Annotated in this window: 57 protein-coding genes (2 of these 57 cut by a window edge); 29 read left to right on the plus strand and 28 right to left on the minus strand. The window is 57.8% G+C overall.

Translation table 11 applies throughout. The annotated features are described in order from the left end of the window. The 3 genes from KF767_00620 to KF767_00630 all read left to right on the plus strand — a co-directional run. Positions 1-88, plus strand: partial view of a DUF1440 domain-containing protein gene (locus KF767_00620; GenBank protein ID MBX3016360.1) — the 3' portion only. The gene continues 269 nt to the left of window position 1, outside the view; 88 of the gene's 357 nt are visible here — the last part of the coding sequence; the start codon falls outside the window, past its left edge; the stop codon is at positions 86-88. Positions 89-92: 4 nt separating this feature from the next. After that, positions 93-524, plus strand: coding sequence for a hypothetical protein (locus tag KF767_00625; GenBank protein ID MBX3016361.1), 432 nt, complete (start codon positions 93-95; stop codon positions 522-524). Between the two features lie 231 nt (positions 525-755). Next, complete coding sequence (locus KF767_00630) at positions 756-2,036, plus strand: hypothetical protein (protein MBX3016362.1); 1,281 nt, start codon at positions 756-758, stop codon at positions 2,034-2,036. Here the strand turns inward: KF767_00630 and KF767_00635 are convergent. After that, complete coding sequence (locus KF767_00635) at positions 2,033-3,250, minus strand: DEAD/DEAH box helicase (protein ID MBX3016363.1); 1,218 nt, start codon at positions 3,248-3,250, stop codon at positions 2,033-2,035. The two genes, KF767_00630 and KF767_00635, sit on opposite strands and share 4 nt — an antisense overlap. 200 nt (positions 3,251-3,450) lie before the next feature. Here KF767_00635 and KF767_00640 point away from each other — a divergent pair, with 200 nt between their 5' ends. The 3 genes from KF767_00640 to KF767_00650 all read left to right on the plus strand — a co-directional run bounded on the left by KF767_00640 (position 3,451) and on the right by KF767_00650 (position 5,276). Further along, positions 3,451-3,795, plus strand: a complete 345-nt coding sequence (locus KF767_00640; GenBank protein ID MBX3016364.1) for a hypothetical protein — start codon at positions 3,451-3,453, stop codon at positions 3,793-3,795. Between the two features lie 74 nt (positions 3,796-3,869). Continuing rightward, on the plus strand, positions 3,870-4,079 hold the full coding sequence (locus tag KF767_00645) for a hypothetical protein (GenBank protein ID MBX3016365.1): 210 nt from the start codon (positions 3,870-3,872) through the stop codon (positions 4,077-4,079). Between the two features lie 54 nt (positions 4,080-4,133). After that, positions 4,134-5,276: a PA0069 family radical SAM protein gene (locus KF767_00650; GenBank protein ID MBX3016366.1), complete on the plus strand. Its 1,143-nt coding sequence runs from the start codon at positions 4,134-4,136 to the stop codon at positions 5,274-5,276. Positions 5,277-5,380: 104 nt separating this feature from the next. Here KF767_00650 and KF767_00655 read toward each other — a convergent pair whose 3' ends face one another. After that, positions 5,381-6,550 (minus strand): BON domain-containing protein, encoded by a 1,170-nt coding sequence (locus KF767_00655; GenBank protein ID MBX3016367.1) that lies wholly within the window; start codon positions 6,548-6,550, stop codon positions 5,381-5,383. A gap of 192 nt (positions 6,551-6,742) precedes the next feature. On the opposite strand from KF767_00655, the gene KF767_00660 reads away from it, so the two are divergent. Continuing rightward, complete coding sequence (locus tag KF767_00660; GenBank protein ID MBX3016368.1) at positions 6,743-7,222, plus strand: DUF488 domain-containing protein; 480 nt, start codon at positions 6,743-6,745, stop codon at positions 7,220-7,222. Here KF767_00660 and KF767_00665 read toward each other — a convergent pair. The 3 genes from KF767_00665 to KF767_00675 are packed head-to-tail and all read right to left on the minus strand — an operon-like array spanning position 7,188 to position 11,904. Next, positions 7,188-7,904, minus strand: coding sequence for an endonuclease/exonuclease/phosphatase family protein (locus KF767_00665; GenBank protein MBX3016369.1), 717 nt, complete (start codon positions 7,902-7,904; stop codon positions 7,188-7,190). The genes KF767_00660 and KF767_00665 overlap by 35 nt on opposite strands. Positions 7,905-7,910: 6 nt before the next feature. Then, positions 7,911-10,055, minus strand: a complete 2,145-nt coding sequence (locus tag KF767_00670; protein MBX3016370.1) for a VTT domain-containing protein — start codon at positions 10,053-10,055, stop codon at positions 7,911-7,913. Between the two features lie 43 nt (positions 10,056-10,098). Beyond that, positions 10,099-11,904: a glycoside hydrolase family 15 protein gene (locus KF767_00675; GenBank protein MBX3016371.1), complete on the minus strand. Its 1,806-nt coding sequence runs from the start codon at positions 11,902-11,904 to the stop codon at positions 10,099-10,101. 49 nt (positions 11,905-11,953) lie between these two features. Between KF767_00675 and KF767_00680 the strand changes: the two genes are divergently transcribed. The 6 genes from KF767_00680 (at position 11,954) to KF767_00705 (ending at position 17,752) form a co-directional block, all read left to right on the plus strand. Beyond that, entirely contained in the window at positions 11,954-14,200 is a 2,247-nt protein-coding gene (locus tag KF767_00680) for a bifunctional alpha,alpha-trehalose-phosphate synthase (UDP-forming)/trehalose-phosphatase (GenBank protein MBX3016372.1), read from the plus strand. Between the two features lie 69 nt (positions 14,201-14,269). Then, positions 14,270-14,779, plus strand: coding sequence for a hypothetical protein (locus tag KF767_00685; protein MBX3016373.1), 510 nt, complete (start codon positions 14,270-14,272; stop codon positions 14,777-14,779). Between the two features lie 119 nt (positions 14,780-14,898). Next, positions 14,899-15,060 (plus strand): hypothetical protein, encoded by a 162-nt coding sequence (locus KF767_00690; protein ID MBX3016374.1) that lies wholly within the window; start codon positions 14,899-14,901, stop codon positions 15,058-15,060. A gap of 178 nt (positions 15,061-15,238) precedes the next feature. Beyond that, positions 15,239-15,982 (plus strand): hypothetical protein, encoded by a 744-nt coding sequence (locus tag KF767_00695; GenBank protein MBX3016375.1) that lies wholly within the window; start codon positions 15,239-15,241, stop codon positions 15,980-15,982. A gap of 31 nt (positions 15,983-16,013) precedes the next feature. After that, complete coding sequence (locus KF767_00700; GenBank protein MBX3016376.1) at positions 16,014-16,586, plus strand: SRPBCC family protein; 573 nt, start codon at positions 16,014-16,016, stop codon at positions 16,584-16,586. Then, complete coding sequence (locus KF767_00705; protein MBX3016377.1) at positions 16,583-17,752, plus strand: glutathione-dependent formaldehyde dehydrogenase; 1,170 nt, start codon at positions 16,583-16,585, stop codon at positions 17,750-17,752. Before KF767_00700 ends, KF767_00705 begins: the two co-directional genes overlap by 4 nt. Positions 17,753-17,884: 132 nt before the next feature. Here the strand turns inward: KF767_00705 and KF767_00710 are convergent, their stop codons facing one another. Beyond that, positions 17,885-18,133, minus strand: a complete 249-nt coding sequence (locus KF767_00710; GenBank protein ID MBX3016378.1) for a hypothetical protein — start codon at positions 18,131-18,133, stop codon at positions 17,885-17,887. A 297-nt stretch (positions 18,134-18,430) separates the two neighbouring features. Here KF767_00710 and KF767_00715 point away from each other — a divergent pair, with 297 nt between their 5' ends. Then, a complete protein-coding gene (locus tag KF767_00715) occupies positions 18,431-18,919 on the plus strand; it encodes a hypothetical protein (GenBank protein ID MBX3016379.1) in 489 nt (162 codons plus the stop codon). On the opposite strand, the gene KF767_00720 is transcribed toward KF767_00715, so the two are convergent. Beyond that, a complete protein-coding gene (locus tag KF767_00720; GenBank protein ID MBX3016380.1) occupies positions 18,909-19,922 on the minus strand; it encodes an LLM class flavin-dependent oxidoreductase in 1,014 nt (337 codons plus the stop codon). The genes KF767_00715 and KF767_00720 overlap by 11 nt on opposite strands. 197 nt (positions 19,923-20,119) lie before the next feature. On the opposite strand from KF767_00720, the gene KF767_00725 reads away from it, so the two are divergent. Further along, positions 20,120-20,299 carry a hypothetical protein gene (locus tag KF767_00725; protein MBX3016381.1) on the plus strand — a complete coding sequence of 60 codons (180 nt, stop codon included), beginning with the start codon at positions 20,120-20,122 and terminating at the stop codon, positions 20,297-20,299. Here KF767_00725 and KF767_00730 read toward each other — a convergent pair. From KF767_00730 to KF767_00755, 6 genes are all read right to left on the minus strand, one after another. Next, the gene (locus tag KF767_00730) at positions 20,296-20,916 is read right to left on the minus strand and encodes a DTW domain-containing protein (GenBank protein ID MBX3016382.1); all 621 of its coding nucleotides are present in this window, start codon (positions 20,914-20,916) and stop codon (positions 20,296-20,298) included. The two genes, KF767_00725 and KF767_00730, sit on opposite strands and share 4 nt — an antisense overlap. Positions 20,917-20,948: 32 nt before the next feature. Next, on the minus strand, positions 20,949-21,242 hold the full coding sequence (locus KF767_00735; GenBank protein MBX3016383.1) for a hypothetical protein: 294 nt from the start codon (positions 21,240-21,242) through the stop codon (positions 20,949-20,951). 64 nt (positions 21,243-21,306) lie between these two features. Continuing rightward, positions 21,307-23,268, minus strand: a complete 1,962-nt coding sequence (locus KF767_00740) for a PAS domain-containing protein (protein ID MBX3016384.1) — start codon at positions 23,266-23,268, stop codon at positions 21,307-21,309. Between the two features lie 143 nt (positions 23,269-23,411). After that, the gene (locus tag KF767_00745; GenBank protein ID MBX3016385.1) at positions 23,412-23,606 is read right to left on the minus strand and encodes a hypothetical protein; all 195 of its coding nucleotides are present in this window, start codon (positions 23,604-23,606) and stop codon (positions 23,412-23,414) included. A gap of 118 nt (positions 23,607-23,724) precedes the next feature. Next, positions 23,725-24,756, minus strand: a complete 1,032-nt coding sequence (locus KF767_00750; GenBank protein ID MBX3016386.1) for an aldo/keto reductase — start codon at positions 24,754-24,756, stop codon at positions 23,725-23,727. Positions 24,757-24,768: 12 nt separating this feature from the next. Further along, complete coding sequence (locus tag KF767_00755; GenBank protein MBX3016387.1) at positions 24,769-25,467, minus strand: hypothetical protein; 699 nt, start codon at positions 25,465-25,467, stop codon at positions 24,769-24,771. A gap of 370 nt (positions 25,468-25,837) precedes the next feature. Here KF767_00755 and KF767_00760 point away from each other — a divergent pair, with 370 nt between their 5' ends. Continuing rightward, positions 25,838-27,070: a GAF domain-containing protein gene (locus KF767_00760; protein MBX3016388.1), complete on the plus strand. Its 1,233-nt coding sequence runs from the start codon at positions 25,838-25,840 to the stop codon at positions 27,068-27,070. On the opposite strand, the gene KF767_00765 is transcribed toward KF767_00760, so the two are convergent. After that, on the minus strand, positions 27,067-28,092 hold the full coding sequence (locus KF767_00765; GenBank protein ID MBX3016389.1) for a hypothetical protein: 1,026 nt from the start codon (positions 28,090-28,092) through the stop codon (positions 27,067-27,069). The two genes, KF767_00760 and KF767_00765, sit on opposite strands and share 4 nt — an antisense overlap. A gap of 13 nt (positions 28,093-28,105) precedes the next feature. Here KF767_00765 and KF767_00770 point away from each other — a divergent pair, with 13 nt between their 5' ends. The 3 genes from KF767_00770 to KF767_00780 all read left to right on the plus strand — a co-directional run bounded on the left by KF767_00770 (position 28,106) and on the right by KF767_00780 (position 30,115). Further along, on the plus strand, positions 28,106-28,654 hold the full coding sequence (locus KF767_00770; protein ID MBX3016390.1) for a DoxX family protein: 549 nt from the start codon (positions 28,106-28,108) through the stop codon (positions 28,652-28,654). A gap of 9 nt (positions 28,655-28,663) precedes the next feature. After that, positions 28,664-29,413 (plus strand): hypothetical protein, encoded by a 750-nt coding sequence (locus KF767_00775; protein MBX3016391.1) that lies wholly within the window; start codon positions 28,664-28,666, stop codon positions 29,411-29,413. A 132-nt stretch (positions 29,414-29,545) separates the two neighbouring features. Further along, a complete protein-coding gene (locus tag KF767_00780) occupies positions 29,546-30,115 on the plus strand; it encodes a hypothetical protein (protein MBX3016392.1) in 570 nt (189 codons plus the stop codon). 60 nt (positions 30,116-30,175) lie between these two features. Here KF767_00780 and KF767_00785 read toward each other — a convergent pair whose 3' ends face one another. Continuing rightward, positions 30,176-30,910, minus strand: a complete 735-nt coding sequence (locus KF767_00785; GenBank protein ID MBX3016393.1) for a murein L,D-transpeptidase catalytic domain family protein — start codon at positions 30,908-30,910, stop codon at positions 30,176-30,178. A 245-nt stretch (positions 30,911-31,155) separates the two neighbouring features. Between KF767_00785 and KF767_00790 the strand changes: the two genes are divergently transcribed. The 4 genes from KF767_00790 to KF767_00805 all read left to right on the plus strand — a co-directional run bounded on the left by KF767_00790 (position 31,156) and on the right by KF767_00805 (position 34,030). Beyond that, positions 31,156-31,746 (plus strand): hypothetical protein, encoded by a 591-nt coding sequence (locus KF767_00790; protein ID MBX3016394.1) that lies wholly within the window; start codon positions 31,156-31,158, stop codon positions 31,744-31,746. A 60-nt stretch (positions 31,747-31,806) separates the two neighbouring features. Beyond that, positions 31,807-32,076 carry a hypothetical protein gene (locus KF767_00795; GenBank protein MBX3016395.1) on the plus strand — a complete coding sequence of 90 codons (270 nt, stop codon included), beginning with the start codon at positions 31,807-31,809 and terminating at the stop codon, positions 32,074-32,076. Between the two features lie 188 nt (positions 32,077-32,264). Continuing rightward, on the plus strand, positions 32,265-33,656 hold the full coding sequence (locus KF767_00800) for an OmpA family protein (protein MBX3016396.1): 1,392 nt from the start codon (positions 32,265-32,267) through the stop codon (positions 33,654-33,656). 95 nt (positions 33,657-33,751) lie between these two features. Continuing rightward, positions 33,752-34,030: a Smr/MutS family protein gene (locus tag KF767_00805; GenBank protein ID MBX3016397.1), complete on the plus strand. Its 279-nt coding sequence runs from the start codon at positions 33,752-33,754 to the stop codon at positions 34,028-34,030. A 6-nt stretch (positions 34,031-34,036) separates the two neighbouring features. On the opposite strand, the gene KF767_00810 is transcribed toward KF767_00805, so the two are convergent. Continuing rightward, positions 34,037-34,723, minus strand: a complete 687-nt coding sequence (locus KF767_00810; GenBank protein MBX3016398.1) for a hypothetical protein — start codon at positions 34,721-34,723, stop codon at positions 34,037-34,039. Positions 34,724-34,834: 111 nt separating this feature from the next. On the opposite strand from KF767_00810, the gene KF767_00815 reads away from it, so the two are divergent. Continuing rightward, positions 34,835-35,920 carry a cell envelope integrity protein TolA gene (locus KF767_00815; GenBank protein MBX3016399.1) on the plus strand — a complete coding sequence of 362 codons (1,086 nt, stop codon included), beginning with the start codon at positions 34,835-34,837 and terminating at the stop codon, positions 35,918-35,920. Here the strand turns inward: KF767_00815 and KF767_00820 are convergent. Next, complete coding sequence (locus tag KF767_00820) at positions 35,917-37,512, minus strand: ATP-binding cassette domain-containing protein (GenBank protein MBX3016400.1); 1,596 nt, start codon at positions 37,510-37,512, stop codon at positions 35,917-35,919. The genes KF767_00815 and KF767_00820 overlap by 4 nt on opposite strands. A gap of 117 nt (positions 37,513-37,629) precedes the next feature. Between KF767_00820 and KF767_00825 the strand changes: the two genes are divergently transcribed. Then, positions 37,630-38,139 carry a hypothetical protein gene (locus KF767_00825; GenBank protein MBX3016401.1) on the plus strand — a complete coding sequence of 170 codons (510 nt, stop codon included), beginning with the start codon at positions 37,630-37,632 and terminating at the stop codon, positions 38,137-38,139. A 433-nt stretch (positions 38,140-38,572) separates the two neighbouring features. Here KF767_00825 and KF767_00830 read toward each other — a convergent pair whose 3' ends face one another. Beyond that, complete coding sequence (locus KF767_00830; protein MBX3016402.1) at positions 38,573-39,379, minus strand: hypothetical protein; 807 nt, start codon at positions 39,377-39,379, stop codon at positions 38,573-38,575. A gap of 360 nt (positions 39,380-39,739) precedes the next feature. On the opposite strand from KF767_00830, the gene KF767_00835 reads away from it, so the two are divergent. Beyond that, a complete protein-coding gene (locus tag KF767_00835) occupies positions 39,740-41,317 on the plus strand; it encodes a glycogen synthase (GenBank protein MBX3016403.1) in 1,578 nt (525 codons plus the stop codon). Here KF767_00835 and KF767_00840 read toward each other — a convergent pair. From KF767_00840 to KF767_00850, 3 genes are all read right to left on the minus strand, one after another. Beyond that, on the minus strand, positions 41,295-41,834 hold the full coding sequence (locus KF767_00840; protein MBX3016404.1) for a BON domain-containing protein: 540 nt from the start codon (positions 41,832-41,834) through the stop codon (positions 41,295-41,297). The two genes, KF767_00835 and KF767_00840, sit on opposite strands and share 23 nt — an antisense overlap. Positions 41,835-41,944: 110 nt before the next feature. After that, positions 41,945-43,063, minus strand: coding sequence for a hypothetical protein (locus KF767_00845; GenBank protein MBX3016405.1), 1,119 nt, complete (start codon positions 43,061-43,063; stop codon positions 41,945-41,947). 58 nt (positions 43,064-43,121) lie between these two features. After that, positions 43,122-43,628, minus strand: coding sequence for a DUF4442 domain-containing protein (locus tag KF767_00850; GenBank protein ID MBX3016406.1), 507 nt, complete (start codon positions 43,626-43,628; stop codon positions 43,122-43,124). A gap of 71 nt (positions 43,629-43,699) precedes the next feature. On the opposite strand from KF767_00850, the gene KF767_00855 reads away from it, so the two are divergent. Beyond that, a complete protein-coding gene (locus KF767_00855; protein ID MBX3016407.1) occupies positions 43,700-44,362 on the plus strand; it encodes a carbonic anhydrase in 663 nt (220 codons plus the stop codon). Further along, the gene (locus tag KF767_00860) at positions 44,347-45,429 is read left to right on the plus strand and encodes a DNA alkylation repair protein (protein ID MBX3016408.1); all 1,083 of its coding nucleotides are present in this window, start codon (positions 44,347-44,349) and stop codon (positions 45,427-45,429) included. The genes KF767_00855 and KF767_00860 overlap by 16 nt, the downstream gene beginning before the upstream one ends. Here KF767_00860 and KF767_00865 read toward each other — a convergent pair. The 7 genes from KF767_00865 to KF767_00895 all read right to left on the minus strand — a co-directional run bounded on the left by KF767_00865 (position 45,426) and on the right by KF767_00895 (position 56,531). Beyond that, positions 45,426-46,262, minus strand: coding sequence for a DUF692 family protein (locus tag KF767_00865; GenBank protein MBX3016409.1), 837 nt, complete (start codon positions 46,260-46,262; stop codon positions 45,426-45,428). The two genes, KF767_00860 and KF767_00865, sit on opposite strands and share 4 nt — an antisense overlap. A gap of 104 nt (positions 46,263-46,366) precedes the next feature. Beyond that, on the minus strand, positions 46,367-47,383 hold the full coding sequence (locus KF767_00870) for a TerC family protein (protein ID MBX3016410.1): 1,017 nt from the start codon (positions 47,381-47,383) through the stop codon (positions 46,367-46,369). Positions 47,384-47,507: 124 nt separating this feature from the next. Further along, entirely contained in the window at positions 47,508-49,478 is a 1,971-nt protein-coding gene (locus KF767_00875) for a transglycosylase domain-containing protein (GenBank protein MBX3016411.1), read from the minus strand. A 19-nt stretch (positions 49,479-49,497) separates the two neighbouring features. Next, entirely contained in the window at positions 49,498-49,815 is a 318-nt protein-coding gene (locus KF767_00880) for a hypothetical protein (protein ID MBX3016412.1), read from the minus strand. Further along, positions 49,763-55,216: a hypothetical protein gene (locus KF767_00885; protein MBX3016413.1), complete on the minus strand. Its 5,454-nt coding sequence runs from the start codon at positions 55,214-55,216 to the stop codon at positions 49,763-49,765. The genes KF767_00880 and KF767_00885 overlap by 53 nt, the downstream gene beginning before the upstream one ends. Before the next feature lie 74 nt (positions 55,217-55,290). After that, a complete protein-coding gene (locus KF767_00890; protein ID MBX3016414.1) occupies positions 55,291-56,238 on the minus strand; it encodes a trypsin-like serine protease in 948 nt (315 codons plus the stop codon). Positions 56,239-56,339: 101 nt separating this feature from the next. Next, a complete protein-coding gene (locus tag KF767_00895; protein MBX3016415.1) occupies positions 56,340-56,531 on the minus strand; it encodes a hypothetical protein in 192 nt (63 codons plus the stop codon). A gap of 172 nt (positions 56,532-56,703) precedes the next feature. Here KF767_00895 and KF767_00900 point away from each other — a divergent pair, with 172 nt between their 5' ends. After that, positions 56,704-56,961, plus strand: the 5' portion of a protein-coding gene (locus tag KF767_00900) for a helix-turn-helix domain-containing protein (GenBank protein MBX3016416.1). 78 nt of this gene lie beyond the right edge of the window; 258 of the gene's 336 nt are visible here — the first part of the coding sequence; its start codon is at positions 56,704-56,706; its stop codon lies beyond the right edge, outside the window.

Consider the following 56,961-nt stretch of genomic DNA (forward strand, 5'->3'; position numbering starts at 1 on the left):
TTCGCGCGATTCGCAGATGGCACTCGCGCATCTCGTGTGGGGCGCCAGTATCTCGCAGGCCGTGAGCTCATTGAAAGAGAGAGGATAGCCGTATGAACCCTTGGTTGATTTTCGGATTTTTGAGTCTGGGGCTGGCGCTGCCGGTCAACGCGCAACGCCCGCCCGAGATTACGGTCGTCCTTCCCGAGTCAAACGTGCAGCAGCCGCCGACGGTCAATCCGCAGCCGCAAGTGCAGGTCGCCCAACCGCCGACGACCAACGCCCAACCCAACATCAGCTTCGGTCAGCCCGCGACCTCGATTCCTTCGCCCGCGCCGACGCCCAGCCTGGCGCCGTCATCGACTCCGTTCAATAACTTCAATACCGGAGCGGGCAACACGCTGATTTATCCCCCCTCTTATCCACAAACCGGCAGCACGCCGACGATGCCCATGGCGCCGACCATTCCGGGCGCACCGACGATGCCCCCCGGTTCGGGATCGGCGACCTCACCCAGCACGGGAAGCGGTGGCGTGGCCCGGTAGCTAAACCCTGGTGATCCCAGCGAAAGTTCTAAAGGCGTCGAAATCTCAGCCGGGTCTGTGATTTCGACGTTTCATTTTGAAGCCCTCGGTCTGACCCGAGCGCGAACGGGAGTTGGCGTACCCACTGCTTCGATCTGAAGCGTTTTTCACCGTTTTTACGCAAGGTCCACTCGTTGCTCTGCTGGTCCCTGTCGTCATTCAACCACCATCTTTTTCCGGGGGGAAAACAGGATGAGAGTTGTTCGGGTCGTTTCTGCCGGCATTTGCATCTTGACGGTGACCGCGGTTTTTCAAAACTGCACTCCCAAAGAATTCAGCATGATCGATCCCGAATTGAAGAGGGCGAAAGTCGGCGGTGAAAGCGTTTTCGGCGGCGGCGAAGGCGAGATCGACGTCACCGGAGCCCCCGATAACGGTGAAGTTCCGGCATTCGAACCGGGACAAGAATATTCCCCTGACGGAAGCGCCAATACCAATCCCACCAACGGTGATATGACCGTCAAGTACGTCTGCTCGGATCGGCGTTCGCAAGCCGACGGCAATGTGGCGGAAGTCGCCTCGATCCGCGTGGAAGTTCTGAACGACAAGAAATCGGTCGTTTGTTCTTTCACGGACTCAAGCGTGCGAAGCTCCATCCTGAACCAGAAGAAATTTGCGCTCAGCCGGTTGGCTTCGAAATGCGGATCGGTTGCGAACGGTCGCTATACTTTGCGTTTAAGAGATCCCGCGCGCGGCATCCACACGAATCTGGTCGTGAGTGGTGAGAACATCGATCGGGTGACGGGAGGATGGAAACGTGTCGGCGGTCGCTTAGCGGTCGTTGCGGACCGGAATCCTGAAACTTCGTCCCAATCCTCTAGCGTCAATTGTGATGAATTGGCGTCACCCTTGGTGATCCATATGCACGCAGACGTGGAAAAGGCAGAACCTTTGGTGTTGACCTCACCGCGCCACGGAGTTTGGTTCGACATTTTGGGCGGGAACGCGGATCCCGTCCCGCATTCGCCGCGCCGGATTTCGTGGCATCGTTCAGATCAGTATTACTATATCGCCTTGCCGAACTCTCGTGGCGAGGTCCGCGGGATCGATCAACTTTTTGGGGACAATACGTTCGGTCCGGACGGGCGCTACGCCACGGACGGTTTTGCGGCTTTGGCGAAGTATGATGGGAAAACCGCGGACGGAAGCGGTAACACCGGTAGACCCGACGGATACATTACCGATGCGGATCCCATTTACTCGAAGCTGCGTTTGTGGCGCGATCTGAATTTCGATGGCATCGCGCAGAAGTCCGAGCTGCAGTCACTCGCAGAGGCGGGGATCGATATCATCGACCTGAAGTACGATCCGAATTACTTGGAAGTGGATAGACACGGAAATGAAACCCGTTTCAAGTCCGTCGTGCAAGACCGCAGCGGTCGCTTGCATCTGCTTTTCGACGTTTGGTTCAATACGGGAACGCCGAAACGAACCGCGCCGTCCGTCGTCCGCGGTTTGGCCAGCGTTCGTTAACCGCGGCGCGCGACTTTCTTTTTCTTCTTTTTTGCCGACAGGGGGCGAGCCGAGGCCCGCGCCCGCGCGAAGGGATCTTCGCGCAGCCAAGACTCTTTGCTCGTGCCGGTCTTTTTACCGTCGACCTTATCCATCAAACGCGAATCGCGCTCGGTCACCAAATTGACGACCATGCCGGGGCGGCCCGCCCGCGCCGTACGGCCGGCACGGTGCAGGTAGTTTTCCATCTCACGCGGTAAGTGATAGTTGATCACCCGGTCGACGGATTCGATATCCAGCCCGCGTCCTGCCAAGTCCGTCGCGACCAGATACTTCACTTTGCCACTACGGAACTGATTCAAGTTCAAACGACGTTGGTTTTTGTCCATCTCGCCGCGGTACACGACGCAGTCGTAACCGTTTTCGACCATCTCGCGTGCGAGCTTTTCGCATTGCTCGCGCGTATTGGTGAAAATCATCGTCGAGCCCTTCACGCGTTCGGCCAGAAGTTTTTCCAGCACTGGCCAACGTTTACCGTCGAGCACTTTGATATTGCGGGTCTTCAGTTCGGACACGACCTTGCCCGCTCCCGCGGTCTGAATGAGTTCCGCGCCTTGGAAAAGATCGTCGATCATTTTGCGAACTTTGTCGGTCACCGTCGCCGAGAAAAGACTCATTTGGCGGGCGGCTCCGCAAGCGGCGGCGATCTTTAAGGTGTCGTCGATGAACCCTTGCTCCAACATCTGATCGGCTTCGTCGAAAATCAGGTGACGTACGTCATCCAGTAACAGCATGTCTTGCTCGATCATCTGGACCAAGCGACCAGGCGTCGCGAGCATAATTTCGAAAGGGCCGGACGTATTGCGCCGGGCCTGCTCCATCGAGGTGCCACCCAGTGCGGTGCGGACGCGCAAACGGGTATCGTGCGTCAGGGTCTTGAAAGCCTTGGCGACCTGTTCGCCCAGTTCGCGGGTGGGGACCATGACCACGGCGCGCGGGGAGGCCTCTTGCGTGACGGCTTCGCCATCATCTTCCAGGGATTTGAGCTGGTGTAAAAGCGGCAACGCGTACGCGAAGGTTTTACCGCTGCCGGTTTGCGCGACGCCGACGACGTTTTGTCCGGACATCAACATCGGAATGGTGCGGGTTTGGATTTCGGTCGGTTCGCGTAAGCGCAGTTCGCGCAGGCTCTTCTGCAAGGTCGGCAGCAGGCCAAAGTCTTTAAAGCTCTTCATGGTGCGAGACCATAACCGCAAATCCCGGAACTCCCTAGGAAAATTCGGACGTGGCGTTTCGGGTGGGGGCCTGCGCGTATTTTCGCCAAAAAGTCCTCGAGCCACTCCCGTTTTGAACTCCGCGGGGCCCCGGCATGGCTTGCAGTAAGGGGACGTGTGGGAACTGGATCCCGCGTACATTTAACCTAAGGAGTCTAGCCATGGCTAAGCAACAGGATCAAAAACAGGCAGGCGGTAAAACCCAAACCCAAACCCAAAAACCCGGACAAGGCCAACAGCAAGGAAACAAACGCTCGTCGGACTTGGATATGGATTCGTCGTCGATGAGTTCCAGCCGTCGCACGGAAGGCGACGCGTTCCCGAGCAGCGTGTCTTCGACCAGCCGCACCTCGTCTTCGGATCAGCTGTCGGACGACGTCGCGGAAAGCCGCAGCCAGGATTTCGATCAAGACCAAGACATTGAAAGCCGTGACGAGCGTTCAAGCTCTTCGGATCGCAGCTCGTCTTCGCGTTCGAACGCGAATCGCGATCTTGATATCGAATAGTCCTTTTTCGATTTACGACGGACGTAAGGACCGCGGCCCCGAAACGGGCCGCGTTTTTTTTAAAGGAGGACAACGTGACCCACGATGAATTTCCGCAAAAAGTGACCGATTTCTCGACCGAGCAATCCATGGAACGTGAACAGAAGACCGTGGATAAAGAGACCCGGAGCTTCGAAGAAACCCAACAGGCCAACCGCCCTGCGCGGTGGGATGAGCCGGGTCCCATGCCGAAGGTGACGCCGCCCAAGCGCAAGCCACCGCAAGAAGTGACCGGCGAGTCCTGAATCTGCAGGTCAGTGGAGATTTCGGAGGAAATGTGGTAGGCTCGCGGGATTTCCATGAGGGACGCGCGCTTGTCGAAACCCAAGAACCCCACCGCACACACGCAGAATAGCCTCAAGCAGTCCGTGGGTCGGGGCGCGCAGGGCAATGTCACGAGCCGGTTCGTGAAGAATCACACCGTGGCGGATCTCGAAAACTTCGGTTACCTCGACGACGAAGAAGATTTGTCCACGCTCCGCACCGAATATCTGAGCGATTCGTCGCGCACGATCGTCGCGAGCAACGACAGTCCCGATATCGGGTTCACCTATAGCGCCAATCCCTACCGAGGCTGCGAGCACGGTTGTATTTACTGTTACGCACGGCCCACGCATGAGTACTTGAACCTTTCGGCGGGCCTCGATTTCGAAACAAAAATTTTCGTCAAGCACGAGGCTCCCCACCTTCTGCGCGAAAAAATTCTTTCCAAGTCATGGGAAGGCGATACGATCTTCTTCAGCGGTGTGACCGATTGTTACCAACCGGTCGAGCGGCAGCTGAAGCTCACGCGGGCCTGCATGGAAGTGATGCTCGAGTACCGCAATCCGGTTTCGGTCATCACGAAAAACGCTTTGATCCGCCGGGACGTCGATCTTTACGCGCGGATGGCCGAGTACCAAGGCGTGCTCGTTTACCTTTCGATCACGTCGCTGAAACCCGATCTGCAGAAAATTCTGGAACCGCGCACGTCGCTTCCGGAGTTGCGTTTGCGCGCGATCGAAGAATTGACGAAGGCGGGGGTTCCGGTGGGCGTGAACGTCGCGCCGGTCATCCCCGGGCTGACGGATGAAGAGCTTCCCGCGATTCTGAAAGCCGCCGCGGAGGCGGGGGCGATCTCGGCGGGTTTTACGCCCGTGCGCCTGCCTTTGGCGGTGGCGCCGCTTTTTGAGGAATGGCTGGGGGTGCACTTTCCCGATCGTAAGGACAAGGTTTTGAACGCCGTCCGGTCGATTCGTGAAGGTAAACTCAACGATTCAACGTTTGGTTCAAGGATGCGGGGTGAAGGTGCCCGTGCCGACGCCATGGCCGACATCTTCAATCTCTTCGCGAAAAAATACGGTTTGCAAGAGAAACGCGTGACGCTTTCGAGCGCGAGCTTCCGCAAACCGGCGGCGGACGAGATCCGCGATCTGAAATCGGGTCAGCTCCGACTTTTCTGAAATAAAAAAGCCCCGCGGGAGATGAGACCGCGGGGCGTTCAGGTGATCAGGGTCCCAAGCCCAAGGCTTATGGCCCGGGCCGGGACCTTACTTCCTTACTGAAATCAGGATTGGTAGTTCCGTGATTCAGTGGAAGAGCGCGAGCTGGATTTTCCGCCGCGCGCGGTCGCGGTGTCGGTGTCGTTTTTGTCCGAAGACTTGCCATCGGATGTCGTCATCGAATCAGACCAGGTCTTCTTGTTGCCGGTGCTCGACTCCGCTTGCACGCGCAGCTCGTTCCGCACGTCGCTCACGCCGCGGATACGTTCGGCGCAGTCCTCCGCCAGACGTTTCATACGGCGCTCACTGACCGTGCCTTTCAATGTGACGACGCCGCTTTCGACGGTCAGATCGATTTCGCTCGCGTCAATATGTTGATCTTGGGTGAGAGCGTCGCTCAGCTCTTCTTTGATGCGCTCGTCCGAGCGACGATAGCCTTTCGGCGCCACGCCCGAAAAGCGACCTTGTTGTTCACTTCGCGACGAACGTTCCCAATCGCGCTGGCCGTAGTCGGCGCGGCCGAAGGCCGATTGCGAATCACGACTGCCCCACGAGCTTTCGTCGCGACCTTGGTAGTTGTCACGACTCGAGCGTGAAGAAGGGGATGGGGATTGGTAAGATCCGTAAGTCTCGCCGTATCCCATGCCGTAGGATTGACCGAAGCCTTGATTGTAGCCGCGGTTCGACGAGTTGTCGTGCGAACGTTGGTCCATGTTCGAGCGGTCGTAATCCGAACCGTAGTTGCCGTATGAAGAAGAAGAAGAGCGGCTATACTGATCGTAATCGCGGTCCGCGCGGTAGTCGGTGCCATTCGAAGGCGACCACTGATCCATCGAACGTTCCGTCGAGCGTCCGCCTTGCGACGAGCGACCGAAGCTTTGCTCCTGCCCGCGATAGCCGCGACCCGAGCTCATGTCTTGACGACCCCAAGTTTGGTGTTGGTCACGGTCCGAGGATTGACCGGTGTAGTCGTTTCCGTAACGTTCCGCGCCGTAGTCCGAACGTTGTTGCGAGCCGTATTCGGTGCGGTCCGCGCGCGAGAAGGGTTGGCTGTTGTAGCTGTTCTGTTGATCCATATACTCGGGATACTCCGAAGCGGTCGAACGTTGCTGACCCTCGAAGACCCGGTCGCCTTCGAAGCGGCGTCCGTAATTTTGTTGATCGTATCCACGATCGTAGTCATTGCGTCGACCGTAGCCCTGATTGCTTCCTTGATTGCGATTGCGTCCGTTCATGGCGAATTCCTTTCGGTGATTTACGGGAAGTTGTTTCCGGTAGCGAGGCCTCGATGAGCAAAGGCCGTACCGAGGTATAAGCGTCTGCAATAGTGCAATCGCTCGGAAAAAAGGGGGAGGAGTAGGGAGGAAACGACGGCGTAATGTTTTGCATTCGTGAAGACGCCGGACTTCTGTCCCGTGAAAGGCTTTATGAAAAATTTGAAAATCTACACCGTCGGTTACGAAGGTCAGAACATCGACGACTTCGTGGCGGGTCTGAAGAAGAAGCGCGTGAAGATGATCGCCGACTTGCGTAAAAATCCTCTGAGTCGAAAGCCCGGCTTCTCGAAAAGACGATTGGCGGCGGCCCTTGAATCCGTCGGAATCGACTATAGGCATTACCCCGGATTGGGTGTTCCTTCCGAATGGCGTCAGCGTGCGCGCGCGGGGAAGATGACTCGACCCGAGATGTTTCGACGTTATGAAAAGCAGATCTTGCCGAAACATCAGGAAGAGTTGGCAGAAATCATGTCGGGAATTGCGCGGCCCGGTTACGCGCTTTTGTGTTACGAAGCGGATGCTTCGGACTGTCACCGCCGTTCCGTGACGGAAGCGATTCAGCGCCGTGCGCGTGGCCGTGTGGAAGTCGTCGATCTCAGGATCCCGCCGCCAAAGACCGGAGCGCGGTAACGTCGAGCTCGGCGATCAGCGGATAGTGGTCCGAGAAAACGCGGGTTTCCTTCGTCTTCAGGACGCGCGCGGACTTTAGGAGTCCTTGCGGTCGACACCACATCCGGTCCAGCGAAAAAAGCGGAAAGCGCGTGGGGAAAGTGGCGCCGCATTTCAAGGGTACGAGATATTCCTCAAGCTTACGGAGAGCGATCGAGGCGGAATGCCATTCGTTCAGGTCGCCACCCACGATCAGTGGCACGTCGCTTTTGCGCGCGAGGAGTTCGCCGAGTTTGCGCAGTTGAAAACCGCGTTCGACGGATTTAAGTCCTTTGTGCGTGTTGAGGATGTGCAACGGACCGTCCGGCGTCTGCGCGAAAGTTTCGAGGATGTTGCGGGGTTCCCGTCCCGCATGGCTGACGTCGATGACGTTCGTGTTCCTCAGCGGAAACCGCGAGAGGATGGCGTTGCCGTACCAACCGAGCGAAGTGGAAATCGTCGGTCCTTCGGCGATGAAAGGAAAACGTCCCCCCGCCAGCACGCTAATGTCGACGGCCGCGAATTTCCGTTTCGGTCGGGTGTCCATTTCCTGAATGAGGGCGATATCGATTTCATGCCCTTCCAGCAAACGCGAGATGCGCGCGTAGTCCCGGTGCCCATCCGTACCGATCGCTCCGTGGATATTGTAGGTCAATATCCGCATACCGCCTCACACCGTCTGGGGGTTTTGTCGTTTTTGGACTTGCTTCACGACGAAGTAGGTCGCCCCCACGATCAACAGCCAAACGCCGAGTCCCAGCGCCAGGTACTTCGCGGTCTCTTCGTTCGGGTTCAAGATCACTTGCGTCAGCGAATCACCCAGAAGTCCCTTCGCGACGAACGCGGGCAGGAATGCGAGGAAGGTCCCCAACACGAAATCGAGGAAACGAACGGACGAGACGCCCGCCGCCAGATTCACGAGCGTGAAAGGCGCGATGGGGATCAGACGCACGAGCATGACGCCGATGATGCCGGCTTTCTCGAAATGTTGATCGATCTTGCGGGTGCGTTCGCCCATGATCTTTCGCAGGCCGCCGAAACCCGCCCAACGACCGAGCCAAAACCCCGTGGTCGCGCTGGCGAGCGCGCCGGCCATCGCGTAGGTCGGTCCCCAGATCGCGCCGAAAACGGCGGCGGTGATCAGGGAAAGCACGGTCACCGGGAAGAAGATGAAGCCGCCCAGGACGTAAACCGTGACGACGGCCGGGAGGCTCCAGGGGGACTGGCGCGTGGCTTCGAGGAAGGTCTGGATCTTGGCGGCCGTTAGATCATGAAAAAGAGAGCGCGCCGCAAAGATGGCGATGATCGCCATGACCGCAAAAATTCCGATGGCAAGGACTTTACCGCGACCGGGTGTAGACATTTTGGCGAACCCTCCGATGATTGGTGTAGACGGATCCGCCAGCATTTTCGCGACGGGTTGCAGTTTTCCATCCGTAAAATGTTCGTCACGCGTTTCGCGCAAGGAGTAACTTTCGGCGTTGGCCTCTTGCATGAACTCGTTCACGAAGCGTCCCTCGTCGCACATGCGGGCAACGTCTTGGATGGGGAGGCCCGAGTGTTCGGCCAAGAGATCGTCCCGCATCCGGCGAATCCAGTTCCGTTGCGCGGGGGTCGCGCCGTAGAACGTGACATCGCATTCGGTATCCAAGTTCATCGAACGGTTGGCGATATTCGCCGAACCCACGGTCATGTAACGATCATCGACAACGATGATTTTGGAATGAATACGTTTGTGAAGGGGGGCGCCGTCGGGTTTCAGGATGCCGGTGCAGAAGATGCCGACACGCCCGGCACGGATGCCGTCGGTCATGCGACGCTTGAACTCGATCCGTCCCGCCCACAGCCCTTCCCGCTCGAAAAGTCCCTGCGGATTGAACGAGCTCACGCAGATCACTTTCAAAGCGGGGTACTTTTTCAGTTGAGCGTTCAGGGCGTCGGCGATTTTCTCGCAGGCGAGGAATTGATTCTCGATGTAGATGAGCTGCCGGGCGGTCGGAATCAGATCCATGTACATCTTGTGGATTTCGGTCGTCGCCCGGCAATCCTTCATCTCGGGAAGCGTGCGTGAAATGGCGGCGTTGATGCGCCCTTGCTGCGGCGGAAAGTGACGAGGCCACGACGGCGCGGGTGTCGTGAGCGGGGGTGTCGCCCGCTCGGGCACCGCCTCGTATCCGGCGGCGCGCCGCCAGCGCCAACGCACGAGTTCGGCGAAATGTTTCACGATTGGCCCGTCCATCATCATCTGCGCGTCGTGGTAAGGGCCGTAAGGGCCGAGTTCGTCGGTGCGCTCGGGCTCGTGCACGCGGTGGTCGCGTTCGTCCCAACGCTGGCGGGCGATGTCCATGCCGCCGTTGAAGACGAGCTCGTCGTCGATCAAGATCACTTTCTGGTGTTGGCTGCCGCCGATGGGAATCGCGCTGTCCATGCAGATCGCGAGATTTTCCGGGGTCGCGCCGGTCCACGCGTATTCCGGAAGCGCCTCGCGTTCACCGAGAAACGCGATCGAGGGATCCCAGCGCAGCAGATAAATTTTCAGATCGGGATTCTGCTGCGCTTTCCAATTCAAAAGGTCGACGGCGCAGGACGGAATTTCCGAGGTCTTCTCTTCTTCACCGCGTAGAAGACGGACGTGACTGTCGATTTCCCATCCAAGAATGAAAATCGAGTGGCGCGCGTTCGCGATCGCGGCGTGAATCGCGCGGTAGTAGTCCGCGCAGTCGACAAGAAGACGCGCATGATTCACGGTTCCCGTGCGCCAACAGTTCTTCTCGGTCTGAAAAATATTTCGGGAGTAGAGACGAAGCTGATCCACCCCTAGCGGTTCAGCAAAGCCCGTACCGTCCCAGATAGGGGCATTACAAGAAATGCGGCGCGCGACGGGCCCGATCGAGAGCGAAAGCGCAGTTGATCAAACCGACGTGGCTGTAAGTTTGCGGGAAATTTCCCCATTGTTCTCCCGTCTCTGTATCGTAGTCTTCGGCCATGAGTCCGAGATGATTCTGCGCGCGCAAAACTTTTCGCAGAAGCTCTTCGGCTTCGCCCAGGAAGCCCAACTGCACCAACGCTTCGATGTACCAGAAGCTACAGATCATGAAAGCGGAGCGCTGTTGGCCGAAGTCGTCGGTGTGCCGGTAACGGACCAAAAATCCGGGCTCGATCTCGAGCTCTTTCTGGATCGCACGCAAATGCGAAATCGCCCGCTCGGGAGGTTTATCGTGAAAGTAGCCGAGGGTGATCATTTGCAGTTGGCTGGCGTCCAAATCATGCGAGCCGATCGCTTGCGTGTAAACGCCGCGCGCGGGATCGTAACATTCCTCCAGCAACTCGGCCGCGCGTTTCATGGCTTTTTCGGCGCGTTCCGCGAGATCGAGATCGTCCAAAGATAGGGCGATCTTGCGCGCGGCCGCGCTGCCCGCCCAATGAAAAAGCGAAGTGTAAGAGTGAATCGACTGACGCCCGCGGAACTCCCAAACGCCGTTGTCCGGATCTTCCAAAGTCGTCTCGATGTAGCGCAGAAGTGAATGCAAGGTCGCGCGCGAAACGCGGCTTTTGTCCGCATGACGTACATCCATGTACAAGTTGAAAATGGCGAGCAGGATCTGGCCGTAGCCGTCGTTTTGAATTTGCGTGACGGCGCCGTTCCCGATGCGCACGGGCTGATTGCCGCGAAAGCCTTGGAGTGGCAGTTCGCGTTCCGGCATGTCGGGTAAACCGTCAATACGGTACACGGGCTGCAAGTTCTTGAGGTTCCCGATGTTGAGGTTTTCGATGAAAGAAGAATATTTCTCCATTTCCTCATAGTGCCCCAGACTCTCGAGGGCCGAGAGCGTGTAGTACGTGTCGCGCAGCCAGCAGAAACGGTAATCCCAGTTGCGGCCTTCGCCGTCGATTTCCGGAAGACTCGTGGTGCAGCTGGCGACGATACCGCCCGTATCCTCGTACTGATGGATTTTCAGCGCGAGCGCGGAGCGGATCACTTCTTTCTGGAAAACGCGCGGGAGCGTGCAGCGCTCCACCCATGTCGTCCAATACTTTTGTGTCCGGTTTAGAAAATCTTCGAAGGTGGTGACGAGAGGGCCTTCCAGTGGTATACCCCAGGACAACACGAAGTACATGTCTTCGGTCAGGGCGAACGGTCGCTCTTGATGAATGAAATTGAGCGACGCATTCGTCGTGAGCCGCACGGGCTCGCCCAATCCACTGTAGCGAATGTGGTTACTGCCGAAGTGAACTTCGGGTTTCGTTTCGCCATACTCACCCACGGGCTTGCAGCAAATGCGCACACGCGGCGTGCCCGAGATACGGCGAATTTTTCGAAAGAGCATGAGCGGCTTGTGAATGCGCTCTTGCAGGAAAAATCGCGGTGCGAAATCGATGACTTCAAAGCTGCCGTCGGACGATTCGAAGGTCGTGGAAAGGATGTTGGTGTTGGCTAGGTATTTTTGTCGCGTTTGGGGATTCTCACCACAGGACTCGATCGTGAACTTGCCCCCTTTTTCCCCGTCGAGCAGTCCACCAAAAATGAAGCTGGAATCGAATCGCGGCCAGCAGAGCCACTGGATGCTCGCATGATGATCGACGAGAGCGGAAAAATTGCAATTGCCGATCATTCCCATCTGGTACTGGTTCTGCAGTGAAGGTTTTCCGGAATTTCGTGTCATGCGTACGTCCTTTTTTCAGCCATTCACGTTTTAGCGGGGTTCAGCTTCAGTGACAAAAGCAAAACAGATTTTCGTTTCCAACCGACTGCCGTTCAACGTCGATGCAAAAACCGGTCAACTTCAGCGCGGAAGTGGTGGTCTAGTTTCGGCTTTGCTGGGCGTCGATTTGCAAGAGCCCTTTTGGTGGCTGGGGTTCGAGACGCGCGAGGAGAATTTGCGTCCGCTCGAGGATAAGGCGTCCCAGGTTTCGCCGAATCTGCGTCTGAAGCCCGTGCTGCTGGATACGGCGACATACGACGATTATTACGACGGATTTAGCAACGACGTTCTGTGGCCGCTTTTCCATTACGAAAGCCAATACACGTTCTTCCAACCTCAGAACTGGGAAGCTTATATTCGCGCGAATCAGAAAATGGCCGACGCCATCCTGAAGGTGGCGGAGCCGAACGACTGCGTGTGGATTCATGACTTTCATTTCATGCTGCTGCCCGAGATGTTGCGCCAGGGGAACCCGTCGCTGAAAATCGGCTTCTTCCTGCACACGCCGTTTCCCGCCTTCGAGGTTTTCCGGCAGCTTCCGGTGCGGGACGCGCTTTTGAAATCGATGGTCCAGTGCGACCTGATCGGATTCCACGAGCATTCCTACCTGCGCCACTTTTCGATCACTCTCAAGTCGCAGCTCGGTATCGATTCGACGTTCTTCAAAGCGCGTATCGGCGCGCATACTTTGCAGATGGGAGTCTATCCGATCAGCATCGATACCGCCGGCATGAAAGAGAAGGCGGCGTCGGCCGAAGTCGATCGTCAGACCCGGGAGTACCACGAAAACATCCAGTCGAAGTTTTTGATCCTGGGCGTGGACCGATTGGACTACACGAAGGGGCTGGAGCTGAAGTTGAAGGGCGTCCACCGCGCGCTGGAGAAGTATCCCGAGCTGCGCGGTCAGCTGAACTTCCTGCAGGTCGCTATTCCCACGCGCACGAAAGTGCCCTCGTATATTCGCTTGAAGGAGCAGGTCGATCAATTGGTCGGGCAGATCAACGGGGCTTTCGGGCAGCCGGGATACGTGCCCGTCAATTATATCTTCGGTTCGGTGAACGAAACACAGCTGCTTGGACTGTACCGCCGGGCCGACGCGCTTCTGGTCTCGTCGAAACGCGATGGCATGAATTTGGTCGCGATCGAATACGCGATCTCCCAGCAGGCGGAGCAGCCGGGGGTCGTGATCGTAAGTGAATTCGCCGGGGTCGCGTCGATGCTCGGGCAGGCGTTGATCATCAATCCTTGGGACGAGGATTCGATGGCGGACGCGATTTACCGCGCGTTCAAGATGCCGACCGACGAGCGGCTCGAGCGGCAGAACGACCTGCAGGAACTGCTTTTCCGTTATTCGGCGAGCCAATGGGCGAATTCGTTCCTGACGGACTTGGCGAAAACCGCGGATGCGCACGAGCGTCGCGAAGTGGCGCCGCTTCCGTCCCGTCGTGAGGAATGGCCGAAAGAGCTCGTACAGCGAGTTCAACATGCGTCGAAGATTTGCTTGGTTCTGGATTACGATGGGACCGTCGTGCAGATCGAGCAACGCCCCGAGCTCGCCGTGCTGAGTTCTTTGCAGCGGGAATTTCTGAAGGAACTGCAGAAACGCGCCGAGGTGGTCATTCTGAGCGGGCGTCGGAAGGAATTCCTGGACCAACAGTTCGAGGACTGCTCCTTCACTTTGGGTGGAGAGCACGGCGCCTTCATCAAAGATCACAGCGGCGTTTGGCGCAATCGCATCAGCTCGGACATCCAGAGCTGGTACGGCGAGGCCCGTAACGTGATGCAAGCCTACGCGGACCGCGTTCCGTTGTCCTTCGTGGAGCAGAAAGAAGCCGCGCTGGTGTGGCACTACCGTCAAAGTCCGCAGACCTTCGCGGCGTTTCATGCCCACCGTCTGGACGAACAGCTCCAGGTCGGACTCGCCAACCAGCCGGTCACCGTAACCCTCGGCAATCGTGTGGTCGAAGCGAAAGCGATCGAGTGCAGCAAGGGGAGTTTCGTACGCGATCTCATGAAACAGTCCCCGGCGGGAACTCTATTTATATGTCTGGGGGACGATCTGACGGACGAGGACATGTTCAAGGTGGTCGGCCGCCGCGGACTTTCGATCAAAGTCGGCGACGGAAAAACCGGGGCGCAGTACCGGTTAGCCAAGCAGGGGGACGTGTCGGTTTTCCTCGGGGAGCTTCTCTTGATGCTCGATGGGCGCGTGAATTCGGGGAAGGGCGGGGAGCATTTGCCCCTCGCCAAAGGCTAGCGCGCCGTTTTTCGGGACACCTCGCGACGGCACCGCCATTGCTAATTAAAGCGGCGGCAAGGCGGTGACATGCAAAGTTATTCCAGCAGCATCAATATTTCGACTTCGGCCACGGCCATTAACACGTACTGCACCAAGTTTGAGAACTTGTGCCGCGCATTTCCGGGAAACGTCGACCTGCGGGTTCTCCCCGAAGATCGACTTCAATGGAAGGTGACCGCGCCTTTCAATGTCGAACTGGAAGGCATCGTTGAACATCGAAGCCTCGCTTCGGGTCGTGTGCTCTTGTGGAACTCCTCGGGAGAGGACGCCCCCAACTTCGAAATCATGATCGAAATTTTTGAAGAGCCCGCGGGAGACGAATGCGAAGTGCATCTGACTTACTCGTGGGAGCCGCTATCGGGAGATCTCTGCGCGAAGGCTCTGGTCCTGTCGGGTCTGCATCCGCAGACGCTGATTCCGAAGGTTCTGCTGGAGATGAAACGCGCCCTGGAAACCCACCGCTCCACGGGACTGCGCGCGATCGTCACGGACTTTTTCGCCGTGGACGTTTGGTCGCCCCGTAGCCAAGTCGTCTAATCTGGGGCCGGTTTCGGCGCTTTTTTCATCGTTTGGAAAGTTGGCACGGGTTGCAGCAGTTCAAGGACAGGTAAGACGGATCTTCAATTTCGAAGATCACCAACGGAAGGAACGACACCATGGCAAATCAAAGACAGGATTCGGTCCGTCAGGACTCGGGAAACAAAAAATCTTCGAGCCAATCGCAATCTCGCATGACCACGAACGCGACGAACCGCTCTCAGCAGCAGAATTCGCCGTCTTCGCAGCAGGGCATGAAGAACGCGAAGAATACGAAATAGTTTTTGATCATCGGACCCGGTCTGGAGATGACCGGCGAAAAGCGCGAGACTTTCCATTCCGGTCCCTGATGATGGTCGAGGCCTGTTCCCACGGGAACGGGCCTTTTTTTGGGCAAGACGGAATAACGAAAGGGGGCTCCCGATGTATTCCGAAACGTCCACGCCGAATCCAGCTTCCGTGACTGATCTACCGATTTTCCGGGGGCGCGGCACTCATCGGCTCCATACCGACTCCCTTTTGATCGACGAAGTTCTTTCCGATCAAGCCGTCGACGACTACCTTCGAGAACTTGAAATGCAGTGGGAAGTGCAAACGCTTCACTGGGTTCGCCAGGACGTGGTCGAACTTTATCCCGAGGTCCTCGAGCTGACGATCCGTGCGGCCTACAACTGGGCGGGGATTCCCTATTCCACACGTCGCTTCGGTTTCCGCGTCGGACGTTACCGCCGTATCTTGCGTGAGCGGGGCTCTTCACGATGGAACCAAATCAAAGGTATCTGGTCCCGTTGGCATGAGGAACGTAAGCTGCGTCGTTTTTTCGCGCGTGCCCAATCGAAAAAGCGTGGCGGTCATTTCCCGGCGGAACGGCTTGCGCTTTTGGTCGGTCTTGACGGTCGTTACATCGATCCGGCGCGACTGGCGCCCGTGATGATGGACTTTCTGAAATCGTTGGCGGAAGTCTCGGTCTTCATTCCTTTCGCGGCGCAAAGCATGCGTATCGACGATGAGTTTCGTCATGATGTGAATTGGGAGGTCGGCACCGGACGTCCGCGCCACGACATCATCAGTGGCGCGATGAATTTGGGGGTTAAGTATTTGACCGATCGATTGGTCTACGACGTTTCCATGTCGAAGGGGCCGGTTGAAAAAGTAAACTTGAAACACGTTGAAAGACGAATTTTTTCGGTAGGCCATAGATAGGCAGTTAGATCTGCAATCGAAGGGAGAGGCGATGCCCGAAATAGAGCAAAGAACCCATGTCCGTCCGCGCGCGGTGCCGATCATGCAAACCCATCGCGACGACAAAAGCCGTCGAGCGATCACCATCTTCGGGCTTAATCCGGCCGAGGTTTTCCAGTTCTGGAGAAACTTTCAGAATCTGCCGCGCTTCATGAAAGGCGTCTCGCGCGTCGATAACGTCGCGGGTGGGCAGACGCATTGGCTGGTCGAGCTTCCCTCGGGAATTCGCGCGTCTTGGAATGCCGAGATCACCGAAGAAGAACCGGGAGTCATGCTGGCCTGGCGCAGCCTGCCGGATTCGCAGGTTACGACCTCGGGTTCCGTTTGGTTCACCGCGAGTCCGGACGGGCGGAGCACCATCGTGACATTGTCCATGGATTACGAAATCATCGGCGGCCGCATGAGCGAGTTGACCACGCTGCTGATGGGTGAAGATCCGGACACGCTCGTGCAAACGAATTTGCGACGTCTCAAAGCGCTGCTCGAAACGGGCGAGATCCCGACCACTGAAGGACAGCCGTCGGGCCGCGAAGAACTGCAATCCGGAAAGGAGTCTCGGCAATGAAGGCACTCACTTGGGAAGGCAAACACGCGATCGCGGTCAAACACGTCCACAATCCGCGCATCTTGAATCCATCGGATGCGATCATCAAAGTCACCACCGCGGCGATCTGCGGATCGGATCTGCACCTTTATGACGGCTACATTCCCACGATGCAAAAAGGCGACATCATGGGACATGAAACCATGGGCGAGGTCGTCGAGATCGGTCCGAACGTCAAGAAGCTGAAGGTCGGCGACCGCATCGTCATTCCCTTCGACATCGGTTGCGGCAAGTGCCACCACTGCCAAGAAGAGGAATACGCAGCCTGCGACAACTCGAATCCGAATTACGTGATGGCCGAGAAGCTTTACGGATCGTCGGGCGCGGGGCTTTTCGGCTATTCGCATCTTTACGGCGGCTACGCCGGCGGCCAGGCCGAGTACATTCGGGTGCCTTACGCGGATACGAACTCTTTGATCATCCCGGCGGGTATCGATGACGAGAAGGTCTTATTTTTGAGCGATATTTTCCCGACGGGTTATATGGCGGCCGAAAACTGCAATATCCGCCGCGGCGATACCGTTGCCGTGTGGGGCTGCGGTCCCGTCGGGCAAATGGCGATTCGTAGCGCGTTCATGCTCGGCGCCGAGCGGGTCATCGCGATCGACCATTACGAAGGTCGATTGCAGATGGCGGCGCAGTCCGGTGCGGAAGTCATCAATTACGAAGAAGAGGATCAGCTCCTCGAAGAATTGAAGTTCCGCACGGGCGGTAACGGCCCCGACTCTTGTATCGATGCCGTAGGACTCGAAGCTCATGGGAACACGATTCCGGCGGGTTTGGACCGCGTGAAGGCGGCGCTCTGGTTGGCCACCGATCGTCCGAACGTTTTGCGCCAGACGCTGCAAGCGGCGCGGAAGTGCGGAACGGTTTCAATTCCCGGAGTTTACGGCGGTATGCTGGATAAAGTTCCGTTCGGGGCGGCGTTCGGCAAAGGGTTGACCTTGAAGATGGGGCAGACGCACACCCAAAAGTACATGCCGATGTTGCTTGAGCGCATTCTGAAGGAAGAAATCGATCCGTCCTTCGTGATCACCCACCGCATCGGCATCGACGACGGTCCCGAACTCTACAAGAAATTCAACGATGAAAAAGATGAATGCATCAAAGTCGTTATTAAGATGTAGGCGTTAAAAAATGAAAAGGTGGCTGCCGAGCCTAATGCAGCCACCTTTTCCAAACGAACGACGGGAGGACTGGCCCTTCGTTCGTTCGACGAACCGGCCGCCGTTGGGCGACGCGGTTCCGAACTTGAGTCACTAATTTTTGAAACCGGACCGCTCGGGGGTCGAACGATCCGGACGTTGAGGGTCCACGCGGGGGCGTACCTCGTCGTAGGGGTTGAAGTCGTTTTCCGGAAGCCCGGTGATGTCGCCTTCAGAAATCATATTGTTCGCGGCTTCGTCGAACGGCGGCGTTTTTCGCGTGGCGGGTTTCTTAGGCGCGGGCGCAACTTGCGCTTTCTGCGTGCGCTCGGTCGATTTTGTATCTTTGCCGGAAGTGGCCATTTGTTTTCTCCTTTTCTCGGGGCCCCTTTGAAGGGAGCCAGGCTCAATGAAAATCAGAGCAAATGAAGTGCCCCTTCCCTATCGAGCGAATCGGGAGGGTCTTGGGGACAATTGCCGGTCCGCATCCATATTTGGCACGGACTCGACTTCGATTTTGGAACGGGACCACTTCGACGGTCTTTGCCATTCGCATTTAAATCCATTTCCGCGTTTGCGGATTGCGGCACAACGGTTGCTCAAGCGGTAGGTGGTCCCGCGAAAGATGTTTCGTTGAATTCATTCCTGAAAGGACGATCCATGAAAATCCGTCACCTTCTCACTCTGACTGTCGCGACGTTCCTTGCTTCGACTTTGAACGTCGCTTTCGCGGCGCCGGCGCGGGATTTGGACGAGACCCTGTCGAAAGTCATAATGGACGGCCAAGTTCTTGATCGCCATGCGGGGACGATCGTCGTGGACCTCTCCAAAAAATTGTTACGTTTGAACGTATACGAAGATCCGTGCCGTACGTTGACGTCACCGCCCAACGTGAATACCTGTTTGGTGATGCCTTTGCGGGTCGAGCAGATTGAAGTCCCGCTTCAGAGTGTGGAGCTTGACTGCGGATCGGTGATCTATCGGGGTCATAAAGACGAAACCGCACGGGATGCGACTTATCAAGAAGTCGAAGTCATCGATCACTCGGGACGTTTGTGTAAGGACCTGGTCCGCAGTGTTCTGGAAGTGAATGCGGCGATCGTGGACGTGGTCGCTCACGAAACCACGACCTACTTGCTTATGAAATAGATTTGGCCTGCGCGATGACCTCGATGGATTTCAGACGATCTTCGAATCGGTAGGTGTCCGAGGTCACGATCAGTTCATCCGCTCCGGTGAATTCGATCAGCCGATCGAGTTCCTCGCGCACCTTTCTCGCCGATCCGGTCACCAGCAAACCCAACATGTTGAGTACGGCTTGTTTTTCGGCGGGGCTCCAGATCGCATCCATGTCCTCTACGGGCGGCAATGACAAAGTTCGTGTGCCGCGAATCATGTTCAGGAAGGCCCTTTGCAAACTGGTCGCGAGGTAGGCGGCCTGTTCATCGCTGTCGGCCGCGATCACGGGAACTCCCACCATCACGTAGGGTTCTTTCAGGAAAGCGGACGGCTGGAATGCGGATCGGTAGATCTCGAACGCTTGGCGCATCATCGCCGGGGCGAAGTGACCGGCGAAAGCGTAAGGGCGTCCCAATCGCGCGGCGAGCTGGGCGCCGTAAAGACTGGATCCTAGAATGTAGAGGGGCACGTCGATCCCGGCGCCCGGAATCGCTTTCACGACTTGACCCGCGTAGGCCGGCGCGAAAAATCCGGTCAGCTCGTCCACGAGTTCACCGAAGTCGGCTCCATGATTCGGATTGTCGCGGCGGAGGGCGCGCATTGTCGCACGGTCCGTTCCCGGAGCGCGGCCCAACCCCAGATCGATCCGGTCCGGGTACAGACTCGCGAGAGTTCCGAACTGCTCGGCGATCATCAAGGGCGCGTGATTCGGCAGCATGATCCCACCCGCGCCGACGCGGATCGTTTTCGTGTTTTCGGCGATGTAACCGATCAGCACCGAAGTGGCCGCACTTGCGATGCCTTCGATATTGTGATGTTCGGCCAACCAAAAACGCGTGAAGCCTAACGCCTCGGCGGTTTGGGCGAGTGTGCGTGATTGATCGTAGGTTTGGCGTAGACTCGCGCCCTGGGAAATTTTCGCGAGATCCAGAAGCGAGATTTTTGCGGTTGTCAGGTTTTTCACGTGGTCAATTTACGGCGACGGCGAAACGTCGTCATGGGGGGTTGCGGCTACTGGGGAGAAACCGGGCAAATGGCGGGGCGCGATGCCCAGACCCCGCTTGCACCCGCTTTGCAAAACTGGAGGGGGTGTACAACCGGGATGTGTCAAGCGCATCCCCCTTCACTCAGGAGAGCTACGTGAAAGACAGCCAGAATCAGAAGTCGTCGATGGATCAACGCAAACACGAAAACCGCGAAAGCTTACGCGACAAAGCCGGAGACCTGATCGAAAAAGCGGGTCACAAAATTTCGGAAGCGGGAGCGCCCAAGGTCGGACAAAAAATCCATGATCTGGGGGACAAGCTCGAGAAAAGCCACAAGAACCCGTCGCATCCCCATAAGGTCTAACGGAGTTCTCCGCGACCTTTTAAAGTCTGACGGAGCTTGAGTTGGTAAAGCTCCAGCAGCGCCACGCCCGTGGCCTCGCTTTCGAGAATTCGAAAAGCTCGCGCGATGGCCTCGAGCGTGGACATTCCTTCCGCTTTGTGTTCGACCCGCAAGTGTTTCGTCGCCGTATTGGCGTCCGAGATCTTAACGCGTGGAAGAGAGGCCAGCTCGGGATGGCGTGACGCCACCTTCGAGGCCTGCCGCCAGTTTCCGTCCGGCACGATCAATTGAAAAGGGCGCGGGTCTAGCGCGCGTCTTGAAGCGATAAACTCCGTTGTGAGTTCCACCGCGTCTTCGCTTGGGAAAAAGAGCAGGCTTTGGTAGCCGCCACCGACTAAATCCGAAAGATCGAGTGTTTGTTCACGTTGGCCGCGAACGCGCAGCTCACTATTCACGAGCGCTTCGGTGGCCAGGCGACCCGAGTTCGTCGTTCGTTTCAGCTCGCGATGATGAATCACCAAACAAAGCCGCGTCGCCGTTTCAAGCCGAGGGATCTGGGCACAAAGGCACCGATCACGGTGCAGACCGCAGCGGGGACAGGGATCTTGGGTTTTGCGCTGACCGCGCGGGCGTAACATCCCCTGGGTCTAGCAAATTTTCGCGCGAGGGTTCAGCGCGAAATGCGCGGAGAGGTGGAATTTTCCGATTCACCGAGGGGTGCGCGGCTCATCGGATAGATGGAGGGGGTCGGTGCCGGAGACCACCAGGGGATGTCCCAAGCGCGTCGGGCTTCCTGTAGGGATCTGGCGGAGTTCGCGTCGGGAGTCGTGTCGCGACCAAGTTCGAATCTTTCGGAGGTCGGCGGCAAAGTCGCATCCGAAACGGGCGAAATATCCGGTAGCTGCGCCAAAGCGCCCAGCGAAAGAAAGAGCATGAAAGGGAAAGCGGTCATCCAAGTCGACAAGGGACACCTCCGCTCATTTTCGATGCAAATTGGGTGCGGCGAAGAGGGGGGAGGAATTCCCGATTCAGTGCAACTGTTGGCTACGAATAAGTCCGGCGAGGGTCGTCACGAGGGTGTTGCGGTCGATCGGTTTTGTCAGGTAGCTCGTGAAGCCGGCGTTCAATGCGCGATCTCTTTCGGATTTGAGGGCGTGCGCGGTCAAGGCGATGACGGGTTTTTCAAAGCGCGAACTGCGCAATTGTCGGTAAGCTTCGTAGCCATCCATGTCCGGCATCTGGATATCCATCAAGACCGCATCGGGGTTGAACTGCAGGGCTTTATGAACGCCGCGCAGGCCATCCTCCGCGACTTCGACGAGCGCGCCCGCACGGGTCAAATACAGCGCCAGTAAGTCACGGTTGTCGACGGAATCCTCGACAACCAGGACGCGGTAACCTTCCAACGGACACACCAGCGAGGGTTGGACTTCACCCTTGGGTTTATCCTCCTCTTGGGGAGCCGGTCGGCACAGAAGGCTGAACTCGAAAAGGCTGCCGCGCCCCTGCGACGTTTCAAGCAAGGCCACGTCCCCTTCCATCAAACGCGCGAGTTTACGCGAGATCACGAGCCCCAGCCCGGTTCCCGAATACTTGCGCGACATCGAACTGTCGGCCTGGCTGAAGGGAAGGAACAGGCGCGGTATGGATTTCTCTTCGACCCCGATTCCCGTGTCGCGTATGCGGAACCGGATGCGTAAGCGGCCGTCCGCCGTTTTCTCTTCGAGCGCGCTTAAGTGTACGCCGCCGTAGGGCGTGAACTTGATCGAGTTGCTGATCAGATTCGTCAGGATTTGACGGATCGCCGTCGGGTCGGCGATCACCCGGCGGGTCATCTGCGGTTGGATCTCGACCCGGAGTTGCAGGGATTTTTCGCGTGCGCGGACCTGTAGGGAAGAGACCACGTCTTCGATTAAGTGCGGAAGATCGAAGCCGATCTGCTCGAGGTCCATTTTGTCGGACTCGATTTTGGAAAGGTCCAACAGATCACCGATCAGCTTCTTGAGGGCCTCGCCGTTGTTGCGGGCGGCCTGTAAATACGCCCGCGTTTCGGAATCGAGGTGCGGGGATTCGAGGGCCAGATCCGTATAACCCAGTACCACGCCGACGGGCGTACGAATTTCGTGGGACATATTCGCCAAGAACTGACTTTTCGCGCGATTCGCGATGTCGGATTCTCTGGTCGCGTTCATCAGTTTTTCGTTGGCCGTTTTTTGCGCCGTAACGTCGGAGATCAGTCCTTGCGCGCGCACGCATCGACCATCCTTTTCGTATTCGAAGCGCGTGACGTTGCGGATATAGCGAACTTCGTCGGACAAGGCCAATTGCAGCCGCCATTCGCCTTCGTAAAGATGTTGGCGGGTCGCGACGACCTCATTCAGATCATGAAGGACCTTGTCGCGAATTTCGGGATGTAGGCGGCCGGCGAAGTCACGCATCGTCACCCGCATGGCGCGGGCGGGGTATCCGAAGATTTTCGCGTGTTGGGCATCCCACTCGACGTCGCCCGAAGGCCAATCGACAACGCACGTTCCGAGCTCCGCCGTTTCCAGGGCGAGCTTCAGTTGCATTCGCTCTTGTTCGATTTGCTCACGGGTCAGCCGCAGCTCTTCTTCGACGTGTTTCATTTTGTGAATATCGGTGGCCGAACCGAGCCAAGAGGTGACATTGCCGTTCTCGTCACGCACCGGTACCACACGTGTCAGGAACCAACGATATTCGCCATCCGCGGAACGAAGACGGTACTCGCAATCGAAAATGGTTTTGCCTTCGAGAGCTTGTCGCCACATCCGGCCGACGAAAGCGAGATCTTCGGGGTGAATGAGCTGAGCCCAGCCACCATTCGTCTGCGCGAGAATATCGAGTCCGCTGAATTCGTGGCAGCGACGATTTGCGTAGGTGATGATCCCTTCGGGATCCGCGCACCAAGCGAGTTGCGGCATTTCATCGAGAAGCTGCAAGGGTTGGAGTTTGGAGAAGGAGGCCGTCATAGAGGAGAAAAGCTATCATGTCCGTTTCTAGAAACGATAGGACAAACTCGAAACAGCTTTTGAAGATTGCGTGCGGGTTATCCTTTGATCCGGTGAAGAGAATTCACCGGATCGTTCGCAAGGTTCCCGTCATGAGCGGTTGATTAAGCGTTGTTAACTAAATCGTAAGTCGCCGAATGGCTTGAATATCCTGATGCACGGTAACCATGATCGTTGGATTGTGAAGGCGAAGGAAGGCGTCCGATCAACATCGAGAGCTGCTCTTCATTCGCTGTGGACGAGCGCCGATCCTCTTCACGTTCTTCCTCGCGGCGTTTTTCATCTTTGTATTCAGACATAAGCCCCCCAAATCGAGTGGTGATGAAAGGGGGTTAAGCAAACTCTGGACGAGCGAAGTATGTTCAGATTCTCCCCGCCGAGTCCCAGGTTTCCTCGGAAATCGGCGTTAGTGGCGACTTACCAAGGGGTGGGCTTGGGATTGATGTCATCAAAGCCGCGCTGGTGCCAGTAGGGATAAACGGGCGTTCGCTGACTTGCGCGGTCCAGGTGAGCGACCTGCGCGGCCGTCAAACTCCAGCCAATCGCGCCTAAGTTTTGCTTCAGCTGCGCCTCGTCTCGCGCGCCGATCACCAGATTACAAACGCTTGGGCGCTGCAGAAGCCAATTGAGCGCGACTTGCGTAATGGATTTCCCCGTCTCGGCCGCGACTTCATCCAGTGCATCGACGACTTGATACAAAAATTCGTCGGCGACTTCCGGTCCTCCGGTCGCGCCGCCCGCGTGAATGCGACCGCTACTTGCGCTTTGCCCGCGGCGAATCTTTCCGGTCAGGCGGCCCCAGCCCAGGGGACTCCACACCATGGTTCCCAAACCTTGATCAAGAGCGAGGGGCATCAACTCCCATTCGTAGTCGCGCCCGATCAAGGAGTAGTAGGCTTGGTGCGCGACGAATGAGTTCCATCCGTGCTTTTCCGATGTCGCGAGCGCCTTCATCAACTGCCAGCCGGAATAGTTCGAGCAGCCGAAGTAGCGAATCTTGCCGTCGCGAACGAGCTGATCCAAGGTGCCGAGGATTTCCTCCATCGGCGTGAGAGCGTCGAAGACGTGCATGAAGTAAACATCGAGGTAGTCGGTATCCAAGCGCCGCAGGCTATCTTCCACCGCGCGGAGGATATGGTGGCGCGAAGAGCCGCGGTCGTTCGGGCCGTCGCCGACGGGGATCGACGCTTTCGTGGAAATTAAGGTCCGCGCGCGCCGACCTTTCAAGGCCTGCCCCAGAATTTTTTCCGAGTCGCCGTCCGAATAGGAATTGGCGGTGTCGAAAAAATTCACGCCAGAGTCCAAGCAGACATCGACCAAGCGGCGGGCGCCGTCGACATCGGTCGAACCCCACGATTTAAAGAAATCATTGCTGCCGCCGAACGTGCCGGTGCCGAAGCTGAGGACGGGAACTTTCAGGCCCGAGCGGCCAAATTGACGGTATTCCATGGGGGTGAACTCCTATTCGGTCATGAAGATGTAAACGGACTTGCGGTCTTTGGACCAAAGCAAGCGGTCCACCATGAACGTGGTCGAAGGACGAAGCAGCACTTCGACTTCGTGATTGTTTCCGGGGTGGAAGGCCGAGACCGGCCCTCCCGTGCGTGCGCGGACCACGAAAATCACCGAAACGCGATTTGGTTTAGAGTTGTTTTCGGCGAAGATGCGGGCGATTTGGGGATCGATCGAAGTCGACGTGAACGGCAGTTCCGTGACGGGCTTCTGTTCGACATAGCGTTCGAGATCGGCGGGTTCTAAGCGGGCACCGCGGAAGACGATACCTTTGATCGTGGGCAGGGCATCCAGCGCCGCCATCAGGGCGCGGGTGAAGCGGACTTCTTCCGGCGTGAGCTCTTGCTTTTCTCTGAGGCGTCGGTTGGTCGTCGACCAGATCGGCTCGCCGTCTTCTTGCGGATCAATGTAATCGTTCAGCGCGGAGTAGTGCTCGCCATTTCTTTGCATCCATTCAAATGGATCCTCCACACCCAAGGCGCGATAGGTTTCACGGATGTAAGTCATGTGGATATCGGAATAACCCGGCTCGGTCCGAATTTGATCGAGAAGGGCGGGGAGTTCCGCGGCGCTCACTTTGTCCCGGCGAAAGAATTTCTCCAGTTTTTGGAAGCTGGGCATTTTCGACTGGATCGGCGCGAGGTCCACGGACTTGGCGTTCTTAGGGCTTGCGGGAATGCGGACGGCGGGACCCGTCGAATCGACCGTCGCTAGTGCGGGTGGGGCGGCGCTCTTAGGTGAGTGGCTACAGCCGGACACGAAGATTGTGCTAAGGGAGACAATCCAGACGAGACTCTTGGGTGACATCGGTACCTCAACTTATCGTTCCAGATTCTATCCCGAATTGAGGACGACTCCAAGCGAGGCATAACGCGTTAGGGGGATGCGTAGGGAGGGGAATTCCGGTTTTGAGACGGGTTTTGGCGCGAGGGAAAACCTCGTGTGATTAGTTATCCAGTTCTCTTCTCACGCAAGTTCGAGGCTGCCCGTGAAGCGAAACCAGGTCGATAATGGAAGTATGAAAAAGCCACCGGTAATTTCGCACGAAGAGCAAAGATTGGCCGCCCTCCGGGGATACGCGATCCTCGATTCCGCTCCCGAGATGGCCTACGACGATATCGTGAAGATCGCGTCGATGATCTGCGACACGCCCATCGCGTTGATCTCATTGGTGGACCAGAACCGACAATGGTTCAAGGCCAGCAAAGGAGTCGCGCTGAAAGAGGCGCCCCGCGAGATCTCATTTTGCGGTCACGCGATTCAGAAAAATGAAATCATGCAGGTGAAGGATGCGACCCGGGACGATCGCTTCTTCGACAATCCCTTCGTTACGGGACCGTTGAACTTAAGATTTTACGCGGGTGCCCCGCTCTTCGATAAAAATGGAATGGCCTTGGGAACTCTTTGCGTCGGCGATATTAAAGCGCGCGAACTGACGTCCGAGCAAACCGAAGCGTTGGCCGCTTTGGCGCGACAAGTGACGATCCATATTGAAATGCGCGAATGGGCGAAATTGATCACCCAGCAACAAGACCTGCTCTCACAGCAGGCGCGGATGTCCGCCCTCGGACAGTTGGCGGGAGAGGTCGCGCACGAGATCAATACGCCGCTCTGCTCACTGACGTTGGGACTGGATTTGATCGAGGAACGTTTGGCCGGTCAATCGACGGATGAGATCGCGGTCATGAAAAGATCGGCTTTGAAAATCTCTTCGATCTTGAAGAACCTTCTCGCCTTCACCAGAAAGGGCGGCCGTCCCACCGATCTGTTCCGCGTCGTCGAGACGACCGTGGGTTTCCATATCGAGCGCTTCCGCGAAAATGGCGTGAGGTTGTCGATCGATTCCGGAATTTCCGGCGGAAAGTTCCCCGCACGCGTTGAAGCCCCTGCGGTCAGCGAGGCTTTGAACGGTCTATTGACGGTCGCGTGCGACGCCGCCCTTGCCTCCCCGGGCGATCCGTGGGTTCGTGTCTCGTGGCGAACGGTGGGTGAAGATGGAATGCTGGTCGTTGCGAACTCGAGTTTAGCGGAACCGTCGCTGCCCGAAAATGAATGGCCCGTCGAGCCGCTGGACGGAAAAGCCGCGGGCCCGGGTTTGAATCTCTCGCGTCAACTGATGGAGGGATTGGGTGGTCAAGTGATCGAGTTGGAAAATGAAACGCACGCGACCTATGCGCTCGTCTTTCCGCGGGAGCTTCATGTGGGCTCGCCGGCGGAAGAGCCGCGTGCGGGCTTGATGGGCTCCAACTAATCCGTTCGGTGGACGCGTCCGCAAATTTTGATGGACCCACCGTGCACCACGCGCGAGTCCAAGAACGGCCTGACTTCTTCCGCGAAGGTCTCGCGCTCGGTACGGTCGTTATTCCAGAATTTCCAAATTGAACGGCGTTCGGTCAGGCGAGGAGAGGGAACCCTCGGCTCGGGGATTTCCCGACGCACGCGCCGGTTCGATCCGGGCATGGCCGTTCCCCAACGTTGCGATTTGACGTTCTCTTCGTAGCCGAGATCGCGAAAATTCCATCCGTCGAATTTCGCCAGGTGCTTCCAGCTGTTGTAGATGAAGTAAGGCCACATCGTTTGTGGTAAGGCCATCGCATGCCAGCGTGATTGCGGAAATCGATCGCGATTTTTCGAATAGACCTGCAACCACAAGGCCCTTGGGTCGACATTCGGATTCAGCAGGGCCAAGATATGGACCTCCCTTTGAATCCAGCCCTCCTCCTGTCCGTACGCCAGGATCGATGCGAAGTTACTGAGGGTTCCACCGCGTTGAACGTAGTCGAGAATCAAGACCTTGCGTCCGCTTTCGCTGGGGCCTTGGAAGAAAAATTTCTCGAAGTGCGCCCGTAAGGCTTTGCGGTACCATTCCGGCTCGAAGGACATATCGTCGTGGCGCAGTCCGGACATCGGCAGTTCGATAAGACGGGCCTGCGATCCGCGCTCGCGGAGAATTTCTTCGATGACGATGGCCACGGGGGCAGGGCTGCGCCCCAGACTGGCGTAATCGAATTCACTCGGTGGAAAGTGTCGTAGGACCTCGGCGGCCAGTTCCACCAGTGTGCGCTGAACCGCGGGGGACTCTGCGGTTTCATGAACGCGATCGATGTCGAATCCGTTGGGGTGGATGAAGCGGGCCAGACGCTCCAGCTCGTCCGCGTCGGAAGGCGTGAAAGACGGAATGACGTCACCGCTTCCACGCAACTCATTTTGCGCTTGGACCGAAGGAACGGTCAGAAGCAGGGTCAGCAGAAGGGGAACGAGGGAACGCCACATCGGAAGGCGAAAAGTGCAAGCCGAACGCCGCGCGGGGGCGGACGGGAGCGTCGCCGTCGAGTTCGGACTGTCGAACTTCGGTGCAGGTGACGGGGGCGGTCAAGGTTTGACCCTAAGCCGTGGTCCGAGAATGATGGCGTCTATGTGGATTGAACCGATGTATACGAATGAAGCTTTGTTGGTGGCGCGTGTGGCGCTGGGAATCTGTTTCGTGGTGCACGCCCTGGGAAAACTGGGGGTCGTCGGGCCGGGGAACATGCAGGGGTTTACGGGCTGGCTCGCGAGCATGGGAATTCCTTTTCCGGCTCTGCAAGCGCGCATGGCGATGCTCAGTGAACTCATCGGCGGGATTCTGATCGCCTTGGGATTGGCGACTCGTCCCGCCTTCGCGGTGGTGGGCCTGACGATGCTTGTGGCGGCTTCCATCGGTCATAAGGGCGGTGGGTACCTCATCACGAACACTCCTCAGGGAAATGAATATGCCTTGAACCTCGCCATTCTGTGCGCGGTCTTCTTTTTGTTGGGGCCCGGCGCCTACTCGCTGGACGCGATTCTGTTCTAAGGAGTTCCCATGGTGTTCAGTGAGGAATACAAGGTCACGTCCTTCATGGTGAATCTGCGCGGACGCGCGGGGCTTTACACGATTTTGAATTTGGTCCAGGACATCGGCTGGCAACACGCCATGAAGATGGGCGTGCAATTGCCCAAGGGGCAGGGATGGGTTTTCACCCGTCAGAAACTCGTGATGACCGATTGGCCCAAGTACAAAGACAACGTCACGCTGCGCACCTGGTTGCGTGAGCCGGGCGGAAATCCTTTTCTTTTGCGTGACTACGAAATTTTCGTCGGCGACCGCAAGTTGGGTGAGTGCACGAGCACGTTCACCGTCTTCGATACGACGACGCGCAAGATGGTGGCGGGGGACTGGAGCCGCTTCCCGTCCGTGTGGCAAACGGAAGGAACCTTGCCCCATGTGCCCGGCAAGATCGCGATCGCGACCGACACCGAGGATTTGGCTCAATTCGAAGTGCGCAATAGCGATATCGACCTCAATAACCACGTGAACAACACACGCTACGCTCAATGGGTACTGGACGCGATCCCGATCGAAATACTCCGTCAAGGCGCGCACCTGGTCGGCTACGAGGTCAATTTCCTCTCGGAAATGAAGATCGGCGACGTCGTACATCTGCAGAAAGCGAAAGCTGAAGAGTCCGACGGCGACCGCCAGCGGATTCAGTTTCAAGGAACGCGTGCCGCGGATGGCAAGGTGGCGTTCACCGCCGTTCTGACGACCCTCCCGGAAAGTCCCACTGTCTAAAGTCTGACGAGCGAAAGTGACGTTCTCGGTCACTCCCGGTTCTTCAACGCGCGTTCAACCGCATTTGACTCCTGGCACGACTCTTGATCATACGCTGCCCGAGTCGAAATTTTTTTGCGGAAGGAAGTTCGCATGGAAACCGGAAATTTGTCTTTCACCAAATGGCTGAGCCTCGCGGTCGTGAGCGTCGCGATGTCCACACTGGTCGCCTGCAATAAAGATTCGGGCGGTTCGGGCGGAACGGCGGCACCGGTTGCGGCGGCTTGCGGAACCGGTTACGTGCAACACACGTCTTACGGTTGTTTGCCCCAGTCCAACTGCCCTTCCAACTACGGAATGTACCAGAACCAGTGCATCGTGCTGACGGGCGCGGCGACGAACTGCACGGTCGGTTCGGTTCAGGTGAACGGTCAGTGCTTGCCCCAAGGTAACTGCCCGGCGGGTTATGCATTCAACGGCCAGACTTGCGTGGCGGCGAACGTGGCGACAACTCCGCAACCCTACCCGAACTACAATCCCGCTTACGGCGCGTACAACGGTGGCTTCTACAACAACTACATCGGTTGGCAGCAATACTATCAGCCCCAGCAGATGTACTACCAGCAACCGATGTACTACCAACAGCCCATGTACTATCAGCAACCCACTTGCTACGGTGGCTGCGGCGGTGGACTGAACTTCTACCTCGGCGTGCGTTTGTAATTTACGAGCGACGGAAATTTTTAAGTGAATTGGAAAAGGGCGCAGTGAATGCGCCCTTTTTTATTCTTTCGCGGAGAGTCCCGCGTAGATCATCGATCCGCCCTTGATCATCGCGTACAGTTTGTCCCGACTGGCCATCGAAATCGCCGGACAGCCCCAGCTTCGGCCTTGTACGACGGCACTGTCTTTGACGTAAGAAGCTCCGTGAATGACGATGGCCCGGGCCCGCGCGTTCGAGTTGGTTGCGGAAAGTCCGTCGAGGCGCATCGAAAGTCCGTTCGAGCCGTTGTACTGCTCGGCGGTCCGGTAAACGCCCAACGAGCTTTGATTCGAGCCGCTCACGTTCGAGAAGCTGGTCGCGTAGCCATCATGATCCGGGTCGGAGTTCTTTCCGTGAGCGACATGGACCGACCAGACCGAACCGGACGTCATATTGATCACGAAGAAGCGCGCTTTGGTGGAACGAGCGGAAAAGTCGATGACCGACAGCACTCCTTTGTTCGAGAACTTCGTCGAGTTCGCGTCGTAGTACAGTACGGCCTTCTTCAGCAGATTTGTGGGGACGAGACGACTGGGATCAAGGTGCGCATACTTCGCGAGGATCGCCTCTTCGCCGCTCGGTGAGGGAAGGGGCTCTTCCACGATCTCTGGAGGGAGTTGGTTTTCAAGCGGCGCTTCTTGCGCCGAAGGTTCGTTCATCGGGTCGTCCGCCAGGCGTGTTTCCGCGCAGGCGCTTAATAGAAGGGTCATCGTGACCAAGGCGGTCGTCATCCATTGAAATTGAGTGGTTCGCATCCTGAGTCCTCCGACGACTTCTCATCGGGCGATGCGGAAGAGGTCTGAAGCGGGCCAAGGGCGGGCTTTTCCGGTCAATGTGTCAAACGATTGGCGAGCGCCTCTGAACGCAAAAGTGTTCACATTTCAGAAACGATAAAACGGGGGCGTCCGTAAGCTGGACGTTTCGGCGTGCTTTCCGTGAGGTGATCTTCTTGCTTTTGTCATGGCCTCACGAGAGCCTGAAGTCCTCTCGGGAAGGTGCCATGAAACAGAAGATTCTGGTCTTGATGATGTCCGTCGGCGCCTTCACCGGTTGCGCCAGCGCTCCGCGGGCCTCGTCCCCTTCACGTCCCTCATCATCGCCGCCGGTTTACCGGGCCGATCCTCAAGGCGCGATCGAAGTTCGTCCCGACGAGGAGGCGCCGTTGAACATCGACTACGTCGGTCTTCAGCGATCGTTGGGCATGGAGCGGGATGGACGTAAACTCGGTTATGCGGAAAAGTCGTTCCAAACATGCCAAGCGGGTTACGGATTCCCGTCGGCGCGGGGTTGTGAACGTCAGCATTTGGTCGTCATTCATTTTCAATTGTTGTGTCGCGATTCGGAGGGCACGATCCAGACCCCACTCGGTCACGAGGATATGCGCGCGCTTTCGCGCGCCACGGTCGTGTGGACACTGGCGCCCCAGTCCGGCGAGATCGTGTTGGATGGGGACGGATTTGGCCAGATTCGCACGACTTCGAAAAACTCTCCACGCACACAACGACTGAAAATCAACGTCGGGGACGATTTTCTCTACACCAGAGCCGGAGAAATCAATCGGGTCGTGGCACCCGCGCCGTTTTGTCCCTAAACCCGTGCGCGTTTTTTCTGGCCAGGCGATTGCTAACCTCTTCGAATTGAGGAGGTGCTTATGGCACGCGAAAGTGAATTTGAAACGGAGAAGCTGGGAGATGTCGGTCACCCGGTCGACGATCCCCGACTGAATGGGACCGCGGGGGCGGGCCGCGATTCGAAAGAGCAAAAGACTGAACGCTCACCCCAGCAAATGGAGCGTGATCGTTCGATCGGTCGGCGCCAAGAACAACGACAAGACTCTTCCCCGGCGCTCGTCGATGAAGATATCGATGACGGTCGTGATGTGGAAGAACGTGTGGATGTTGGTACAAAAGACTGGCGTTAACCCTCCCGAGATTCCCGTCCTGTGGATAATACGGGACGGGGGTTGGGGACAATTGCCCCATAACGCCTGCTCATAAATCATATCAATTCGAGTTCAGCCGCTTTTTGGTGGCATTCACTTTGAAGTGTCAGGCTTCGTCCGTTTACCCGTCACACCACCATGGTGATCGAAACAAAGGAGAGCCTGAAATGAAAACACTTAAATATTTGCCGCAGTTGTTACTGGCTGTCGGTGCATTGTCGATGGTCGCATGCGCGACTCCCGATAAATCGCCCCTCGCCGCCGACGCGGATCCGCGTGTGGAGCTGAGCCGTCTGCAAGAAGATCAGAAAGAGGCGCAAACCCAGCAATACGATCGCCTCTCTCCCGAGAACTTCAAAAAGTCCGAGAAGTATTCCGCCAAAGCAGCGAAAGCGGCCGAGAAGAACAAAAGCCGTGAAGACATCGTCGAGAATATCGAAATCTCGCGTCGCTATCTGGAGAAAGCCAATGCGGTTGGCGAAAAATACAGCGCGATGGTGACACCCATTTTGGAAGCTCGCCGTCGCGCTTTGGACGCCGGCGCGCAACGCTGGGTGAAATCCGCGTTTGAGAAGACCGACAAAGACTTCGCGGATCTGGGCGAAGACATGGAAGACAACGACTTCACGGTGAAAGCCTCGGTGATTTCGGGCCTGGAAGACGAATACCGTACCCACGAGATGGAGTCCGTGAAAATCGCTTCGTTGGATGAAACCCGCAAAAATCTGGAGCGCGCAGAGAGCGACGGTGCTCGTCGCTACGCCCCCAAAACTTTGGAAATGACCCGCGCCATGATCACATCGGCCGAGCGTGCGGTTGAAAGTAGCCCTCGCGATCCTGCAGGTTATCAAGAGAAGACCCAGCAGGCCGGTGAACAAGCACAGAAACTGCGCGAAGTCCTCGCCTTGGCGAAGTCGCGCGGCGCGAACGAAAGCGTCGCCCTGACGATCTGGGAGCAAAACAAGCAGCTGCAAGCCAGCCAAATGCAGATGCAACAGAATCAACAGATGTCGGCCGAGCGCCAAGCGGAGCTGCAATCCGAGCTGAGCGCGCAACAAGCGGCACTGAATGCTCAAGGCCAACGCCTGACCGCTTCGGAACAGCGCGCGCAGACTTTGGCGCAACAAGAGGCGCTGCGTGCGAAAATCGAAGAGCTGCGTACGCAGTTCGGCGATGACGAAGCGGAAGTCGTGAAGCAAGGGAACAACCTGGTGATCCGTCTGAAGAAAATGGACTTCGCGGTCGGTAAATCCGAAGTTCCCTCGTCTTCGTTCGAACTGTTGAAGAAGATCCAGGACGTGATCGCGGCCGTTCCCGCGCAGAACATCGTGGTCGAAGGTCACACGGACTCCACGGGTTCGAAACAGATCAACGAGAAGCTTTCGCAAGCTCGTGCGGACTCGGTGAAGTCGTACTTCGAAAACCAGGCGGAAGTTGAAGCGCCCATCGAAGCCAAAGGCTTCGGCGCGGATCGTCCCCTGACGACGAACAAGACCAAAGAAGGTCGCGCGACGAACCGTCGTGTCGACGTGGTCGTCGAAACTTCGACGCTGCTCTAATCCACGGCAAAACCTGAAGCCGAACGAACCCCGGGTGTGAACCCGGGGTTTTTTTATTCGTGCGAAGAGGTTAGGATCGAAAGTGGGGAGGCGGGATGAAAACGGCGAAGGCAAAAGGCGGCGGCGGTCGAAGTGGGGTGCCCACTCTGGATCTTCATGGCTACCGGGTGGAGGAGGTGTTTGACGCGGTCGAGGCCTTCTTGCGCAAGCATGCGAACGCGGATCGCGTGCGAATCATGCCCGGGAAGGGCACGGGCAAGGTCCAATCCGAAGTCGCCCGCTACTTGAAGCTCGGTAACTACAGCTGGTCGCATGAACGCTCCGGTGCCGCGGGAGCCGCGAATTCGGGAGTGATGATCGTCCACATGGACTGAGCCGGCTTAGGGCTTCGGCGGGGGATTCAGCGCCGGATCGGTTTCACGGAGGTGCTGACGACGTTGGGCTTCGGCTTTCGCGGCGCCTTTTTCTTGCACCATAAACCTCAAACCGATCAGAAATCCCACGTGGTCGGCGGCTTCGTGCGCCTTGGGGGTGACATTCCAGCTGTAGCGCGGTTCGAAGACGATTCCGAATTTTTGCGTTCCGAAAACCTGCACTTGCAGGGCGAGATCGAATCCGTACTCGCAAAAGTCCATGGCGGATGTATCTAGAAAGTTGCCGGGCGCGACGCGCTTGAAGACATCCTTCGGATCACCCAGCGGATAGGCCGAGAAAAACCCCAGTGAAGCCGAAATCCATGAGCGCAGCCACCACCGGTACCCCATGGTGATATGAATCATCTCGACTTTTTGGGCTAGGATGTCGTCGCCTTCGTCACGAAGGAAGAGTTTGTCGAGGTAGAACATGCCCAGTTCGACGCTGCCTTTGCTATTGCTATCGCCGGTGGCGATCAAACCGTAACCGCCCCGCATGGGCGAAGAAACGTCGGGAACGGGGCTGTTGTAGGGAGTTCGATACGTGTACGGTCCCAGTGTGGCGTTGATGTTTCCTTCTTCCGGGTCGTAAGCGAAAACGCTGCCCGACGCGATGATGATGATGGTACAAAGAAGAAGGTGCAGGGGATTCACATCAAAGAGCCTAAAAGCGATTCGCATTCGAGTCCAACCAAAACTCCGCTCCGGGGGTGGGTGTTTTTGTGCCTTTTGTTCGTGGCGATGAGTTGGTGTTTTGATGAAGTCATGGCACAGACGCCGACACCCTCGCCCACGGTCAAGCCGAAGGCCACCGCCCGAGCCACTGACAAACGGCGTTTGAAGCGACTCGAAAAAGCCATTCCGAAAGCGGCCGAAGAGCGTGCGCCCGTGAAAGCGGTGCCGAAGGCGATGACGAAAAAGGAAGTTCGCGAAGCGATCAAAAAAGCCGAGGCGGAAAAAGACGATCCGAAGGCGAAAGAACCGCTCCCGCCGGTCCCATCACCGGACGAGGGCTGGATGACCCGCATGCTGCGGATGAACGTGCAGTGGTCGGAAAAATTCGACGCGTGGGCGGAAGGTATCGACGTCTACCTTGTCGGTCGGAAGGTGACCAAGCGGAAAAACGAAACTCAGATCCGGATCGAGAACAGCTCGTTTTTGAAAGAGTACGAGGGGTATCACAACACGACCACCTTCAACGCCGATGTCCGCCTCCCGAACGTGGAGGATTACTGGAACTTGAAATTCACGAGTTACGATGAGCAGTCGGATCGACGGGGCGTCAAGCGCGGAACCTACCGTCAAGATCCCCGCCCCCAAAACTACGGGGCGACCATCGGGTTGACCCAGGCGATCGGTCCCGTGCGCACGAACTTCCAGCCTCGCGTGGAGCTGAAAAATCCCCTACGGATCTCGCACTCGCTGTCGTTTGAAACCGTGGCCGATTTTAAAACGTGGCAGGCCAATCCGAAGTTGGAATTTTTCGCGAATCCGGAGTCGGGGACGGGGATTTACTCGCAGCTGAACTTCAATTTTATTTTTACGCCGGTTTATTCGGTTTTATGGGTGAACGACGGCGTGTACGTCGAATCGGACAATATGTTCACGACGAACAACGGTCTGTCGCTTTTGCAAATCGTGGATGATTCGTCGTCCTTTTCGTACAGCTTCTTCATCAATTCGAACAATCGACCGAATTACCACCTGAACAGCTACAGCCTGTCCATTGCGTGGTCGCAGATTCTGTACCGAAATATCTTGGACTATCAGATCATCCCGCACGTGGATTTCATCAGCAGCCATTTCAAAGCCTTGCCGGGATTGATCGTGAGCCTGAACCTCACTTTTTAGTGAGGCTTCTGCGCCGCCAAGAACTCGTCGTAGGTGATTTGGTTGTCGTAAGTGATGACGCCGCCATCCAGTTCGATGATGCGGTTCGCGCAGGTTTGCACGAATTCGTGATCGTGACAGTTGAAGATCACGCTGCCCTTGAAACGCTTCACGCCTTCGTTGACGGCGGTGATGCTTTCCAGATCCAGGTGATTCGTCGGTCCGTCCAGTAGCAGCACATTCGCGCCCGACAGCATGAGTTTCGAGAGCATGCAGCGCACGCGTTCGCCTCCGCTCAAGACCGAGGGTTTTTTCAAGGCGTCGTTGCCGCCGAAAAGCATCTTGCCCAAGAAGCCGCGAACGAAAGTTTCTTCCTTATCGTGCGAGTACTGGCGTAGCCAATCGACGAGCGAACTTTCTTCGCCGGCGAAATATCTGGAATTGTCTGTCGGGAAATACCCGACGGTCGTGGTGATACCCCACGAGAACGAACCCGAGTCGGGTTGGACGTCGCCCGATAAGATGTCCATCAGGAGCGTCTTCGACAGATCGTTCTTACCGAGCAGCGCGATCTTGTCGCCCTTCTTCATGGTGAAGCTGACATCTTTCAGAAGGACTTCGCCGTCCACGGTCTTGGTGATGCGATCCACGGTCAGGACGTCATTGCCCAGCTCCCGCTTCAGGTCGAAGCCCACGAAGGGCTGGCGACGCGAGCTTTTCGGCATTTCGTGGAACTCGAGCTTTTCAAGCTGCTTCAAGCGGCTCGAGGCTTGACGCGATTTCGACGCGTTCGCGCTGAAGCGTTGGATGAAGCTTTTCAGTTCTTCGGCCTTATCGGACGATTTTTTGTTCTGATCCGAAAGCAGACGCTGGGTCAGCTCGCTGGCTTCGCGCCAGAAGTCGTAGTTGCCGCTGTAAGTGGTCACTTTGCCGAAGTCGATGTCCGCGATGTGCGTGCAGACCTTGTTCAAGAAGTGACGATCATGCGAGATCACGATGACCGTGTTCTCGAAATTCAGCAGGAACTCCTCCAGCCATTGGATCGCGTAGATGTCGAGATGGTTCGTCGGTTCATCGAGCAGCAGGATGTCGGGTTTTCCGAACAGCGCTTGGACGAGCAGGATTTTGACCTTGTCGCCCGGGACCATGTCGCGCATCAGTTTGCCGTGAGCGCTATCGGGAACGCCCACACCCGCCAGCAGGACGGCCGCTTCGGACTCGGCCTCCCAGCCGTTCATCGCTCCGAATTGCTCTTCGAGCTCGGAGGCACGCACGCCGTCCGCGTCCGAGAAGTCGGGCTTGGCGTAGAGGGCGTCTTTTTCCTGCATGATCTTGTAGAGCTTGTCGTTCCCCATCAGGACGGTCTGCAGGACGGTCAAATCGTCGTACAAGTGATGATCCTGCTTCAGGACCGACATCCGCATCTGCGGGTTGAAAATGACCTCGCCCGTATTGGGCTCGATCTCTTTGGCCAGGATCTTCAGAAACGTCGACTTTCCCGCGCCGTTGGCGCCGATCAGGCCGTAGCAGTTACCGGGGGTGAACTTGACGTTGACGTCTTCAAACAACTTCTTGCCCCCAAAACGGAGGCTGACATTCGAGGCGGTGAGCATAGGTGACATGGGTATGCTTGAAATTCCGGGATGGCACAATGGAAAAGCCACAGGGTCCGGCGTCGGGACGAGGAAAGCGGTCGTGCCCGGGCCGGAATTGCGCTATATCCGCTCTCCATGGAATGCGTCAGCTGTCTGGACCCGAAAGCGAAACTGGAATGCGGCCTTTGCGGGGCCAGCGTTTGTAAATCCTGCGCGCAGTTCATGGACGACGACGCTTTCGCGTTCCTGAGTCCCAAACCCACGTCCCTGGCTCATGATACCTACTGCCCGGGTTGTTACGACCGTGAGGTCGCTACCGCACTGGCCGAATACGAGGCGAAGCTGGCCCGGGCCCGGGAACTTCCCCTCTATCTCAAGAAACAAAGCCGCGAGACCAAATTCGTGGTTCGCAAAGCCGACCCCATCGCGGTGAAGGAATGCCCGGATCACGATGAGACCCTGCTGCGTTTGGCGTTCCAAGCGCTGGAGATGGGCTATAACGCGCTCGTGGACGTCCAGCTGCACTCCACCAAGATCCGCCCCGGGAACTACCAGACGACGATCTGGGACGGTGTGGGCATTCCCGTGAATCTTGACCCCGAACGGATGCCGAAAGACCGCGCGTTCTGGGACAACCCGAACTGACGGGGATTTTCTCATCGATTTCGTCTCGCTTTTGCCGCGTGGGCCTTGGCCTCGCGAATGCATCTTTTCGTCGGCATGACGGTTCCGCCAAGAACGGTCATCGGAAGGAGCAGGGAATATGGGTCAAAACCCAAATCACCAGGACTCCGGTCGTTCGACCGAAAACCGGTCGAGTGCCAGCCGCGAGTTCACTCCCAGGAAAGACGGGCTCGAGAACCCCGCCGATCGGCAGAGTTCATCGAATCTCGAAACTTTCAAGAGATCGGATCAATCCTCGAGCGTGCGCTCTGAAAAACGGGATGGATCCGAAAAATGGCAACCCAAGAGCGACCGGACGTCTCTCGACCGAGATGTCGAATAACGTACGGGATCCAGTTTGAAAAACTGGATCGAACGTTCTTAAAGACCAAAGGTTTCGACCTTTGGTCTTTTTTTATTGGTAGCAGCTCATGTTGGGGGTGAGCGTGGTCTGGCCGTCGATCAGCACCGCGGGAGCGGACTCGCCGAAGATGCCTTTGGTGAAGCCGATCGTGCCTTTGATGGACGTCGCGCTGGTTTCGAGGGTCAGGCTGAAGCTTTCGCCTTCGGGGAGTCCCACGGCCGCGTCGAGCGTGACGCCGTCCTGATCGTAGTTGCGTTCGATTTCCATCTCGACGGACTTGTAGGTGCCGAGGACGTTACCGCCCCGGTACTCGCCGATAAGCACTTTGCTTTTCGCTTTGCCGTTCGCGTCTTGGTAAACGCGCACGTCCGTCACGCGACGGGTGCCGTTGTCGTTCACTTCCGTGCGGCAGATGCCGTCGGTGTAGTATTCGAGTTCGGGATCGAGGGTCTGTCCTTCCTCCAGCGTGACGCTGGTCGGATCCAGACGGAAGAGTTGTCCTTCGTAAAATAGAAACGACGAGTTGTGCGCGAGCTTCGAGGTTTTGTAGATATCGAGTTTCAAAGGTTTCTCGAGATCCGCGCAGTCTTTGCGCACCAGCTGGATCACTCCCGCGGCGGTTTCTTCGATAAGGGATTCGATTTCATTACCGTCACAAGCCGCGGGATCGGCGGCCAAACGTTGAAAACGCAAAGTGCCCAAGACCGGCTCGGGAATGATGTTCTGCTGCTGGAGGGCTTCTTCAAGGTTGGCGACTTCGAAACCTTTGCCACCGCAGTTTTGAAAACCGAGGCTCAAGGTCGCGAGCCCACCCGCAACGGCCAACAGACGTAAAATAGATCGCAATGACGGTTTCATAACGTGGCCCCTTACCCCTTTATTTTGTCGGCATCTCCGGCGAATCGTGAAGTCAAAGTGTCGAACTTCTCGATACGTTACGCGTATTTTCACGAAAGCGTCTCAGGCGGGTACCACGTACCGCATGCGGTACCATCTACCGCACGCGGTACGTGGTACCTTTTCCGGCAGGGTGGCCAGGGCTTGGGCGGTCTTCAGAGGGTGGGCCGCGCTAAGTGTTTGGAATGAGGGTGGGTTTTTGGGGGTGGGTGTGGCACGGGGTTCGCTCTTTGTCAGGTTATGATCATCGTGTTTCGTGTTTTGGGAATTTTGAGTCTTTCGGTGAGTTTGGCCTCTTTCGGGTTTGCGCAGGAGGAGTCGGTGTCGGCCCGTCGCGTGCGTGCGAGTGCGCCGCGCGTGTTGATGGTGAGTCCCGAACAAACGGGCGTCTTGCAGACCGGTGGACTTTCCCATGCGACGGCGGGACTCACGGAATCGTTGAATCGTGAAGGTGTGCGCACCGAAGTCTTGATGCCGTTCTTTCTCGAAATGCAGGCGAACAAACCCACCGCGACCGGCGAGACGATTAACGTCGGACTTGATTTCCGCGGCTCGGACTTTCCGCACAAAACGAGCGTGTTCACCGTTCACCGCGGGGGTTCCGAAACGAATCCCACGACGTTCCTGCGTCACGAAACCGCTCAGCAAAACTACTTCGACAATCGCACCAACGGAAACGGCGCGAAGTTCTACGCGCCCGAAGCGCACATCGGCGAGTCGTTCGGTGCGTTCGCTAAAGCGGCGGCCGAGTACATCCTGACCCGCAATTTCGATGTCGTCATCTTGAACGACTGGACGACCGGCCTGATCGCCGTGCACCTCGAAGAAGCGCGGCGCGCGGGCGTGAAAGTCCCGAAGGTCGTGTTCGCGATCCACAACATCGCTTACCAAGGTCTTTTCCCGAAGAGCCTGGCGGATTTCCTGGGACTGTCGGAGCGGCACTTCAACGCCGCACGCGGTTACGAGTTTTGGGGCCAGATGAACTTCCTGAAGGCGGGGCTGCAATACGCCGACATGATCTATACGGTTTCGAAGCAGTACGCGAAAGAGATCGCGACCGAACGTTTCGGCGCGGGCTTGGACGGAGTCATCCGTCAGAAGATGACCGAAGGTCGCGTGACCGGGATCTTGAACGGAATTCTCGATCACGAGTGGGATCCGAAGCGCACGAAGCGTGGCCTAGTCCACCGCTTTTCGATGAACGACTTCAGTGGCAAAGCCTTGGGTAAAGCGGATATGCAGGCCGAGCTGGGTCTTCCCGTGCGTGGCCAATCGCCCATCTTCATTCTGACGTCGCGTTTGGCCGAGCAGAAGGGTTTCGAATACTTGGTCGACGCGATTCACAAGACGGCGGCGCAAGCCGACGCGCAGTGGATCATCATCGGGAACGGTGACGCGAAATATGTCGACTCTTTAAAGTCGCTCGAGGCGCAGTTCCCCGACCGTGTTCGTTACCGTGCGTTCACCAATCATCTGGAAGCGCAGCTGACCCGCTACGGCGACTTCTTCGTGAACGGTGCGTGGTTCGAGCCTTCGGGTTTGAACCAGTTTTTCGCATTGAAGAACGGGACCATCCCGGTGGTCAGCGAAGCCGGCGGTTTGGCGGACTCGGTGAAGCCGGGCGTGAACGGCTTGCGCTTCCCGATCATCCCGAAAGCCGACGGCACCGGCTACGAAGTCGATGCGACGTCCGAATCCGCGCGTCGCGCGTTCCAAGAGGCGATAGATCTTTATCAAGATGCGGAGCGCTTGGAGCAAATGCGTCGCGTGGGCATGAGTGAGAACAACTCGTGGACCGGCCGCATTCGCGCCGAGTTTTTCGATTTATTCAAACGGCTTGGCGGTCGTCAGGGGTTCGGCGCGGCGAAGAAATGCGTCAGCGCACACGGATCGAATTGATCACGCGTAAATTTCCGGCCGCATCCTTCGTGAGGCGTTCAATCGCCTCGCGCTCTTGCGAGTGATTCACTTCACCGGTCAGCGTGATCGATTCACCAGCCGACGTCATCGAAATCCGATTCACTAATCCCGCGAGATACGGATCCGCCGACATGCCCGCGCGTAGATTCTGGCGCGTGCGCTCGATTTGCGAAGCGGTATCCATGCTGCCGTCATCCACCCAAACCACCGGGGCATTGGGGACCACCGCGGGAGCGTTGGTCTCGTTGGTCACGGCGGGAGTCGCCGATGTGGCGGCGGTTCCCGGCGTTGCGGGCGCGGTCACCGTGCTCGCGACGGTTTCACCGTCCGCATTTGTGGTGGTCGTGGTGACGGTGGTGACCGTCGTCGTGGTCGTACGTCCCGCCGGCGCCGGCGTGGGCGTCGTTGACGGCAGCGCCGTGATTTCCGCGATTTGGGCCAGGGCGGGAGCCGCGCTCAGCAGCATAGAGAGCGAAAAAGCGGTGATCTTCGACATCGGTCCTCCTCCGGTTCACGTCCCGCGAAAGTGCAGCAAACGTGCTGGGGCAGTCCTCCCCAGCGAACGCCGCCGACGGGGCGCTCGCGGGTCATTATGGACCAGAAAAATTACCAAAGATAGCGAATGACGAAAGAGCCGAACAGATTGAAGTTTTGTCCGCCGAGGGCGAAGGTCGAAAGCACAGGGCCTTGACTGGACACGGTCTCGGAGTTCGTCGAAGTGTACGAGGTCGGAGCTTGTTCGACGCCGTTGACGATCTGGTAACTGCGCGACACGGTCGACGTCCGGGACGTCAATTTGCGATCCATGTCGTAGAGCATGCCGCCCAAAAATCCGACCGAGATATTGGGGAACCAACGTAGATAAAGTGACGCGTCGAAGACGGGACCCAGCTTGATTCCGGGGGACGATTTGACGGAGGTCTCACCCAATCCGGCTTCGGTCACGGAGATGGTGCCGGGTGTTCCGCTGGACTCCACGCTGGTTCGCGAACCGACGCCGTACTTCGCGTCCGAGATGTAGTCGATCCCGCCGAAGCCACCCCAGCGCACCAAGATGAAATCGTTCTTATAAGCGCGCATCATGTAGGTGGTGCCGAAGCTGAACGTCGCGTTTCGCTTCAGACCCGTGCGGGTCATGGTATTCGTTGTCGAGGTCGCGGGCGAGCCCGTCACCGCCGTGTTGTTCGCTTCCGCGAAGGTGTCCGCGAGTTTGTTGAATCCGAAGTGGAATCCCCACGACGATTCGGCGTCGGGATTGTTTTCGATGACCAGCGTGTTGCCCGAGCCCAGCAGGCCCGCGGCGAAACCCAGCGAGTGCGAGAAGTCGCGCGACTTCCAGCCTTGGCGCCAAGGATCAAGCAACATCACGCGCGAAGCGCGCGCGGCGGCCGCCGCAGAGTTCGCCGAGGCTTTGGCGGTTTTTTCGGAGTTCGCCTCTTTCGCGGTGGAAGGCGAGGCCGCAGGTTTGGCTTCGACTTCGGGCTCCGGTTCAGGAGCGGCCAAGAGAGCGTCGAGCTCACTCGATTCAGCCGAGGTACTTGCGGCGGAGCTTGTCGCGGTGGCGGTCGCACTGGATGTCGCCGAGGCGGCCGGTGCGGCGGGTGCCGGCGTCGCCTGCGCGGGTGTACGCGGATTCTTCGTGGCGGCCGGGGCGCGTTTGGTCCCTTGGGCAAATGAGGAAAGCGACAGGCACAGCAGGGTGCCGACAAACATGAGTTTATTCATAGTTTAAAGCTATCGGTGACCCCGCGACCGGTAAAGTCCAGGCTGGTCCAGGACTCGATCAGGATTGGCTTTGCCGGCTGTCCTCGCGGCGCTTACGACGCTCGCGATCGAAGCTTTTCGTCGAGACGTAGACGAGTTTCTCGACTTTCGAGACGGCGACTCCATCTTGGTCGAGCCATTCGGCGCCCTTGGTGAACTCATATTTTCCGTGACGGGCGACCTCATCTTGAATGAGCGCGATCTCGTCGTCGGAGTATTCAAACACGAGCCGCAGACGCCCGCGCCCGGGTTTCAGGAAGCGAATCGATCCCGCCTTGTCCCAGACGATGTAATCGTTCCCGAGAATCTTGATCAGCATCACCATCAGGAAAGGGTCGGTCGCCGAGAACTGACTGCCGCCGAAAATGGTGCCGACGTAGTTGTAAGTCCATATGTTCAACTTCAGGCGCAATTCCACACGTCGCCAGTTGGCGGCAATGAAGGTGATCTTGCCGCCCGTGCCCAAGAACATGGGGTACCAGTTCATTAAAATACGAAAAATTTTGGTGCGTATGCTTTCTTTCATGGAACTCCCCCATTGATTTTGATAGAGATGACGCACACCTGTCCACCTTGTTGACGACGGAGCGAAGAGCCATGAGCCGTATGCACATTCTCAAATTGCTGGCCGGATTTCGCCGATTCCAACTCAAGAACTTCGTCGGCGAAGACTCTCGATACGCCCGTTTGGCCCGCGGACAGGTCCCCAAAACTCTGATCATCGGTTGCAGCGACTCACGCGTCGACCCCGCGCTGATGACATCGGCCTCTCCGGGCGAGCTGTTCGTCGTCCGCAACGTCGCCAACATGGTCCCGCCCCTTGAAAGTTCGAAGAACGGTTTCCACGGGGTCAGTGCGGCGATCGAGTTCGCGGTTCTGCACCTCAAAGTCGAAAATATCCTGATCATCGGCCACCGTCAGTGCGGCGGGATCGCGGCGCTGATGTCGTCGGACCGCCCGAAAGAGGGTTTCATCCGTCAGTGGGTTTCCATCGCCGAGGACGCGAAAAAGCGGGTCCTGACTAAATACCCTGAGGCCGACATGGACACCCTTTGTCGTCACTGCGAAAAAGAGGCGATCGTGGACTCGATTCGTAATCTGCGCACCTTCCCCTTCGTCGCCGAAGCCGAGAAAGAGCGCGGTCTGCTGATCCTGGGGATCTATTTCGATCTCGAGGTCGGCGAACTTCTGGAGTACGACGAGAAACGCAACGAATTTGCCCACGTCAGCATCGCGGGGGTCGATTGGCCTCGGCCCTAAAGAACCTTGTGGGTCGCGACTTCATTCGCGACGTGGCCCGCGCACTGGAAACACAAGATCGAAAATTCGATGCGCGCGCGTTCATACGTGATTGCGACGGCGGCGACTGGGATCGCCTGGAGCTGAAGGCCCGCACGCGGCGGGTGGCGACTCAATTGGGTCATCACGTCCCCGGGGCGTTTCCCGCACAGCTCGGGAAAATTCTGAAAGTCGCCGGAAACTTCTCGGGCCTGGCGGCGTTGACCTTTCCGGAATATGTCGAGCAGTTCGGCCTGAAATTCCCGGAGCTCTCGTTGCCCGCGCTCAAAGAGCTGACCGTGTACTCGACGAGCGAGTTCGGTATTCGCCCCTTCCTGCGCGAGGACCTTTCGGGCACGCTCAAAGTCATGAAGACGTGGGCGCGCGATCCGGACGAACGCGTGCGGCGTCTGGCGAGCGAGGGGTGCCGCCCGCGTCTGCCGTGGTCGTTTCCTTTGAAAGATCTCATGCGCGATCCCGCTCCGGTGCTCCCGATTCTGGAAAGACTTAAGGATGACGAATCACTTTTCGTTCGTAAAAGCGTCGCGAATCATCTGAATGACATCTCGAAAGATCATCCCGAGCTCGTCCTGCGGTTGGCGAAAGAGTGGATCGGGCAAAGCGCGCGGACGGATTGGATTTTAAAACACGCGCTGCGGACACTTCTAAAAAAGGGCGATCAGCGCGCGCTGAAACTTTTCGGCGTCGCGGTTGCGAAGAACGTCGAAGTGCGTGATCTGAAGTTCACGGCGAAAGCCTTTCGCATCGGCGGGCGGGTCGAATTTAGCTTCGCGCTCGTGAATGAAGCTCGGTCCGAGCAGAACCTGCGCTTGGAATACGCGATTCACTACGTGAAAAAAACGAAGGGCCCCTCAAAAAAGGTCTTCAAGATCTCGGAAAGACCCTTTGCTCCCGGCCCTCACGCGTTGAAGCGGTCGCACTCGCTTCGTCAGATGACGACGCGTGAACATCTGCCGGGCCGCCACGAGCTGGAGGTCATCGTGAACGGCGTGACCCTCGCGCGCGGCAGCTTTCAAATCAAAAATTAAAGGCGTGCGCCGCTGCGCGCTTCCGTGATGCAGATCACGGGAGTTTCGCGTTGGGGCTCGCGACGTTTGCGGCCGCGACTCAGGGCTTCGCGTGCGCGCGCGATTTCGTGCAGCAAATACGAGAACGGCGGGAAATTGCCATCGCGTTCGATGATGACGCTCAAGGGCTGTTCGGTGCGCACCGCGAGTTCTTCGAGAAGCCCGAAAACGGGCTCCGAGATATCGTGATGGTGATCGTCATTGAGGTGCCGCCCGTCGGAATCCTCTAGCCACTGTCCACCACTCAGGTGCACGCCGCGAACCAAGGCGAGCGGGTAGGCCAGCAAATGCTCGAGCGGATCTTCGTCACGGTTGACGGCGTGGGCGTAAATATCTTGCAGATCCAAAAGCAGGTCCGCGCCGTTCGTTACGCAAAGCTGATGCATCTCGCGCGGCGAGAAAGTCGGAGCGGCGGTTTCCAGATCGGGGGCGCGACCCAAACGTTCGCACAGAAGATCCAGGTTCGCCTGCGTGGTCTGGAAATCGGCGATGCGTCCGGTGGGGTCGACCAGCCGTTCGCTCCATTCACAGGAGCCCAGGCGATCCAGGATGCGGCGCAAACGCTCCATGCGCAGCTCATCCAAGGGATCCAGCGAAGAGAGTCCCAAGGTCGTTCCGTGCAGAACGGTGGGCAGCTCGCGCATCAAACTGATCAGGCCATGGGTTTTCGTGGTCGGGGCAAGGACATACTCATCCAGCGCGACTTCGATCAGATCGATCTTGTCGGCATTCAATAGGATATGACTCGAAATTTCGCGGCGCCAAGCCAGCCCGACGCGATCGTTCAATCGCATCGGCCGGACCCTCCGCGGTCCCTGAGATCGTTCATCTGTCCTCCGTGACAGTCATGAAAATCTTAGGGCGAGTCTTTCCGCGGGGGCAATACCGAATCGTGAATTTATTCGGATTTTGGTGCTGAATCTTCGCGCTTTGACACGAACCATGAAATCACGATGGAAGATCCGATCAATGATACGATAATGGCGAGCGACCAGCTGATGGGAAATTTGCCTCCAAAAGCGTCATTCAAATAGACCATCTTCAATCCAACGAAGATGAGCACCGCCGCAAGGCCGTATTTGATCAAAGAGAAGCGCTCCATCACTCCCGACAGCATGAAGTACATCGAACGCAAGCCTAAGATCGCGAAAATATTCGATGTGAAAACGATGAGGGGCTCATCGGTCAGTGCGAAAATCGCGGGCACCGAGTCGACGGCGAAGAGGATGTCGGAAAGCTCCAAGAAAACGAGCGCCACAAAAAGGGGAGTGGCGTGCAGGACGCCATTGATGCGTGTGAAGAAGTGTTCGCCTTCGATTTTGGGGTGAATACGCATGAACTTCCGAAGCAGTTTCAGCGCCCAGTTTTTCTCGGGCTCCATCATGTCATCGTTCGAGAAGAACATCTTGAAGCCGGTGAAGATGAGGAGCGCGCCGAAGAACAGCACGACCGCGTGGTACGCCATCAAATAAGTTCCGAGGGCGATGAAGATCGCGCGGAAAATCAGGGCGCCTAAAATTCCGTAGAAAAGAATCCGGTGTTGGTAGATCCGCGGGATTCCGAAGTAACCGAAAACGACCGCGAAGACGAAGATGTTATCGACCGCGAGGGATTTTTCGACGACGAATCCCGTCAGGAACTCCATCGCGACCCTCCAGGCGGCGCCATCGGGATCGCCCTGAACGAGTCCCATGATCCGTTCGTCCGTCGAGAAGGTTTGTTTGGCGTAGAGATAGAAAAGGAAATTGAAGACGAGCGCCAAGCTGATCCAGATGGCGGTCCATGCCGAAGCTTCTTTGAACGAGACTTCGTGGGCATGTTTGTGGAAGACGCCCAAATCCAACGCGAGGACCGCGAGGACGAAAACGATAAATGCGGCGTAGAACCACCAGTACTCGGCGAACGGGAAAAACAGATCCACAATTACTCCTTAAATAGTCGAGCCGAGATCGGGATCGGCCCTAAACCGGCAGTATCCCGGATTTCGGGCATCTTCCGCAATTTGATAAAAAACCTGAAGTCCTTCAGTTTAAGTGAAGTCAGCGCACTTCGAATCGCACTTGGTCTACGGCCACGCCTTTGCGATCCTTCAGTTCCAAACGATGGCGCCCCCGCGCGAGGGACCACAGGACGGTCTCGCGGGCCATGCTGAGGGGCTTGCGATTTAAAAACAGGCGGTAACCCGGTTGCGGATTCTCGATTTCGATCGGTAGCTTCTGCAGGCCGCGCGGGATTTCGGGATCAAGGCCGACCAGCATACCCGCGGCGGGATAACGAATGCGTGACAGTCCACGGCGGGGGAGCGCCTCGGCCCGGGGCAGATATCGGGGCGCGCGCGTCGGTTGAGGATGGGGATGCAGGGCCAGCATGAGGTCGCGCCAGATCGGGGCCGCGCCGCTCATGCCGCTGACGTTCCACATGGGGTCGCCGTTGAAGTTTCCGATCCAGACGCCGACCGTGTATTCGGGCGTCCAACCGATGCACCAGTTGTCGCGCATATCTTTACTGGTGCCGGTTTTGACGGCCACGGGAAAGGGCAGGCTCAAAAGACTGTCCATCCCGAAGGTGAAGCGGCGGTATTCGGGCGCTCCGAGCGAGTCGTAGAGCATCTCGCGGGTTTCGGGTTTGAAGATTTCATTTTCGGTCGCGAACTGCCGGTACGCGTGGGTGAGCTCCCACAACGTGACGTCCACCGCGCCCAGCGCGAGACTGGGGCCGTAGTAGTCGTCGTCCTCGAGATCCTGAAAGCCGAGTTCGCGCATTTTATCCAGGACGCGCGTTTCGCCGACCAGTTTCAGCGCACGCACGGCAGGCACGTTCATCGAAGAGCCCAGGGCTTCACCCGCGCTGACGGGGCCGCGAAACACATTGTCGTAGTTGCGAGGATGGTACACGCGACCCATCGAGATCGCGATGTCCGCCGGGCTGTCATCCAAAAGCGAATCGGGGGCGAGCAGATTCAGATCGTACGCCAGACCGTAAACGATGGGTTTGATCGTCGAGCCGGCTTGGCGCCGCGTTTGGATCCCGTCAACTTGCGGCGCGCTGGCCATACCGGGACCGCCGTTCGCCGCGTAGGCCACGACGCGGCCGGTACGGGTTTCCAAGATGAGCACGGCACCGTCGTTCACATTTTGTCGGCGCAAAAACCGCATCTGTTCGCGCAGGGCGTGCAGCGCCAGTTCCTGCATCTTCAGGTCGAGAGAGGTCTGAATCAGATTCGTGCCCCAACCGTTTTCGACGAACCTTTCGGAAAGCACGGGGACGACTTCGCGTTTGCGCGCGATCGCGTAGGGCCGCGCGAAACTTTTTTGCGCGAGTTCGATCACGGGCGCGCAGTCGTCACGCTCGAGAATGCGGCAGGCGCGCTGGCCCACGAGCTCGGGCTTTGCGTTCGGGGCGCGGATCAGCGCGATCAACAATGCGGCTTCCTCGCGGAAAAGCCCGGCGGGCGTTTTCGCGAAATAACCTTGGCTCGCGGCGGGAAGGCCCACGAGTTCACCGCGGAAAGGGACCAGGTTGACGTAAGCTTCGAGGATTTCGTCTTTTTGCCAAGAGCCGTCGAGCTTCAAGGCCTCGATCATCTGCGTGAACTTGCGACCCAGATCTCGTCGCGAGTTGTCTTTTCCTTTTCCGGAGCGGGTGCCACTCAACAACCCCGTGAGCTGCATGCTCAATGTACTGGCGCCGCGATGGGCATGACCGCGCAACATCTGCCAACCGGCGTGGCCGACGGCCAAGGGGTCGACGCCGAAGTGGCGGTAGAAGCGTTGATCTTCGACCTGAACCAGCAGTTCGCGGAAGGCGGGCGAGACTTCGTGCCATGCAACCCAGCCCAGGCTACGCCGATCGCGCGCGGTGCGGATCGATTCCATGGGGCGGCCCTGGCGATCGACGATCCAGGCGTCCGACGGACGGTGATCGGCGCGCACCTGCGCGAAGTCGGGCGGGGACGTAGTCCCCAGCCAAATTGCCGCGGCACTGATGGCGACGACGGATAGGACCGTCATCGTGATCAGGCGTCTGGAGTTAAGGAGTGACGGTCCAAACCGCATTCGGTGCCTCGGCAAAGGTTTCGGGAGCGTACATCGCTTCAACCCGGGTGGGCGGAAGTTGGAAACTTCCGGCCGAGTTCAAGCGCACGCGGTAGCTGACACGGTATTTTCCCTTCGGCAGATAGGCCGCGTAAGAAATGAAGTCGCCGAAGGGTTTTTCGGAAAACTCGGCGGGCCACTCTTGAACGCGTCCATCGTCTTTTTTCACGACGTCACGATCGAGCAGCGCCGACCCGCCCTCAAGGCCGGTGCCCAAATGCGAAGCGCCGGCGGGAATCGCGTCGCGAATCACGGCCAGGCCTGGTCGGCGCTGGCCGTGATGACGAGCTCGATATTGGCGACGTCGCCGACGCGCCAGTGGCCCGCTTTCGCTTGCGAAACCAGGTCACCTTACGTGTGACTGAGTAGCCGAGTTCGAGGGGCGCTTTCAACGGGCGCGCGGCCAGGATCTCGAAATGGATCCAGGGTTTGCCTTCGCCTTGGTGCTCGAATTTCGCGGCCACTTCCTTCTGCAGCGATTCCTTCGGCCAAGCGAGGAGTTGTTTCTCGCCGGCGGGATTTTTCTTCCAGTCGACCGAGGCTTTCACATCGCCCGCGGCGATAAGGGTTTCGCCCGCCGGTTTGACGCTTTCGAATTTGGCGCTGAATTCCCGCAGGTAAGTTACGCCCCAGGCGTTCGCGAGCGTCGTATCCCAGGTCCCGCGTTTCAGGCGCGCGGTTACTCCGCGAGCCATGCGACCGATGTCCTCGTTCCACGAGGGGTCGGCCAAGGCCGCGCCGAAAACGGAAAGGGCCTGCTGATCGTCCGTGGTGAACAGACGCCAAGCGGCTTCCCAGGGAAGTTGTCCCTGCAGATTCATCAACGAGCCTTGGAAATTCATGCGCGCGCGCAGAAGCGTCGACGATTTCTTTTTCAGATCGTCGCGATTCGCGATGCCGGCCTCACGGCCCAGCAGGCGGTCCCAAGCGGCCAGGGTTTCGGTCTGCCACAGATTCGGCGTGATCTCGACGGTCGACATCATGTCTTTCGAGAATTTGCCCGCGCGCGAAAGCGTGTCGATGGAAAGCACACGCTGTTCATTGCGGTAGCTGTCCGCGACCAAACCGTCCCACCAGCTGCGGCAGGAATACTGACCTTGCACGGCCATTTTCAGACCTTCGGTCATTTTATCAAGCGACTCTTCGGGGAACTTCACGCCGTTCGCCAGGAAGATGTTGATGACGTGGCGGGTGAGCGCTTCCGATCCGCAGAGCGAAGTCGGGAAGAACTTCAAAAGCCCGTGCGCGTCCTGGTACGCGGGGAGCATGCCGACGATGCGGTCGATGTCCGCGCGATCCTCGAGGGCGACCGCTTTGGACGCTTGTTGCTCCAGGCAGGTGTAAGGATAGTCCTGCATATACGCCTTCACGCCGGCGAGGCCCGTAACGAGCGTCGAGCGCGCCGAGACCGACAGCCCCCCTTTGTTCGCGAGGTTATCGGCGGGTTGGCGGACGGGGATCGTGTGCGACTTCTCGAGCTGGAAGAGCGTCGCCTGCTGCACGCGGACGGGGACCGCGGGGCTGACTTTCACCTTCGCGATCATCACGTCTTCGGCGCCCGAAGCGGCGTCGCGCGCTTCGATGCGGAAATTGATCGCGGTCAGATTCACCGGGACCTTCAGCGGAAGGTTCACGGTCTTCGCTTCGCTGGGCTTCAGCTCGACGGGCGCGAGCGCGGGCAGCGCTCCCAATTCCGGAGCCGAGACCTTCACGTCGACCTTCATCGCCTTCGCCGTGGTATTGCGCACGGTGAAGACGTTGCCGATGTCGTCGCCTTCGCGGACGAGCGGCGCAAAACCCGAATAGATGATCAGATCCTTCGTCGATTCGACGGTGGCCGCGCCATCGCCGAACAGATTCGAGCCACCGGTCGCCAGCGCGACGATACGGAAGCTCGTCAGCGAGTCGTTCAGCGGGATGGTCGCTTGCGCACGACCGTCACGGTCCAACTTCACGCTCGCGGCCCAGTGTAGCATGGGATCGAAAAGCTCGCGGGGATCGGCGGCGGTTCCGCCACCGCCACCGGCGGGGCGGGCCTTCGCGCCGAAGTGGCGACGCCCGATGACCTGGTTTTGTCCCGAGCTCGTGTCCACCGCGAGGCCGCGCTCGCCCATCATGTTTTCGAGGAATTTCCAGCTCGTGTTCGGCTTCAGTCGCAACAGCGCCTCGTCCACCGCGATCAACGCGACTTCCGAACCGGCGGGAAGTTTTTGACCGTTCGCCGCTTTCACTTCGATCGAGACTTGAACCTTTTCACGGACGCGGTAGCGCTTCTTGTCGGTTTTCACGGCCACGTCCAGGCGGTGATCCTTCCAGCCGACTTTCAATTTCACCAGACCCATCTTCAAAGCCGGGCGCGCCAGATCCAGCAGCGCCGTCGGTTTGGGGTCGGCGACGCGTCCGCGCACCAGCAGCACCGAAACATAGACATTCGGCGCATAGTGGCCTTTCAGCGGAACCTCGATCGCCGGATCGTCACGTTTCACCTCGGTAACGAAGGCGTCCAGAACACCCTCACGTTCGACGGTGACCAAAGCGGTCGCCGAGGCGAACGGGGTGCGGACGACCAAACGCGCTTTTTCGCCGGGCTCGTAGGCATTCTGTTCCGGCAAAAGATCGATCCGGTCACTGTCGCTAGGCGTGTACCAGGTGTCCTCGCCGGCGGCGCGGACGTGCATGTTCACGCGGGCGTAGGTGACGCGTCCTTTCTCGTCCTGCGTTTTCGCCTGCAAGATCACCGAGCCCGCGGGCAAGGATTGCGGCTGGCAGGTGAAGCGGCCGTGAGCGTCGGTTTTCCCTTCGCAGACTTGGCCCAAGGATTTGATTTCGTTTTTCGAGTCGAAGGAATAGAAGCCGCCGACCAGACGTTTGCGGTGCGTGTACGAGGTGTGGGTGAACGCTTCGACGGTATAGGCGCGACCGGCTTGCGGTTTACCAAGGTTCGTGGTGACGACGCCCGCCACATTGGCCTTACCCGCTTCGGCGTACCAGCTGTCGCTGCGCAGACCGATGACGAACTCCGAGGGAAAGATCGGCGCGCTGGTCGCGACGGTTTTGGTTTCACCGTTCGGATCCATGAATTCCATTTCGACGCTGAGAAGCTGAACCTTCTGGACGGCGGGAAGTTTATCCAGCGTGGCCAGCCGTCCGCCGTTTTTATCCAGCGTGACGTCCAGGGTCTTCAAGAAGGCTTCCTGTTCGTTGGAGCCGCGATCCTCGGATTGCAGCCCGGGTTTCACCGGGGGAGAGAAAAAGCTGTAGTCGGTGCCGCCGGGAACGTCGGGTTCGAAGTAACCCGACTGCATGGACGCGCGGACTTTCACTTTCAGATCGGAAGCGGGGCCGCCCGACAGATAAGCGGCCGAGAGATCCACTTTCACGCTCGGGGGCGTGATCAGCGGAGTGCCCTGGATGCTCGCGGTCGCTTTCATCAAAGGCAGACGGTATTTGCTGACGACGAAGCTTCCGGTTTGTTCGGCCGAGTAGTCGAAGGGATCGGACTCGTCGCCCTCTTCGCGTTGGGGCATCTTATCGCGGTTTGACAGGTAAATGGCGTAGGTTCCGAGCTGCGCTTGTTTCGGCAACGTGAAAGAGTTCACGGCCGCGCCGGTCGAGGCGTTGAACTCGAACGGCAGGGTGTAGACGGTATTGCTGCCCTGGTGCACGACGAGCACCCGCTTCGGCAGACGCGAGTTCGTCATCATCGCGAAGCCGTTCATCCGGTACTCGCGCAGGATGTGCTTCATGTTCACCTTGTCGCCGGGCTGGGCGACCATGCGGTCGAGCAGCGTGTGCAGGCGCATCGGTCCCCAGTTCTCGCGCAGATATTCGGTGGAAACATTGAAGCGGTAGCTTTCGATGCCTTCCGTCCAACGGCTGCTCGCGAACGAGAGATCGTCGCCCTTCTGCGCGAAGGCGTAGACCGGGCATTTGCGGTAATCCATGTCTTCGCCGCCGAACTCGCAGGGGTACTTCACGTCAGAGACGCTGAAGAGGCCCGACGCATTCGTCGTTCCATGCGCCAGGGTTTTACCGGCGGTCGTGATGATCGAGACTTTCGCGCCCGCGACGGGACGACCATCGCTGAGCTGCGTGACCCAGATGACCGACGATTCGCGACCCTTTTTGAAGTGGACGCCCATGTCGGTGACGAGCGCGGCGCTGGCGACGTACATATCGCCGGCTTTTCCCAGCAGGGCGGCGCCCAACTTCGGGCTACGCAATTCCACGACGTGCAGTCCGGGTTTCTTGAGCGGAATGCCGATCAGCTCGAACTCGCGTTCACCCAAAGGCTTCGGTAGCTGGAAGGCTTGGCCTTTTTTGCCTTCGAAGATCGAAACGCCGCGTTTGTCGTCCTCGCCGGATTTGGTTTGGACGCGATTGTACCACTCGATGATTTCGGTGGCCTTCGTCAGATTCAGGCTGCGTCCATCGGTGAAGGTCTGCGAGGCCGAAAGATTCTTTTCGACGTTGCGGACGCTGACGGGAAGGATCGGGTCGGCCTTCATCTCGAGAATCCCGAAGGGCGCGGCGAACTTGATGAGCGGCGAGTATTCGTCGGTGGCGACATCAAGCGGGAATTTGTTCTGATTCGTCAGCGGACGCCCCAGATCGTCTTTCAGATTGCGGGGCAAGAAGACTTGGAATTTGGTCTTTTCGGGAAAGGGACCTTTGAAAGTGATGTAGCGGGTGTCGCGACGCTCGCGGCTTTTGTTGAACTCTTCGGGAGTCCAAGTGCGGCCGCCGCTTGCGACCAGCTTGATCGCCTTCAGCTGATCGATGGGCAGACTGCGCGACAGGTCCACGCTCATGTTCAGGATCGGGTTACAGGGACGGCTGGGTTCCGTGCGTTCGCACGAAAACGTCGCCTTGAAGCTGTCGATCACCTCAAAACGGTGGGTCTGCTCTTCCTGCACGGCCAGGCCCGAGCGGCTGCGAATGCCCTTCGTCCAATGGAGTGCGACTTTACCGCCGTCGGGGAATTTGCGCTGCGAACCGATGACCAGAAAGCTTTTGAGTTCGGGAATCGAAGCGAGGGGCTTTTTCGTCGCCTTGATCAAGCGCTCGAACGCGTTCCACTCCCATTCATTTTCGATCGCCGCTTGCAGAACGATGTCGCGATCCTTGCCGGTGATGAGTTTCACGGGCACGCGGTTCGCGGTGCCGTCGATTTCGAAATAAGCGCCTTTCGCGAGGCTTGCGGGATCGATTTCACCGTCCATTTGAATCACGAAGTACTGCGTGGGCTCGATCTCGCCGTAGCGGGGGTAGAACGCTTTGATCGCGGGACCCGAGGTCGAAAAGTTGTAGACGCCGGCGGCGACCGCCTGGCCTTTCAGATCTTTGAGGTTGGCGGTGGCCTTGAATTCGCAGCTCACGCCCGCGGGGACGGTCTTGTCGAAGTCCACGACCCAGTTGCGCGAATCCGCCCAGCGGGTGGTGGATTTGGGCGCGGGGCCTTTGCATTCCATGGCGAACGGCGTGAGTTTGAACTTCGGATCGCCCATGGGCACCATGTCGGTGCTGAAACGAACGGTCACCTGCTGCGCGGATTTGACCGAGCCGGTGGGATTGAAGCTTTGAACGTTAGGAGTCTGCGCGAAGGCCGCCGTGTTATGAACAATCAGGGCGGCGATCAGGGAAACGAATCTCATGGATGACCTCGTTGCGGTTGGATTCGCCGAAAACGCTATTCGACGAACCTACCGAAGTCATCGCAGGAGTGTGTTTAGAGAATCTGACCGTGAGCGACGAGAGTCGGCTGTTGGTTCTCTTGAGCGTCGAAGCCTTTCACGGTTTCGTCGATCCAAGTGGCCATGGCGGGAACCGAGGTATAAACGCCCAGGTTCGAGCACTGACGGTCGCCGAAGCTGGTCACGCCCGCGAGGATCAGGCCGGTGCCGGCGCTGTTCGCGAGATAAGCAGGTCCGCCCGAGTCACCCGAGCAAGCCGAGCGGCCTTCGCTGACTTCGTACGAGAATTGGGCGGGGTTGTACTTCGACTTCAGGATTTTGACGTCGATCCGGCGCAGCTCTTCCGCTTGTTTCGCGACGGGGGGAGCCTGGGTCAGGCCGTAACCCGCCAGGATCAGCTCGGTGCCTTCTTGCAGCTGGGCTTCATCACGGAGCATGGTCGCGGGAACGTAACCTTCCGGAGCATCTTCCGACAATTGCAGCACGGCGATATCGGGGATGGCGGTTTGTTCGTTGGCGCCGATCAGCGCGTCCAGACGGAACTCGGGGTGAACCAGCGCGTTCTTCAACGCGACGAATTTCACGCTCTCTTCGGTCGAAACGACGGTCTTTTTCAGACCGAAGGCCACGCGAAGGTGGGGAATCATGTCCGAAACTTCCATGCCGGTGCTTTGCGCGACGGCCAGCAGGCAGTGACCCGCCGTGGTCAGGATCCGTTTCTCGATCAGGGTCGCGGTACAGAACTGCACGACGCGATCACCTTGAGGGAACTTCAAGTAAAGAGCGGCGGTGGAACGGGAAACGACGTCGCTCTCTTCGACGGCGCTCCCGTTGACGATTCCCTGTCCGTCCATGAGTTCCGAGTTCACGGAACTGAGGTTCGGAGCCTGACCGCAAGCGATCAGCGAGATCGTCGCAAGAGTCCCCAGTGTCAATTGCAGACCACGGACTGATTTTTGTTTGAGAGTTGTCTGTGTTTTCAAATTGCCCCCCGGCTTTCACTGGTTCGTCTGAGGGGGCTTCTGTTCTGTCGAGCGCGGAAACACAAATCGAAGCTTTTTATCTCGCTCATAACTCCCGAAGTTCAGACCTCTTTTTGCCGGAAAGACAGGCGCAGCGCGGATCTCCAGGCAGCGCCTTTTTTCCCGACGGCGAGCAGCTCAACGTCTTGAATTAGTTTAGCAATCAAGAATCGGAAGATGTCGCCCGTGCACTGGAGCTCCGCTTCAGGTCTCGCAAAGCCTTCCTTCAGATTGAAATTTTTATCTGGTTCCACTTTGTGACTTTTTTCCTCGGTGGGAGGGCCGCGTCTTGCGGATGAATTCAGCAAATCACGAATTCGTGGCAGTGAAGGTGACGATTTCAAATGTGTGAGGCGACAGGTTATCCCGCGAACTCGACTGTTCTTTTCTTTAGATTGTATGTAGATTCAGGGGGTGAATCCGCGCATGAAAACCAAAAGAAAATCGATCCGTGTTCGTTCAGAATCCTCTCTCAATCCTTTGGGAGAGTTTCTGGCGAAATCCCGGGGAAAAAAAGGGTTAACCCTTGCTGAGGTGGCCGAGGCCATTGGACTGAAAAGCGGTCAATCGGTCTGGGACTGGGAAAATGGCAAAGGATCCGGCATTCCGGCCTCGACACTTCTCCGCTTGGTGAAGCTTTATGGTGTGAGCCCTGACGAAGCCTATCGTCTGCTTCTCGATTTT

It is taken from the genome of Pseudobdellovibrionaceae bacterium (assembly GCA_019637875.1).
Lineage (GTDB): Bacteria > Bdellovibrionota > Bdellovibrionia > Bdellovibrionales > Bdellovibrionaceae > JAHBUW01.

Excerpts from the sequence above, each read along its gene's own strand:
- KF767_00805 (MBX3016397.1), top strand. The coding sequence starts at position 33,752 with ATGAAAACGGCGAAGGCAAAAGGCGGCGGCGGTCGAAGTGGGGTGCCC.
- KF767_00635 (MBX3016363.1), bottom strand. The coding sequence starts at position 3,250 with ATGAAGAGCTTTAAAGACTTTGGCCTGCTGCCGACCTTGCAGAAGAGC.
- KF767_00730 (MBX3016382.1), bottom strand. The coding sequence starts at position 20,916 with ATGTTACGCCCGCGCGGTCAGCGCAAAACCCAAGATCCCTGTCCCCGC.
- KF767_00845 (MBX3016405.1), bottom strand. The coding sequence starts at position 43,063 with ATGAATAAACTCATGTTTGTCGGCACCCTGCTGTGCCTGTCGCTTTCC.
- KF767_00655 (MBX3016367.1), bottom strand. The coding sequence starts at position 6,550 with ATGAACGGACGCAATCGCAATCAAGGAAGCAATCAGGGCTACGGTCGA.
- KF767_00885 (MBX3016413.1), bottom strand. The coding sequence starts at position 55,216 with ATGAGATTCGTTTCCCTGATCGCCGCCCTGATTGTTCATAACACGGCG.
- KF767_00765 (MBX3016389.1), bottom strand. The coding sequence starts at position 28,092 with ATGTGGCGTTCCCTCGTTCCCCTTCTGCTGACCCTGCTTCTGACCGTT.
- KF767_00750 (MBX3016386.1), bottom strand. The coding sequence starts at position 24,756 with ATGGAATACCGTCAATTTGGCCGCTCGGGCCTGAAAGTTCCCGTCCTC.
- KF767_00760 (MBX3016388.1), top strand. The coding sequence starts at position 25,838 with ATGAAAAAGCCACCGGTAATTTCGCACGAAGAGCAAAGATTGGCCGCC.
- KF767_00825 (MBX3016401.1), top strand. The coding sequence starts at position 37,630 with ATGGAATGCGTCAGCTGTCTGGACCCGAAAGCGAAACTGGAATGCGGC.
- KF767_00710 (MBX3016378.1), bottom strand. The coding sequence starts at position 18,133 with ATGGCCACTTCCGGCAAAGATACAAAATCGACCGAGCGCACGCAGAAA.
- KF767_00820 (MBX3016400.1), bottom strand. The coding sequence starts at position 37,512 with ATGCTCACCGCCTCGAATGTCAGCCTCCGTTTTGGGGGCAAGAAGTTG.
- KF767_00815 (MBX3016399.1), top strand. The coding sequence starts at position 34,835 with ATGGCACAGACGCCGACACCCTCGCCCACGGTCAAGCCGAAGGCCACC.
- KF767_00830 (MBX3016402.1), bottom strand. The coding sequence starts at position 39,379 with ATGAAACCGTCATTGCGATCTATTTTACGTCTGTTGGCCGTTGCGGGT.
- KF767_00700 (MBX3016376.1), top strand. The coding sequence starts at position 16,014 with ATGCCCGAAATAGAGCAAAGAACCCATGTCCGTCCGCGCGCGGTGCCG.
- KF767_00625 (MBX3016361.1), top strand. The coding sequence starts at position 93 with ATGAACCCTTGGTTGATTTTCGGATTTTTGAGTCTGGGGCTGGCGCTG.
- KF767_00850 (MBX3016406.1), bottom strand. The coding sequence starts at position 43,628 with ATGAAAGAAAGCATACGCACCAAAATTTTTCGTATTTTAATGAACTGG.
- KF767_00865 (MBX3016409.1), bottom strand. The coding sequence starts at position 46,262 with ATGCGATTGAACGATCGCGTCGGGCTGGCTTGGCGCCGCGAAATTTCG.
- KF767_00800 (MBX3016396.1), top strand. The coding sequence starts at position 32,265 with ATGAAAACACTTAAATATTTGCCGCAGTTGTTACTGGCTGTCGGTGCA.
- KF767_00675 (MBX3016371.1), bottom strand. The coding sequence starts at position 11,904 with ATGACACGAAATTCCGGAAAACCTTCACTGCAGAACCAGTACCAGATG.
- KF767_00790 (MBX3016394.1), top strand. The coding sequence starts at position 31,156 with ATGAAACAGAAGATTCTGGTCTTGATGATGTCCGTCGGCGCCTTCACC.
- KF767_00705 (MBX3016377.1), top strand. The coding sequence starts at position 16,583 with ATGAAGGCACTCACTTGGGAAGGCAAACACGCGATCGCGGTCAAACAC.
- KF767_00665 (MBX3016369.1), bottom strand. The coding sequence starts at position 7,904 with ATGCGGATATTGACCTACAATATCCACGGAGCGATCGGTACGGATGGG.
- KF767_00630 (MBX3016362.1), top strand. The coding sequence starts at position 756 with ATGAGAGTTGTTCGGGTCGTTTCTGCCGGCATTTGCATCTTGACGGTG.
- KF767_00840 (MBX3016404.1), bottom strand. The coding sequence starts at position 41,834 with ATGTCGAAGATCACCGCTTTTTCGCTCTCTATGCTGCTGAGCGCGGCT.
- KF767_00685 (MBX3016373.1), top strand. The coding sequence starts at position 14,270 with ATGCAAAGTTATTCCAGCAGCATCAATATTTCGACTTCGGCCACGGCC.
- KF767_00715 (MBX3016379.1), top strand. The coding sequence starts at position 18,431 with ATGAAAATCCGTCACCTTCTCACTCTGACTGTCGCGACGTTCCTTGCT.
- KF767_00690 (MBX3016374.1), top strand. The coding sequence starts at position 14,899 with ATGGCAAATCAAAGACAGGATTCGGTCCGTCAGGACTCGGGAAACAAA.
- KF767_00785 (MBX3016393.1), bottom strand. The coding sequence starts at position 30,910 with ATGCGAACCACTCAATTTCAATGGATGACGACCGCCTTGGTCACGATG.
- KF767_00855 (MBX3016407.1), top strand. The coding sequence starts at position 43,700 with ATGAGCCGTATGCACATTCTCAAATTGCTGGCCGGATTTCGCCGATTC.
- KF767_00725 (MBX3016381.1), top strand. The coding sequence starts at position 20,120 with ATGGATCAACGCAAACACGAAAACCGCGAAAGCTTACGCGACAAAGCC.
- KF767_00740 (MBX3016384.1), bottom strand. The coding sequence starts at position 23,268 with ATGACGGCCTCCTTCTCCAAACTCCAACCCTTGCAGCTTCTCGATGAA.
- KF767_00875 (MBX3016411.1), bottom strand. The coding sequence starts at position 49,478 with ATGACGGTCCTATCCGTCGTCGCCATCAGTGCCGCGGCAATTTGGCTG.
- KF767_00650 (MBX3016366.1), top strand. The coding sequence starts at position 4,134 with ATGAGGGACGCGCGCTTGTCGAAACCCAAGAACCCCACCGCACACACG.
- KF767_00640 (MBX3016364.1), top strand. The coding sequence starts at position 3,451 with ATGGCTAAGCAACAGGATCAAAAACAGGCAGGCGGTAAAACCCAAACC.
- KF767_00775 (MBX3016391.1), top strand. The coding sequence starts at position 28,664 with ATGGTGTTCAGTGAGGAATACAAGGTCACGTCCTTCATGGTGAATCTG.
- KF767_00745 (MBX3016385.1), bottom strand. The coding sequence starts at position 23,606 with ATGTCTGAATACAAAGATGAAAAACGCCGCGAGGAAGAACGTGAAGAG.
- KF767_00795 (MBX3016395.1), top strand. The coding sequence starts at position 31,807 with ATGGCACGCGAAAGTGAATTTGAAACGGAGAAGCTGGGAGATGTCGGT.
- KF767_00660 (MBX3016368.1), top strand. The coding sequence starts at position 6,743 with ATGAAAAATTTGAAAATCTACACCGTCGGTTACGAAGGTCAGAACATC.
- KF767_00780 (MBX3016392.1), top strand. The coding sequence starts at position 29,546 with ATGGAAACCGGAAATTTGTCTTTCACCAAATGGCTGAGCCTCGCGGTC.